This is a genomic window from Mesorhizobium sp. LSJC285A00 (assembly GCF_000503155.1).
In the GTDB taxonomy this organism is placed as follows: domain Bacteria; phylum Pseudomonadota; class Alphaproteobacteria; order Rhizobiales; family Rhizobiaceae; genus Mesorhizobium.
On record NZ_AYVK01000014.1, the window covers coordinates 113048 to 169138 of the forward strand.

General features: G+C 63.4%; 52 protein-coding genes and 4 pseudogenes (1 of these 56 running past the window's edge). 21 read left to right on the forward strand and 35 right to left on the reverse strand.

Annotated elements, in window-relative coordinates; genetic code table 11:
- The first annotated feature begins 127 nt into the window (after positions 1 to 127).
- The gene (locus tag X726_RS154720; protein ID WP_023669967.1) at positions 128 to 1024 is read left to right on the forward strand and encodes a LysR family transcriptional regulator; all 897 of its coding nucleotides are present in this window, start codon (positions 128 to 130) and stop codon (positions 1022 to 1024) included.
- A 53-nt stretch (positions 1025 to 1077) separates the two neighbouring features.
- Here X726_RS154720 and X726_RS154715 read toward each other — a convergent pair whose 3' ends face one another.
- From X726_RS154715 to X726_RS154695, 5 genes are all read right to left on the reverse strand, one after another.
- Entirely contained in the window at positions 1078 to 1830 is a 753-nt protein-coding gene (locus tag X726_RS154715; RefSeq protein ID WP_023669968.1) for an SDR family NAD(P)-dependent oxidoreductase, read from the reverse strand.
- A gap of 45 nt (positions 1831 to 1875) precedes the next feature.
- The gene (locus X726_RS154710) at positions 1876 to 2964 is read right to left on the reverse strand and encodes an AbrB family transcriptional regulator (protein WP_023669969.1); all 1089 of its coding nucleotides are present in this window, start codon (positions 2962 to 2964) and stop codon (positions 1876 to 1878) included.
- An 80-nt stretch (positions 2965 to 3044) separates the two neighbouring features.
- The gene (locus X726_RS154705) at positions 3045 to 3353 is read right to left on the reverse strand and encodes a putative quinol monooxygenase (protein ID WP_023669970.1); all 309 of its coding nucleotides are present in this window, start codon (positions 3351 to 3353) and stop codon (positions 3045 to 3047) included.
- A 79-nt stretch (positions 3354 to 3432) separates the two neighbouring features.
- Positions 3433 to 4212 (reverse strand): SDR family oxidoreductase, encoded by a 780-nt coding sequence (locus X726_RS154700; protein ID WP_023669971.1) that lies wholly within the window; start codon positions 4210 to 4212, stop codon positions 3433 to 3435.
- A gap of 73 nt (positions 4213 to 4285) precedes the next feature.
- Positions 4286 to 4714, reverse strand: coding sequence for a DsrE family protein (locus tag X726_RS154695; protein ID WP_023669972.1), 429 nt, complete (start codon positions 4712 to 4714; stop codon positions 4286 to 4288).
- A gap of 98 nt (positions 4715 to 4812) precedes the next feature.
- Here X726_RS154695 and X726_RS154690 point away from each other — a divergent pair, with 98 nt between their 5' ends.
- The 3 genes from X726_RS154690 (at position 4813) to X726_RS154680 (ending at position 6595) form a co-directional block, all read left to right on the forward strand.
- On the forward strand, positions 4813 to 5901 hold the full coding sequence (locus tag X726_RS154690) for a hypothetical protein (protein WP_023669973.1): 1089 nt from the start codon (positions 4813 to 4815) through the stop codon (positions 5899 to 5901).
- 65 nt (positions 5902 to 5966) lie between these two features.
- Positions 5967 to 6212, forward strand: coding sequence for a type II toxin-antitoxin system VapB family antitoxin (gene vapB / locus X726_RS154685; protein ID WP_023669974.1), 246 nt, complete (start codon positions 5967 to 5969; stop codon positions 6210 to 6212).
- Positions 6209 to 6595: a type II toxin-antitoxin system VapC family toxin gene (locus X726_RS154680; protein ID WP_023669975.1), complete on the forward strand. Its 387-nt coding sequence runs from the start codon at positions 6209 to 6211 to the stop codon at positions 6593 to 6595. Before vapB ends, X726_RS154680 begins: the two co-directional genes overlap by 4 nt.
- Before the next feature lie 6 nt (positions 6596 to 6601).
- Here the strand turns inward: X726_RS154680 and X726_RS154675 are convergent, their stop codons facing one another.
- The gene (locus X726_RS154675) at positions 6602 to 7549 is read right to left on the reverse strand and encodes a cation diffusion facilitator family transporter (RefSeq protein ID WP_023669976.1); all 948 of its coding nucleotides are present in this window, start codon (positions 7547 to 7549) and stop codon (positions 6602 to 6604) included.
- A gap of 5 nt (positions 7550 to 7554) precedes the next feature.
- The gene (locus X726_RS154670; RefSeq protein ID WP_023669977.1) at positions 7555 to 9744 is read right to left on the reverse strand and encodes an anthranilate synthase; all 2190 of its coding nucleotides are present in this window, start codon (positions 9742 to 9744) and stop codon (positions 7555 to 7557) included.
- 321 nt (positions 9745 to 10065) lie between these two features.
- Here X726_RS154670 and X726_RS154665 point away from each other — a divergent pair, with 321 nt between their 5' ends.
- Positions 10066 to 10836, forward strand: coding sequence for an isocitrate lyase/phosphoenolpyruvate mutase family protein (locus X726_RS154665; RefSeq protein ID WP_023669978.1), 771 nt, complete (start codon positions 10066 to 10068; stop codon positions 10834 to 10836).
- A gap of 1 nt (position 10837) precedes the next feature.
- Here the strand turns inward: X726_RS154665 and X726_RS01000000166925 are convergent.
- The 4 genes and pseudogenes from X726_RS01000000166925 to X726_RS154650 all read right to left on the reverse strand — a co-directional run bounded on the left by X726_RS01000000166925 (position 10838) and on the right by X726_RS154650 (position 15214).
- Positions 10838 to 11979, reverse strand: a pseudogene (locus X726_RS01000000166925) (succinylglutamate desuccinylase/aspartoacylase family protein).
- A gap of 91 nt (positions 11980 to 12070) precedes the next feature.
- Positions 12071 to 13249 (reverse strand): MFS transporter, encoded by a 1179-nt coding sequence (locus X726_RS154660; protein ID WP_023669979.1) that lies wholly within the window; start codon positions 13247 to 13249, stop codon positions 12071 to 12073.
- Between the two features lie 115 nt (positions 13250 to 13364).
- The gene (locus X726_RS154655; protein WP_023669980.1) at positions 13365 to 14756 is read right to left on the reverse strand and encodes an FAD-containing oxidoreductase; all 1392 of its coding nucleotides are present in this window, start codon (positions 14754 to 14756) and stop codon (positions 13365 to 13367) included.
- On the reverse strand, positions 14753 to 15214 hold the full coding sequence (locus tag X726_RS154650; RefSeq protein ID WP_023669981.1) for a membrane protein: 462 nt from the start codon (positions 15212 to 15214) through the stop codon (positions 14753 to 14755). Before X726_RS154650 ends, X726_RS154655 begins: the two co-directional genes overlap by 4 nt.
- A 154-nt stretch (positions 15215 to 15368) precedes the next feature.
- On the opposite strand from X726_RS154650, the gene X726_RS154645 reads away from it, so the two are divergent.
- On the forward strand, positions 15369 to 15926 hold the full coding sequence (locus tag X726_RS154645) for a sugar O-acetyltransferase (protein ID WP_023669982.1): 558 nt from the start codon (positions 15369 to 15371) through the stop codon (positions 15924 to 15926).
- Positions 15927 to 15941: 15 nt separating this feature from the next.
- Here X726_RS154645 and X726_RS154640 read toward each other — a convergent pair whose 3' ends face one another.
- Entirely contained in the window at positions 15942 to 16937 is a 996-nt protein-coding gene (locus X726_RS154640; RefSeq protein WP_023669983.1) for a helix-turn-helix domain-containing protein, read from the reverse strand.
- 127 nt (positions 16938 to 17064) lie between these two features.
- On the opposite strand from X726_RS154640, the gene X726_RS154635 reads away from it, so the two are divergent.
- Positions 17065 to 17703: an isochorismatase family protein gene (locus X726_RS154635; RefSeq protein WP_023669984.1), complete on the forward strand. Its 639-nt coding sequence runs from the start codon at positions 17065 to 17067 to the stop codon at positions 17701 to 17703.
- A gap of 74 nt (positions 17704 to 17777) precedes the next feature.
- Here the strand turns inward: X726_RS154635 and X726_RS154630 are convergent, their stop codons facing one another.
- The 3 genes and pseudogenes from X726_RS154630 to X726_RS154625 all read right to left on the reverse strand — a co-directional run bounded on the left by X726_RS154630 (position 17778) and on the right by X726_RS154625 (position 22291).
- Complete coding sequence (locus tag X726_RS154630) at positions 17778 to 19457, reverse strand: formate--tetrahydrofolate ligase (protein WP_023669985.1); 1680 nt, start codon at positions 19455 to 19457, stop codon at positions 17778 to 17780.
- A 312-nt stretch (positions 19458 to 19769) separates the two neighbouring features.
- Positions 19770 to 20970: pseudogene (locus X726_RS01000000166930) on the reverse strand (DUF2333 family protein).
- 16 nt (positions 20971 to 20986) lie between these two features.
- Positions 20987 to 22291 (reverse strand): DUF6638 family protein, encoded by a 1305-nt coding sequence (locus tag X726_RS154625; protein WP_023669986.1) that lies wholly within the window; start codon positions 22289 to 22291, stop codon positions 20987 to 20989.
- 196 nt (positions 22292 to 22487) lie between these two features.
- Here X726_RS154625 and X726_RS1000000170495 point away from each other — a divergent pair, with 196 nt between their 5' ends.
- On the forward strand, positions 22488 to 22625 hold the full coding sequence (locus tag X726_RS1000000170495) for a hypothetical protein (protein ID WP_156940645.1): 138 nt from the start codon (positions 22488 to 22490) through the stop codon (positions 22623 to 22625).
- 143 nt (positions 22626 to 22768) lie between these two features.
- Here X726_RS1000000170495 and X726_RS154620 read toward each other — a convergent pair whose 3' ends face one another.
- From X726_RS154620 to X726_RS154590, 7 genes are all read right to left on the reverse strand, one after another.
- Positions 22769 to 24679: an ATP-binding protein gene (locus X726_RS154620; protein WP_023669987.1), complete on the reverse strand. Its 1911-nt coding sequence runs from the start codon at positions 24677 to 24679 to the stop codon at positions 22769 to 22771.
- Between the two features lie 21 nt (positions 24680 to 24700).
- Positions 24701 to 25567: a hypothetical protein gene (locus tag X726_RS1000000170500; RefSeq protein WP_156940646.1), complete on the reverse strand. Its 867-nt coding sequence runs from the start codon at positions 25565 to 25567 to the stop codon at positions 24701 to 24703.
- A gap of 59 nt (positions 25568 to 25626) precedes the next feature.
- Positions 25627 to 26772 (reverse strand): hypothetical protein, encoded by a 1146-nt coding sequence (locus X726_RS154610; RefSeq protein ID WP_023669989.1) that lies wholly within the window; start codon positions 26770 to 26772, stop codon positions 25627 to 25629.
- Between the two features lie 27 nt (positions 26773 to 26799).
- Positions 26800 to 27888 (reverse strand): hypothetical protein, encoded by a 1089-nt coding sequence (locus X726_RS154605; RefSeq protein ID WP_023669990.1) that lies wholly within the window; start codon positions 27886 to 27888, stop codon positions 26800 to 26802.
- 298 nt (positions 27889 to 28186) lie between these two features.
- Positions 28187 to 28570 carry a cytochrome c family protein gene (locus X726_RS154600; protein WP_023669991.1) on the reverse strand — a complete coding sequence of 128 codons (384 nt, stop codon included), beginning with the start codon at positions 28568 to 28570 and terminating at the stop codon, positions 28187 to 28189.
- 84 nt (positions 28571 to 28654) lie between these two features.
- Positions 28655 to 29833: a glycosyltransferase gene (locus X726_RS154595; protein WP_023669992.1), complete on the reverse strand. Its 1179-nt coding sequence runs from the start codon at positions 29831 to 29833 to the stop codon at positions 28655 to 28657.
- Between the two features lie 13 nt (positions 29834 to 29846).
- On the reverse strand, positions 29847 to 30458 hold the full coding sequence (locus X726_RS154590) for a thymidine kinase (RefSeq protein ID WP_023669993.1): 612 nt from the start codon (positions 30456 to 30458) through the stop codon (positions 29847 to 29849).
- Positions 30459 to 30668: 210 nt separating this feature from the next.
- On the opposite strand from X726_RS154590, the pseudogene X726_RS154585 reads away from it, so the two are divergent.
- The 3 genes and pseudogenes from X726_RS154585 to choV all read left to right on the forward strand — a co-directional run.
- Positions 30669 to 31526 (forward strand): annotated as a pseudogene (locus tag X726_RS154585) (choline ABC transporter substrate-binding protein); the annotation flags it as partial.
- 136 nt (positions 31527 to 31662) lie between these two features.
- Positions 31663 to 32517 carry a choline ABC transporter permease subunit gene (choW, locus tag X726_RS154580; RefSeq protein ID WP_023669995.1) on the forward strand — a complete coding sequence of 285 codons (855 nt, stop codon included), beginning with the start codon at positions 31663 to 31665 and terminating at the stop codon, positions 32515 to 32517.
- Positions 32514 to 33695, forward strand: a complete 1182-nt coding sequence (gene choV / locus X726_RS154575; protein WP_023669996.1) for a choline ABC transporter ATP-binding protein — start codon at positions 32514 to 32516, stop codon at positions 33693 to 33695. The genes choW and choV overlap by 4 nt, the downstream gene beginning before the upstream one ends.
- A gap of 97 nt (positions 33696 to 33792) precedes the next feature.
- On the opposite strand, the gene X726_RS154570 is transcribed toward choV, so the two are convergent.
- Positions 33793 to 35820, reverse strand: coding sequence for a transcriptional regulator (locus X726_RS154570; protein ID WP_050588536.1), 2028 nt, complete (start codon positions 35818 to 35820; stop codon positions 33793 to 33795).
- Positions 35821 to 36022: 202 nt separating this feature from the next.
- On the opposite strand from X726_RS154570, the gene X726_RS154565 reads away from it, so the two are divergent.
- Together X726_RS154565 and X726_RS154560 are read left to right on the forward strand one after the other, a co-directional pair.
- Positions 36023 to 37108 carry a pyridoxal-phosphate dependent enzyme gene (locus tag X726_RS154565; protein WP_023669998.1) on the forward strand — a complete coding sequence of 362 codons (1086 nt, stop codon included), beginning with the start codon at positions 36023 to 36025 and terminating at the stop codon, positions 37106 to 37108.
- Positions 37109 to 37127: 19 nt separating this feature from the next.
- Positions 37128 to 38603 carry an aspartate aminotransferase family protein gene (locus X726_RS154560; protein ID WP_023669999.1) on the forward strand — a complete coding sequence of 492 codons (1476 nt, stop codon included), beginning with the start codon at positions 37128 to 37130 and terminating at the stop codon, positions 38601 to 38603.
- Between the two features lie 18 nt (positions 38604 to 38621).
- On the opposite strand, the gene X726_RS154555 is transcribed toward X726_RS154560, so the two are convergent.
- The 3 genes from X726_RS154555 to X726_RS154545 all read right to left on the reverse strand — a co-directional run bounded on the left by X726_RS154555 (position 38622) and on the right by X726_RS154545 (position 41242).
- Positions 38622 to 39026 (reverse strand): YciI family protein, encoded by a 405-nt coding sequence (locus tag X726_RS154555; protein WP_023670000.1) that lies wholly within the window; start codon positions 39024 to 39026, stop codon positions 38622 to 38624.
- Between the two features lie 93 nt (positions 39027 to 39119).
- A complete protein-coding gene (locus tag X726_RS154550; RefSeq protein WP_023670001.1) occupies positions 39120 to 40529 on the reverse strand; it encodes an ATP-binding protein in 1410 nt (469 codons plus the stop codon).
- Entirely contained in the window at positions 40526 to 41242 is a 717-nt protein-coding gene (locus tag X726_RS154545) for a response regulator transcription factor (RefSeq protein WP_023670002.1), read from the reverse strand. Before X726_RS154545 ends, X726_RS154550 begins: the two co-directional genes overlap by 4 nt.
- A 258-nt stretch (positions 41243 to 41500) precedes the next feature.
- Here X726_RS154545 and X726_RS154540 point away from each other — a divergent pair, with 258 nt between their 5' ends.
- The 4 genes from X726_RS154540 (at position 41501) to clpS (ending at position 43014) form a co-directional block, all read left to right on the forward strand.
- Positions 41501 to 41803, forward strand: a complete 303-nt coding sequence (locus tag X726_RS154540) for a hypothetical protein (RefSeq protein ID WP_023670003.1) — start codon at positions 41501 to 41503, stop codon at positions 41801 to 41803.
- Positions 41804 to 41842: 39 nt separating this feature from the next.
- A complete protein-coding gene (locus X726_RS154535; RefSeq protein ID WP_023670004.1) occupies positions 41843 to 42073 on the forward strand; it encodes a hypothetical protein in 231 nt (76 codons plus the stop codon).
- 154 nt (positions 42074 to 42227) lie between these two features.
- On the forward strand, positions 42228 to 42575 hold the full coding sequence (locus X726_RS154530) for a hypothetical protein (protein ID WP_023670005.1): 348 nt from the start codon (positions 42228 to 42230) through the stop codon (positions 42573 to 42575).
- A gap of 133 nt (positions 42576 to 42708) precedes the next feature.
- Positions 42709 to 43014 (forward strand): ATP-dependent Clp protease adapter ClpS, encoded by a 306-nt coding sequence (gene clpS, locus X726_RS154525; protein WP_023670006.1) that lies wholly within the window; start codon positions 42709 to 42711, stop codon positions 43012 to 43014.
- Between the two features lie 42 nt (positions 43015 to 43056).
- Here the strand turns inward: clpS and X726_RS01000000166935 are convergent.
- The 4 genes and pseudogenes from X726_RS01000000166935 to X726_RS154510 form a co-directional block, all read right to left on the reverse strand.
- Positions 43057 to 45217 (reverse strand): annotated as a pseudogene (locus tag X726_RS01000000166935) (hypothetical protein).
- A 207-nt stretch (positions 45218 to 45424) separates the two neighbouring features.
- Complete coding sequence (locus X726_RS154520; protein WP_023670007.1) at positions 45425 to 48187, reverse strand: DUF4159 domain-containing protein; 2763 nt, start codon at positions 48185 to 48187, stop codon at positions 45425 to 45427.
- Entirely contained in the window at positions 48184 to 49098 is a 915-nt protein-coding gene (locus X726_RS154515) for a DUF58 domain-containing protein (protein WP_023670008.1), read from the reverse strand. Before X726_RS154515 ends, X726_RS154520 begins: the two co-directional genes overlap by 4 nt.
- Positions 49098 to 50102 carry a MoxR family ATPase gene (locus tag X726_RS154510; protein WP_023670009.1) on the reverse strand — a complete coding sequence of 335 codons (1005 nt, stop codon included), beginning with the start codon at positions 50100 to 50102 and terminating at the stop codon, positions 49098 to 49100. The genes X726_RS154515 and X726_RS154510 overlap by 1 nt, the downstream gene beginning before the upstream one ends.
- 144 nt (positions 50103 to 50246) lie before the next feature.
- On the opposite strand from X726_RS154510, the gene X726_RS154505 reads away from it, so the two are divergent.
- The 3 genes from X726_RS154505 (at position 50247) to X726_RS154495 (ending at position 52848) form a co-directional block, all read left to right on the forward strand.
- Entirely contained in the window at positions 50247 to 50876 is a 630-nt protein-coding gene (locus X726_RS154505; RefSeq protein WP_023670010.1) for a DUF1285 domain-containing protein, read from the forward strand.
- Positions 50876 to 51580: a CoA pyrophosphatase gene (locus X726_RS154500; protein WP_023670011.1), complete on the forward strand. Its 705-nt coding sequence runs from the start codon at positions 50876 to 50878 to the stop codon at positions 51578 to 51580. Before X726_RS154505 ends, X726_RS154500 begins: the two co-directional genes overlap by 1 nt.
- Complete coding sequence (locus X726_RS154495; RefSeq protein WP_031214927.1) at positions 51577 to 52848, forward strand: CCA tRNA nucleotidyltransferase; 1272 nt, start codon at positions 51577 to 51579, stop codon at positions 52846 to 52848. Before X726_RS154500 ends, X726_RS154495 begins: the two co-directional genes overlap by 4 nt.
- 6 nt (positions 52849 to 52854) lie before the next feature.
- Here X726_RS154495 and X726_RS154490 read toward each other — a convergent pair whose 3' ends face one another.
- The 3 genes from X726_RS154490 to hemF form a co-directional block, all read right to left on the reverse strand.
- Positions 52855 to 53040 (reverse strand): DUF1059 domain-containing protein, encoded by a 186-nt coding sequence (locus tag X726_RS154490; protein ID WP_023670013.1) that lies wholly within the window; start codon positions 53038 to 53040, stop codon positions 52855 to 52857.
- Between the two features lie 230 nt (positions 53041 to 53270).
- On the reverse strand, positions 53271 to 53531 hold the full coding sequence (locus tag X726_RS154485) for a DUF1344 domain-containing protein (protein WP_023670014.1): 261 nt from the start codon (positions 53529 to 53531) through the stop codon (positions 53271 to 53273).
- A gap of 238 nt (positions 53532 to 53769) precedes the next feature.
- Positions 53770 to 54684: an oxygen-dependent coproporphyrinogen oxidase gene (gene hemF / locus X726_RS154480; protein WP_023670015.1), complete on the reverse strand. Its 915-nt coding sequence runs from the start codon at positions 54682 to 54684 to the stop codon at positions 53770 to 53772.
- 275 nt (positions 54685 to 54959) lie between these two features.
- Here hemF and X726_RS154475 point away from each other — a divergent pair, with 275 nt between their 5' ends.
- Positions 54960 to 55217, forward strand: a complete 258-nt coding sequence (locus X726_RS154475) for a hypothetical protein (protein ID WP_023670016.1) — start codon at positions 54960 to 54962, stop codon at positions 55215 to 55217.
- Here the strand turns inward: X726_RS154475 and soxR are convergent.
- Together soxR and X726_RS154465 are read right to left on the reverse strand one after the other, a co-directional pair.
- Positions 55214 to 55660, reverse strand: a complete 447-nt coding sequence (gene soxR / locus X726_RS154470; RefSeq protein WP_023670017.1) for a redox-sensitive transcriptional activator SoxR — start codon at positions 55658 to 55660, stop codon at positions 55214 to 55216. The genes X726_RS154475 and soxR overlap by 4 nt on opposite strands.
- A 146-nt stretch (positions 55661 to 55806) precedes the next feature.
- Positions 55807 to 56091, reverse strand: the 3' portion of a protein-coding gene (locus X726_RS154465) for a tRNA (cytidine(34)-2'-O)-methyltransferase (RefSeq protein WP_023670018.1). Its footprint extends 174 nt past the window's final position; the window shows 285 of its 459 coding nt (coding positions 175-459); its start codon lies beyond the right edge, outside the window — the gene reads right to left on this strand; it ends in the stop codon at positions 55807 to 55809.

The following is a 56091-nucleotide window of genomic DNA, read 5'->3' on the forward strand; positions in this document are numbered from 1 at the left end:
GGATCCGCCGGCCTGCCGCAAGCTTGCTGCGCCGGTCGTAACGGGAAGGTAGGCTCGCGACACTTCGAGAAAAATAGTGTTAAATCTCCAGATATACCGGACTGAAACGCTCGAATGGAGAGATGCGATGGAACGCCTCAATGGGCTCCTGGCCTTTGCCCGCACGGCTGAGTTCGGCAGCTTCATCGCTGCGGGCCGCACGCTCGGCATCTCGGCATCGGCCGTCGGCAAGAGCGTCGCCAGGCTCGAGCAGGATCTCGGCGTAAGGTTGCTTCAGCGCAGCACGCGCCGCATCGGCCTGACCGAAGAGGGCAAGCTGTTCAACGAGCGGGTGCGGCGCATCCTCGACGACATCGACGATGCCGAGGCGATGCTGTCGCGGAGCCGCGAAACACCGCATGGGCGGCTGCGCGTTTCGACGCCGATCGTGACCTATCATTTGCTGTTCCCGGTGCTGTCCGAGTTCATGGCGCGCTATCCCGAAATCGAACTCGACATCGACTTTAACGACCGCATCGTCGACCTCATCGACGAAGGCGTCGACATCGCGATCCGCAGCGGCGACCTGCCGGATTCGCGCCTGGTGGCGCGGCCGCTTGCACCCTTCCGGCTGCTGTTGTGTGCGGCACCCTCCTATATCGAGCAGCACGGCAACCCGAGCCGCCCGGACGATCTCGTGAACCATTACGGCATCCGCTTCCGCTTTCCCAACAGCGGCAAGCTGCAAGGCTGGCCGTTCATCGGCGGCAGCGCCGAGCCGCAGGTCCGCTCGATGCTGACCTGCAACAACACGGAGGCGCTGAAGGGCGCCACGATGGCCGGGCTCGGCATCAGCTCGATGCCCGATTTCCTGGTCCGCGAGGCGCTGCGTGACGGCCTGCTGCGCACGGTGCTGGACGACCATGTCGACGGCCGCGGCCAGTTCCGGTTGCTTTGGCCGTCCAATCGCCATTTGTCGCCAAAGGTTCGCGCCTTCGTCGACTTTCTTCCCGACCGGCTTGCCGCGACGCTGAGCGGCTCTTGAATTAGTCCTTCGCGGCCGACAGCGACGGCGACAGCAAGGAACAGCGGCGCTTCTCAGTAGGTGGCGCGGCCGCCGGAGAGATCGAACGTTGCGCCGGTGGTGAAGGAATTTTCGTCCGATAGCATGAAGGCGATCATCGCAGCCGCCTCTTCGACTTCGACGAACCGGCCTCGCGGCACCTTGCCCAGCATGTAGGCGACCTGGGCCTCAGTGAGCTGTTCGAGGATGCGGGTGCGGGCGGGCGATGGGGTCAGCGCATTGACGGCGATGTCGTGGCCAGCCAACTCCTTACCGAGCGATTTTGTCAGCGCGAGCACGCCGGCCTTGGCGGCGGAATAGGCGGCGGCATTCGGATTGCCTTCCTTGCCTGCGACCGAGGCGATGTTGACGATGCGGCCGTAGCTGCGCGCGATCATGCCGGGCACCAGGCGCTTGCAGCAGTAGAAGACGCCGTTGAGGTCGATGTCAATTATCTGGCGCCAGGCGGCAGGATCATAATCCGCCACCGTCGCTGCCGGTCCGGCGATGCCGGCATTGTTTACCAGCAGATCGACCGGACCAAGCGAGCGCTCGGTTTCGGTCGCGGCGCTGTCGACGGCCTCCATCAGCGATTGATCGCACAGCAAACCCTCGACCCGGCCGAGCGGGGCGAGTTCGGAAACGGCCTTCGCCATGGCGGTCTCGTCCACATCCCAGATGGCGACGCTGGCGCCCGATGACAGCAGTCGCCGGGCGACAGCAAGGCCGATGCCTTGCGCGCCGCCGGTCACCACGGCGACCCGGCCTGAGAGATCGACGGCATTCACACGACGTTTCATGGGCACTTTTCCTCTTCCCTGGATATTTGAATCTCAGTCCCTGACGGCTCTCGCCACCAGCCGCGCTATGCTCGGCCCGGCGATGAGCACGACCAGGAAGCGGGTCGACTGCAAGGCCATGACGAAGGATATGTCGACGTTCTGCGCGGCGGCGGCAATGATGGCGACGCTGTCCATGCCGCCGGGGCTGGTCGCGAGATAGGCGGTCAGCGGATCGATACCAAGGACGTGGCTGATCAGCCAGGCTAGCCCGCCGCAAAAGGCGATCAGCACGACGATAGAGCCGACGATCTGCGGCAGCGCCCGTGTCGCATGACGCAGGATCGCCCGGGTAAAATTCAGCCCTATCGACCAGCCGACCATCGCATAGGAGAGCGCCAGCAGCCATGGCGGCAATTGCATCGCCACGCCGAAGCCGAGATGGACGATGGTGCCGATGATGAAGGTGCCGAGGAAGAAGGGTGACGGCAGCCGGCACAACCGGCCGAGCAGGCCGCCGACCAGCGCCACGCCGAGCGTGGCGGCAAAGGCTGCCGGTTCGATCGGCGGGAACCAGACGATGGCTGGTACCTCGATGCCCGAAGTGTCGACCCACATCTTGGCGACGAGTGCTGCCGTCATCGAGACGAAGATGACGCGCAGATACTGCATGAAGGCGACGAGGCGCTGATCGGCGCCGAAGGCACCGGCCATCAGCACCATGGCAGTGGCAGCACCCGGCGACGAGCCCCAGACCGCGGTGGTGCCGGGCAGGATGCGCCAGCGGCTGATCAACCAGCCAAGCAGGCTGGACGCCGCAAGGGTCGCCAGCACCACGACAAGGACCAGCGGCCATTCCTTGTAGAACACCGAAAAAATGTCGGTGGAGATCGACGCCGCGACCAGACAGCCGACCAAGGCCTGGGCGGCGGCGAACAGCGGCCGCGGCACGCGCACCGTGGCGCCATTGGTGCCGGCAAGGATCGCCGCCAGCATCGGGCCGATCAGCAGCGCCGCCGGCAGTGCGGCGTATTCCAGCGCGCCGGCGAACAGCAGCGAGACGATCAGCAGCACCAGCCATTGTCGGACCGGACGCATGCCCGCCATGCGTTCGACGGCCGGTTGGTCTGGCGAAGAGTCCATGTTTGGGTCTTAGACCTGGAAGAGAAAAATGCGAACGCTGTCTCGGAAGAAATTCACGACCCCGACCCCGCGTTGGGATGTCACTCGTTTTTGGTGGCGGGCAGGCCGAAACCGCCGGCCGGATGGGTCTCGACCTGGAATTCGAAGCCGGCGATGATCGGCCGGGCCTTGGCGATCGCTGCCTGGACCTCCGGCAGCTGCAGCGAAGCCTTGTGGCTTGCGGCGTCGGTCCACACTTCGGTCACCCAGATCGCGTCGGCATCGGCCGGGTCGCGGGCGATGACATAACTCAGGCAACCCGGCATGGCGCCGGTCGAGGCGAGCAGCACATCCATGATCGCGTCCCGCTGGCCGCGCGCCGCCCGCATCTTTCCGATCAATCCGTACATTGCCTCTCCCCTTTCTTCCAACCTCAGCAAACGTGCGCACGACATGCATGGTTGCGAGACGCAGTATGCAATTGCCGGCTCACGGCATCAACTGGCCACCGTTCACCTCGATGACCTGACCGGTGATGTAGCCGCTCAAAAGATCGGAGGACAAGAACAGATAGGCGCCGACGCAGTCTTCGGCCGTGCCGGCACGCCCTTGAGGAATGGTGGCGACCATGCCCTTCATCTGCTCGTCGGTGGAATAGCGCTCATGGAAGGGTGTCGCGATGGTGCCCGGCGCCACCGCATTGACGCGGATGCCGAAGCCGATCAGTTCCTTGGCCATGCCGCGCGTCACATTGGAGACAAAGGCCTTGGCCGAACCGTACAGCCCGGCGCCGCCGCCAGCGCCATTGCGCGCCGCGATCGACGAGGTGTTGACGATGAAGCCGCCCTGCTTCTTCAGCCATGGCATCGCCTTGCGCGAGGCCGTCAGCACCGAGCGGGCGTTGAGGTCCATCACCGCGTCGTAGTGCGCCTCGGTCTGCTCCGCATAGGGCACGCGGCCGAGCATGCCGCCGGCATTGTTGACCAGCCCGTCGAGCCGGCCGAATTTTTCGGCGCTCTCCTCGACTACCCGCTCGACATCGGCTGCCTGTGAGAAGTCGCCCTGTGTCAGGAACACCTCACCGCCGCTGTCGCGGATGGTTTTGGCCAGCGTTTCTGCGGCCTTCCGGCTCGAATTGTAGTGCAGCGCGACCCGGCATTTCTGGGCGGCGTAGGCCAGTGCAAGGGCGGCACCGATGCCGGTCGAAGCGCCGGTGACCAGCACCGCCTTGCCGGCAAGATCGGGGATGACGAGGGTGGTCGCGGTCATGAGCACTTTCCTTCGGGCTGTTTGGCCACCCTTCGTAGGCTCTCATGGCCTTCACGTTCAAGCCCGTGGCGGCTCAGGGCCGGAGATAGGCGTAGCCCTGGCGCTGCAGTTCGGCGAGCTTGACGACGCCGCCCTTGTCGGCGGCGTGGAAGCCCTCGAGCAGGTCGGCAAGCGTGATCTCCATGCCTTGCATGGTGTTGCCGCAGGCATGCGGCTCAAGGCCCTGCTGGACGAGGCCGGCAAAGCGTCCCGAGATCGCCGCCGATATGCCTTTCGACTTGAAGCCGGCAAGGGCCGGACCATGCACGACCAGCACGATGTCGACATTGCCGCCGGTGCCTTCATAGTGGTTGTTGATGTTGCCGAGCACGAAGTTGACCTTATCGAGGTCGCTGAGGTGATAGGCGACCTTCGGTCTGTCTTCAGCGGCGGCCGCCCGGCTCAGCCCGAACAGGCCGGCGGCGCCGGCAAGGCTGGCCCGGAACATGTCGCGTCGACGCATGGCATCCTCTCGGCTTGCGCTCACCGCAAATTGCGTGGCTGCGGCCATGATACTAGCATAAATTGACGTTACGTCCTGTCGATGCGAGGAGGGGTCACATGGCGTTCAGGAAGTGGAAGGTTGTTGCCAGCGCTGGATTTGGCTGCGTGCTGCTCGGCGCGCTTGCAAGTTCGGCCCTTGCCGGCGATGCGCTTAAATTACCCGAACTCAGCCCGAATGGCGCTGATGCGTGTTTCGGCCGCGTCTATGATGCGGCGCACCTCAAGGCGCATCCAAAGCAGAAGGTGGCGCGGATCTTCTTCCTCTATGGCCATGATCCGGTGAGCCATCCGAACGAAGAGCCGATGGCAAACGCCGACACCTCCTACAACGGTTTTCTCACCACCACGGTGCGCGGCGCCAAGGCGCCGCAATGGGCCGGCGGCTGGTGCAATCACGAGTCCGAGGACGGCAAGTCAGGTCCGATCCGCTGCGGCATGGACTGCGACCGCACCATGGCGTCGCTGAAGCTCGATGACAAAGGCCGCCTGATCCTCACCGACGTCTCGTCCGATCTCTATCTCGACGCCGGATCGGAAGACGAACTGGGCGAAGCCGAATATGACCGGCAGGCTCTGGGCTCGGCGGACGATAATTTCCGCCTCGAGCCGATGCCGGCCGCAACCTGCCAGGCTGAATTCGCCAAGATCGATCCGATCGATCCGGCGCTGGGTGCGCCGTTGCGCGAGCGGCTGAAGCCGGACCAGCCTTTCTGCTTCGGACGCAATTACGATGCCGCGCATCTCTCCTCGCATCCCGACCAGATGACGCAGTCGATCCGGGTCTTCCGCGGGCCGGTCGAACTCGCCTCCTTTGCCTCAGGCGATGTCGCCAACTGGCCCGACGGCTCCGATGTCGCCGTTTCGGTGACCACCAGGAAGAACGGGACGAAGGTCACGCAGACCTATTCCTGCCAGGGTGAAGCGGATCAATGGCGCTGCGCGGCCAGTTCGAAGATGAGCAACTTTTCCTGCGATATCGCGCAAAAGGAAATCTTCCTCAAGCGCGGCGCCAACGGCACCCTGATGCTGGCCAACCCCAATAGCAGCCTGGCGATTGTCGATCTGTGCTCGGCGGATGGCAAGACCAAGTCCGATGACAAGGTCTACCGGTTGGAGGCTATGCCGCAGTCGGCCTGCACTCGTTGAGTTCGATCTTGTCTATGACGCTACCATGGTATATATCTTTGCTATATCTCATTTGAGGATAGCACATGGACAAGGCAAAGGTGTTCTGGTCAGGCCGGTCACAAGCTGTGCGCTTGCCTAAGGAGTTTCGGTTCGAGGCAGACGAGGTTTCGATCCGTCGTCATGGGCGAACTGTCATCTTGGAGCCGCTTGCGCAGGATTGGGCATGGCTCGACCAGGTCATCGCACCGGTTGACGACGATTTCGTCCAGGGAGCGCTGGAGCGTCAGGATGGTCAGGATCGACCTGCTTTGGATGACCTCTTTAAGTGACCTACCTGCTCGACACCAATGCCGTCATAGCGATCATCTCGGGCGACGAGGGTCTGCTGGCTTTGCTTAAACGGCATGCACCACAAGACTTTGCTCTCTCGGCGGTCGTTTTGCATGAGCTGTACTACGGCGCTGAAAAGAGCCAGCGAAAGGTCCAAAATCTGGCGCGCATCGAAGCTTTGCAGTTCCCGGTACTTGAATTCGACCGAGACGACGCGAGACATGCCGGTGAGATTCGTGCTGGGCTTGCGGCACTGGGAACCCCGATTGGTCCCTACGATGCGCTGATTGGCGGGCAGGCACGTGCTCGGGACCTCGCGCTGATAACCCGCAATATCCGCGAATTCGAGCGGATCAAAGATCTCACTATCGAAACGTGGTAACTCGCCTCACGCGAACGGCACCGCCGTCGTGCCTTTCGGCAGCTTCGCCTCGTCGTCCGGTTCGACATGGATGGTGACGCGCACCGAGGGGATTTCGGCCTTCAGCGCGTCCTCGATGCGGTCGCAAATGACGTGGCTGGCGCCGACCGTCATGTCGGCGTCGACGACCAGGTGGAACTCGATGAAGGTGGCGCGGCCGGCGATGCGGGTCTTGAGGTCATGAACCTCCAGCGCGCCCTTGCAATTGGCCGAGATGATGTCGCGAATGTGCATGTGTTCGGTCGTGTCCACTGCGCGGTCCATCAGCCCGTTCATCGACGAGCCGATGACGTGCCAGCCCTGCCACAGGATGTTGAGCGCGACGATGACGGCAAGCGCCGGATCAAGGATCTGCCAACCGGTCAGGATAGCGCCGACGAGGCCGCCGAAGACGCCGACCGAGGTCACGACGTCGGTCATGATGTGCCGGCCGTCGGCGACCAGCGCCGGTGATTTTGCGCTGCGCCCGGCGCGGATCAGCGTCCAGGCCCAGAAGGCGTTGATGACGGTGGCGACGCCGTTGATCGCCAAGCCCTCCCAGGGTTGTTCGAGCGGGGTCGGCGTCTGCCAGGAGCGCCAGACCTCGTTGAGGATCAAAAGCGCGGCGAGCACGATCAGCACGCCTTCCAGCACCGCCGAAAAATACTCGGCCTTGTGGTGGCCGAACGGATGGTCCTGGTCGGCCGGCTTGTAGCTGACCAGGACCGCCCAATAGGCGGCGGCCGAGGCTATGACGTTGACGATCGACTCCAGCGCATCCGAATAGAGCGCAACGGAGCCGGTGACGTACCATGCGGCAACCTTGAGCGCGAGCACCACGCAGGCGATGACAATCGACCAGAAGGCAAGGCTGGCGATCCTTTGCCTGGCCGCTGCCTTCGCTGCGATCGCCGCCGTGTTGTCCGTTGCCGCCATCGTTTCTAAGCGGCCTTTTCCTTGGCCTTGCGCGGCAGATGCGCAACGATGTTTTCGATGATGCGCATGCCGGCATTGTGGCCGAGCGTCATGATCGATTCCGGATGGAACTGGACGGCGGCGATCGGCTCCTTGCGGTGTTCGAAGGCCATGATGATGCCATCCTCGGTCTCGGCGGTGACGATGAAATCGTCGGGCAGCCGCACCGGATCGGCGAAGATCGAGTGGTAGCGGCCGACGGTCACTTCCTTGGGCAGGCCGGAGAAGATGATTCCAGGCTTGGAGACGCGGATGCGCGACGGCTTGCCGTGCATCGGCACGTGCAACTGCCTGAGTTCGCCGCCATAGGCCTCCGCCAGCGCCTGCAGGCCAAGGCAGACACCGAAGATCGGCAGGTCGCGGGCGCGGGCGTTCTTGATGGTCGCGGCGCAGTCGAAATCCTTCGGCGTGCCCGGTCCGGGCGACAGCACGACGAGATCGGGCTTCAGCCGTTCGAAGACTTCTTCCGGCACCGGCGAACGCACGGTCGAGACATTGGCACCGGTCTGGCGGAAATAGTTGGCCAGTGTGTGGACAAAGGAGTCCTCGTGGTCGACGAGCAGGATGTTGACGCCGTCGCCGACGCGCGCGGTGGTGCGTTCGGCGCCTGCGGCATTGCCCAATTTGGCGTCGCGAATGGCGGAGAGCATGGCGGATGCCTTCAGTTCGGTTTCGGCTTCTTCTTCCTCGGGGATGCTGTCGAAGAGCAATGTGGCGCCGGCTCGCACCTCGGCAATGCCGTCCTTGATGCGGATGGTGCGGAGCGTCAGGCCGGTGTTCATGTCGCCGTTGAAATTGACCATGCCGATGGCGCCGCCATACCAGGCACGCGGGCTCTTTTCGTTCTGCTCGATGAAGCGCATCGCCCACAGTTTCGGCGCGCCGGTGACGGTGACCGCCCAGGCATGCGACAGGAAGGCGTCGAAGGCATCCATGCCTTCGCGCAGGCGCCCTTCGATGTGATCGACGGTGTGGATCAGGCGCGAATACATTTCGATCTGGCGGCGGCCGATGACGCGCACCGAGCCCGGATCGCAGACCCTGGACTTGTCGTTGCGGTCGACGTCCGAGCACATTGTCAGCTCGGATTCATCCTTCTTGGAGTTGAGCAGCTTCAGGATCTGCTCGCTATCGGAAATGGCGTCGTCGCCGCGCTTGATGGTGCCGGATATCGGGCAGGTCTCGACGCGGCGGCCATTGACGCGCACGAACATTTCGGGCGAGGCGCCGATCAGATACTCGTTTTCGCCGAGATTGATGAAGAAGGAATAGGGCGACGGGTTGATCGACTTCAGCTTGCGCGAGATTTCGGAAGGCTGCGTCTCGCAGCGTTCGTAGAACATCTGCCCGGGCACGACCTCGAACAGGTCGCCGCGCTTGAAACTGTCCATCGCCTTGCGCACCAGATTGGCATATTCGCCCGGCTCATGGTCGCCGCGCGGCGGGATGCGGTCGGCGGTCTTGAACGGTTCGGCAATTTCGTCGCGCGGCAGCCCCTCGGTTGAAAAACCGTCGCCGGAATAGTCGTAGCGGTCGGTCCAGGCCTTGGTCGAATAATGGTCGACGACCAGGATCTCGTCAGGCAGGAACAGCACGAGATCGCGCTGGCTCTGTTTGCGCTCAAGCTTGTAGTCGACTGGATCGAACTGGAAGGCGAGGTCGTAACCGAAGGCGCCGTAAAGGCCGAGATTGGCGTCTTCATCGGTCTTGAACAGAGCGGTGATGGCGCGCAGCACAGTAAACACAGAGGGGACGCGGCTGCGCTCTTCCTCTGTGAAGACGCGGCCGGGCTTGGCGACATCGAGGCGGATCAGCTTTTTCGAGGTTTCAGCAATCGTCACCTCGGCAACGCCGGCCAGCGTCTTGCCGATCACCGGCAGCAGCACTTCGCCACGGCCATTCAGCGCCTCGATGCGCATGGCGCGGCCACGCGCGGAAATCACCAGCGGCGGATCGATGATGGCCGTATCCCAGCGTGTGTAGCGGCCCGGATATTCGTAATTCGAGGAAAACACCGCACCACGGCGCGAGTTCAAGCCATCGACATAGGCATCGATCGCACCGGCGTAAGGCTTGTCGTGGCGTTCGCGGGTGATGGTGACACCACCTGCGGTCACGAAGCTTTCCGCGCCGTTTTCAAGAGCCTTCATCGTCATTGCCGTCTCCATATGGCTTGTTGGGGCAACGGACCCGGGAATGGCTTTGAAAAAACAAATGGCCGCCCGGACATTCCGTTGCGGCCACCCTCTATTTTCACGCGCACGCGTTCGAACAGGCCGCTGTCAGCGAGCCCACCACCAAATGGTCTTGATCGAGCGCATGTTCATGGGCGAAATCCATAGCGGCGAAAAGCCGGATGCGCAACAGGTTTGAAAGGCCTGTTTGTGGCCGCCGCTTCCGCAGCCCATGGCACATCGCCAAGGCTTGGGGTCCTGCCTAGACTGTTCGTCCAACATCGGAAAGACGGGAAGACAGCAATGACCGAGCAGATCGAGCGCGCACGCAGGTTCCATGCGCTCCACGTCAGGGGCAACCCGATCGTTCTCTACAATGCCTGGGATCCGGGCTCGGCCAAGATCGTCGAGAGGGCGGGCGCCAAGGCGATCGCCACCGGCAGCTGGCCGGTCGCGGCTGCTTTTGGTTATGCCGATGGCGAGAAAATCCCGCTGGAGCTGGCGCTGGACAACATCAGGCGCATCGTCGCGGCAGTCGACCTGCCGGTGACCATGGACCTCGAAGGCGGCTACGGCGTCGAGCCGGAGACTGTCGCCCAGACGGTGACACGTGCCCTGCAGGCCGGCGCCATCGGTTTCAATTTCGAGGACCAGATCGTCGGCGGCGCCGGCCTGCACGACATCGCCATACAGGTGAAGCGGATCGAGGCGGCAGCGGCGGCGGTGAAGGCTTCCGGCATTCCCGCCTACATCAACGCCCGTACCGACATTTTCCTCAAGGCCAAGCCGGATGTGCATGACAGCGTGCTGCTCGACCAGGCCATCGAGCGGGCGCACGCTTATGAAAAGGCAGGAGCGAGCGGCTTCTTTGCGCCGGGGCTCGGCGACGAGGCTCTGATCGAGGCGCTGTGCAAGGCCACCGTGCTGCCGGTCAACATCATCGCGCTGGCGCATGTGCCGCCGCGCCAGCGCCTGGCCGAGCTTGGTGTCGCCCGTGTCAGCCACGGCCCGGTGCCGTACCGGCAAATGGCCGAATGGCTGGAGGCCAAGGCGCGGCTGGCGATTTCGGGTTAGCTCAGTCCTCCAGCGTGCCTGACCTCGCGTCGGCGCTCTTCTTGTTGCCGACCAGCTTCAAGAGATCCTCGCCGGCGCGGATGATGCGGCGTGAGCGGCGGGTCAGGATGACGCCGTCCTGCGGCGCCAGCACTTCGGTGCGGCCACCGGCCTCGCCCGGTGTGTGGACGATGGTGGCGAGGCGCGCGCCCTCGGCGACGCGGTCGCCGGGCTTGACGTCGTAGAGGATGGCGCCGGCTCGGGGCGCCGGCATCATGTCGATGTTCTCCAGCGGCGCGACGAGGCCCTTGAACGCGCCGGGTGCGGGAAGGGCGGTATCGGCGATGACGCCGCGCGCCGCCAGCAGCCGGTAGAGGCCTTCGGCATCGGAACTTGCCAGCGCGNCGTGTGCTCTTCCGATCTATCGGCGATGACGCCGCGCGCCGCCAGCAGCCGGTAGAGGCCTTCGGCATCGGAACTTGCCAGCGCGCCGTCGACATCCAGCATGCCACGGTATTCTACCGTGGTGGCAACGCGGCGGTCGAGCTTCGCCACGTTGGCGGGGACGTTCTGGTAGGGCATGATCGTGGCGCCCTCGAAGGTGCCGTCGGTGTCCTCGCTCCACAACACCACGGCGTCGATACCCATGGCGGCGGCGCAATCGGCCATCGCCGGCCACAGGCTGGCGTGGACGTAGAGATAGGCAAGGCCCTCGTCGTCGCAATGCAGGTCGAGCACGATGTCGTGGCCGAGCGACAGCTGCACCAGACGGGTCTTCAATCGCTGGTCGGGGGTGCCAAGCGTGGTGTCGGGCAAAAGCTTGGCGTCCGGTGCTGCGAGCAACGGAAAGCCGCGGTTGAAATTGTTGCGGGTGCCGAGATGAAAGCGGCCCTGGTGCTCGCCGAAATGATATTGGGCGCGGCCGATCGGATTGGCCCAGGGCACGACCGTGATGCTGCCCTTGATGCGGCCTTCGGCTTCGGCCTTGTTCAGCGCCGGCATCAGCGCGTCGATGGCGACGACACCAGGCAGTTCACCGGCGTGGAGTGCTGCCTGGAGATAGGCCGAAGGTGCTGCCTTGTCGGCGCCGGCGAAGCGGAACACCGGGAATTCGTAGGAAACGCCTTCGGTATCGCCGGCGATGCGTTCGATCGATTTCTGCATGGGATGCCTCCAGGATAAGAGGCAGAACACATGCACTTTTGCCGAAGGGCTGTCGATTGGTCCAGTTCGCGCCGCCATGGGCGCAATGGAATTATTCGGCGGCGGCCGGAACCGTCGTTATCGGCGCCGATCCTTCGAGCGCCTGCGAGACAACGGCTACGCTGACCGCCAGCAGGGCCAGCACCGCGCCGACCAGCGGCAAATGAGCATAGGAAACGCCGGCCGACAGAGCCACGCCGCCGATCCAGGCGCCGCTGGCATTGCCGATATTGAATGCGCCCTGGTTGAGCGTGGCGGCGAGGTTCGGCCCTTCCGAAGCTGCTTCGACGACGCGGATCTGCAGCGGCGGCACGACGACGAAGATCAGCAGTCCCCACAAGAAGACGACGCCGATGGCGACGCTGGCGATAGCGCCGAACTGCGTGAAGCCGACAAACAGAACTGCCATCAAAAGCAGCGTGCCGATGACCGTCGGCATCAATTTCCAGTCGGCCAGCCGGCCGCCGATGATGTTGCCTATGGTCATGCCGGCGCCGAACAGCAGCAGGACCCAGGTGACCGCGGAGGTCGACAGGCCGGAGACATCGGTAAGGTAGGGCTTGATGTAGGTGAAGACGGCAAACAGGCTGGCCGAGGCCAGCGAGGCGATCAGCATGGCGAGCCAGACCTGCAGCTTGCCCAGCACGCGCAGTTCGCTGCGCAGGCCGCCGCCGCTCGGTTCGACGACATTGGATGGCACCAGCCAGGCGATGGCGGCAACAGAGATCAGGCCGATGCCGACGACGGCAAAGAAGGTGGAGCGCCAGCCGAAGGCTTCGCCAAGCGCGGTGCCGGCAGGAACGCCGAGAATGTTGGAGAGCGTCAATCCCGCGAACATCATCGCCATGGCGCTGGCGCGCTTGTTGCGCGGCACCAGGCTGGCGGCAACGACGGAACCAATGCCGAAAAAGGCGCCATGACCAAACGCGGTGAAGACGCGCGCGGCCATCAGGAGCCAGTAATTGGGCGCGATGGCGCAGAGCAGATTGCCGACGACGAACATCGCCGTCAGCGCGACCAGGACCGGCTTGCGCGGCAAATGCGCGGTGGCCATGGCGACGATGGGTGCGCCGAAGACGACGCCCAGCGCATAGCCGGTGACCAGCAGGCCGGCCGAGGGGATCGACACGCCGAGATCGGCCGCAACCTCCGGCAACAGGCCCATGATGACGAATTCGGTGGTGCCGATGCAGAAGGACGCAATGGCAAGCGCAAGGATCGGCAAAGGCATGGAAAATCCAGACTGAATCGGTTCAATTCAGACTGAACGAGAAGCCTTGCCGCGCGCAATGCACATTGCTGCAACGCACCAATGCAGAAAGCGCTGAGCTTGACGCGGGGCTATGTCAGGCGAGCGGCTTCAGCTCCTGGGCGATGGTTGGCAACAGCTCCGAGACGTTGGGGTGGATATGCACGGCGCGCGCCAGCGTATCGGCCGGCGCCTTGGCGTACATCAGGTCGAGCACGCAGTGCACCGCCTCGTCGCCGCCGGGGCCGAGCACGGAGCAGCCGAGGATTTGCCTGGTGTCGGCATCGACCAGGATTTTCATGAAACCTTGCGTCTCGCCCTTTTCGATGGCGCGGCCGACGCGGGTCATTGGCCGCTGGCCGACCAGCGCCTTGCGCCCGGATTTCTTCACCGCCGCCTCGGTCATGCCGCAGCGGCCGAGCGGCGGATCGATGTAGAGCGCATAGGCCTCGATGCGGTCGCTGACCTTGCGCGGATCGTCGTCGAGCAGATTGGCGGCGACGATCTCATAGTCGTTGTAGGAGGTGTGGGTGAAGGCGCCCTTGCCGTTGCAGTCGCCCATCGCCCAGATGCCGGGCACGCTGGTGCGCAACTGGTCGTCGACGGTGACGAAGCCGCGCAGATCGACCGCGATGCCGGCCTTGTCGAGGCCGAGGTCGTCGGTGTTTGGGGTGCGGCCGAGTGCCAGAAGCACATGCGAGCCGACCGCCGGCGGCTTGCCGGATGAGAAGGTCACGGCGATGTCCTTGCCCTGTCTGGCAAAGCGGATGTCGTCGGCGCCGACATGGACTTCTATGGCTTCGTTTTCGAGGATCGACAGGATGGCCGCCGACACGTCCTCGTCCTCGCGGCCGGTCAGGCGCGAACTCTTCTCGATGACGGTGACTTCAGAGCCGAAGCGGCGAAACATCTGCGCGAATTCAAGAGAGATGTAGCTGCCGCCGACGACGATAAGATGGCGCGGCAAAACATCGAGATCCATCATCGAGGAGTTGGTGAGGTAGTCGACGTCGTTGACGCCCGGCAGGTCGGGCACCGAGGCGCGGCCGCCGGTGTTGAGGAAGATCTTTTCGGCGGTCAGAAGGTCGCCGCCGACACGCACGGTGTTGGCGGATTCGAAGCGGGCGTGGCCGCGATAAAGCGTGCAGCCCTTCATGCCGGCGATCCACGTCTCCAGATTGCTGCGGGAGTCGTTTGTGACCTTGTCCTTGCGCGCCTTGATCCTCTTGTAGTCCACGCCGACAGGGCCTGAGAACGTCACGCCGTAGTCCGCGGCACGCCGCGCCAGATGCGCGGCATAGGCGCTGGCGACCATGGTCTTGGTCGGCATGCAGCCGGTGTTGACGCAGGTGCCGCCGACCAGCTTGCGCTCGATCAGCGCCACGCTCATGCCGGCTGACGTCAGCCGGCCGGCGAGAGGAGGGCCGGCCTGTCCGGCGCCGATGATGATGGCGTCGTATGTCTTGGCGTCTGAGGCTTGGGCAGTCATACCACCGCCGCCACGATCAGCAGGCCGCCGATGATCGCCACCGCGTCCTCGATGAGGGCGGCAGGCAAATCCTTGCCGAAGGCGGCGGCCAACCGGCCGCGCGCTTCGGCGCCGCCATAGGTGCCGATGACAGCACCGATGGCGCCGGCAATCAGGCCGCCAATGGTGGAACCGGCAGTGGCGCCGATCACCGCGCCGCTGAAGGCGCCAAGCAGGATGCGGGCGCCGAATTGCTGCGGCACCTTGCGGCTCGGCGTCGAGGGCAGCTGGTCGGTGACCAGTTCGACGATGGCGAGGATGGTGAAGATACCGACGGCGGCCCAATGGCCCATGAAACTTGCCCAGGTGCCGGCCACCGGCAGCCAGCCGAGATAGGCGCCCCAGGCGATCGCGCCCGGCGCGGTCATGGCGCGAAGACCGGCAATGACGCCGATCAGAAGTGCAAGCAAATAGAGCATGTCGATCCCCTCGAAAGCAGGCCCGGGACTGGCCCACGAGGGCAAGCTAGCATAGGTCCTGCGTTTGACGAGAGTAGGCGATGGTGCTTCTTCCATCAGTGAGCATTGTACTTTGGTAACCAGTCGAACATGACGAAGGGACGGAGTCGCTGTGATGGCCGGAAGCGAACGCACAAGGATGATTGCAGGCGAATGGTACATCTGCATCGACGACGAACTGGAGGCGCTGCGGGCGATCGCGCGCGATGCGGTGTTCGAGCATAATACGCTACGGCCCCAGCAACGCGGCAATATCGGCCCGGCGCTATTGGCGCTGCTCGGCAGCGCGGGCGCAGGCTCCCGCATCGAGGCGCCGTTCCACTGCGCCTACGGTTTCAACATCCATCTCGGCGACGGCGCCTTCCTCAATGCCGGCTGCACCATCCTCGACACCGCGCCGGTGCGTATCGGCAGGCGGACGCTTCTCGGCCCCAATGTGCAGATCTACTGCGCCGAGCACCACAAGGAGGCCGCTGGCCGTCAGTCGGGACTGGAGATTGCCAGGCCGGTCACCATCGGCGATGACGCCTGGATCGGCGGCAGCGCCATCATCCTCGGCGGCATCAGCATCGGCGATGGCGCCATAGTCGGCGCCGGCGCGGTGGTGACGCGCGACGTCCCTGACAACACCACGGTGGTCGGCAATCCGGCGCGGGCGGTCAAGCGGGGCTGAACTCGTCGTGGGCGGTCAGTATGAAGCCGTGCGTGCCATGCGCTCGTCCGGACCGGCTCGCCGCGAGAATTCACGCCGGTATTGGGCCGGTGACGTCTTGAGCCGTGCGGCGAAATGCTGGCGCAGCGAGGTGGCGCTGCCGAAGCCGGCTTCGAAGGCCACCATGTCCATCGATTTTTCCGTCGCCTCCAGCAGCCGTTGCGCCAGTTCGATGCGTTGGCCGGCCAACCATTCGCCAAAGCTGGTGCCGATCGATTTCTGGAAACGGCGGGTGAAAGTGCGCCGGGTCAGGCCCGCGGCCTCCGCGACGCGGTCGAGGTTGTGCGTTTGTCCGAGCGTTGCCCGCACCGTGTCGAGCGCCAGGGTGAAGCGGTCGGTGGCCGGGGTTTTCGCCAGCGGGCGCTCGATGAACTGCGCTTGCCCACCCTGCCGGTGCGGCGACAGCACGATGTGCCTGGCCAGCCGCAGCGCTACCTCTGCGCCATAGCGGGCGCGCACAATGTGCAGGCAGCAATCGAGCCCGGCGGCGACGCCGGCCGAGGTGACGATGTCGCCGTCGTCGACATAGAGCACGTCGGCGTCGACTTCGATGTCCGGGTATAATGTTTGCAGCCGGTCGGTGGAGGCCCAATGTGTCGTCGCACGCCGGCCCGCAAGCAGCCCGGCGGCGGCAATGGCGAAGGTGCCGAGACAGAGGCCGACGATCACCGCACCGCGCCGGTGCGCGTGGGTGAGCGCTGCCAGGAGCGGCGGCGGAAGTGGGGCCTCGAGATCCTTCCAGCTCGGAATGATGACGATGTCGGCATCGTCGAATGCGGAAAGGCCATACGGCACCGCGATGGTCAGCCCGGCATCGGTGTGGATCGCTCCATCGTCGAGCGCGCAGACGCGAAAGTCGAAACGCGGCAAGCCAAGCTTGGTGCGGTCGGTGCCGAACACCACGCACGGCACGGAGAGGTGGAACGGGCTGATGCCGTCAAAGGCGAGAACGGCAATGATCGGGTCGGCCATGCGTGTTTCCAGCAAGCGAAAAGCGAATTGTCCCAATTCTTTCGAATGATGTAAATCGGGCCACTTTTGGCAGTCGGGCGATCCGTCTATTTTCGACCTGTCCCATTCAAGCCCGAAGGAGAACACCATGTCCGCCAATATCACGCCGCGCCGCGCACTCATCGTTATCGATGTCCAGAATGATTATGATGGCGGCAACCTCGCCATCCAGTATCCACCGTTCCGCGACAGCGTCGTCAATGTCGCGCGCGCTATGGATGCCGCCGCTGCGGCCGGCGTGAAGGTGGTGGTCGTCAAGCAGATGGCGCCCGAGACCTCGCCAGTCTTCGCCAAGGGCAGCCATGGCGGCGACCTGCATCCCGAGATCGCCCGGCGAAGCCGCGACCACTATGTCGAGAAGTCACTGCCTAGCGCCTTTGCCGGCACCGACCTCGAGGCGTGGCTGCGCGCCAATACCATCGATACGGTAACGGTGATCGGCTACATGACGCATAATTGCGACCTGTCGACCATCATCCACGCCGCGCATGTCGGCTTTGCGGTCGAGTTCCTGTCCGACGCCACCGGTTCGCTGCCTTACGCCAACGGCGCCGGCTACGCCTCGGCCGAGGAGATCCACCGCGTGGTGTCCATCATCCTGCAGTCGCGCTTTGCGGCCGTGCTCAAGACCGCCGAATGGATCGATTGCCTGAAGACCGGTGCTTTGCCCGAACGCGACACGCCCTATGCGTCCAACCAGCGCGCGCTGGCGCGCAACGCTGCATAGGCAAATCTGTCCCCGAAAACCAAAAGGGCGGCCAGCGGCCGCCCTTCTTGGATCTCGCAACGATCTCGAAATTTTCAAAACAGGCCTTCGATCTGGCCGATCTCGTTGAGGAAGATTTTTTCCGAGGACGGCGCCTTGGGCAGGCCGGGCATGGTCATGACCTCACCGCAGATGACGACGACGAACCCGGCGCCCGCCGAAAGCCTGACCTCGCGCACCGGCACGGTGTGCCCGGTCGGCGCGCCGCGCAGGTTCGGGTCGGTTGAGAAGGAATATTGGGTCTTGGCCATGCAGACCGGCAGGTGCCCGTAGCCGGCCTGCTCCCAGGCATGCAGCTGGTCGCGCACCGACTTGTCGGCGATCGCCTCGTCGCCGCGATAGATGCGCTGGACGATGGTGTTGATCTTCTCGAACAGCGGCATTGCGTCGGGATAGAGCGGCGCGAACTGCGAGGCGCCGGATTCGGCGATCTCGACGACCTTGCGCGCCAACTCCTCAATGCCGGCAGAGCCATTGGCCCAATGCTTGCACAGGATCGCCTCGGCGCCGAGCGAGGCGACGAAATCCTTCATCGCCTGGATTTCCACCTCGGTATCGGTGGTGAAATGATTGATCGCCACGATCGCAGGCACGCCGAACTGTTTCACATTCTCGATGTGGCGGCCCAGATTGAGGCAGCCCTTCTTGACTGCCTCGATGTTTTCCTTGCCGAGGTCTTCCTTCTTGACGCCGCCATTCATCTTCATGGCGCGCACGGTGGCGACGATGACGGCAGCCGCCGGCTTCAAACCCGCCTTGCGGCACTTGATGTCGAAGAATTTTTCGGCTCCGAGGTCGGCGCCGAAGCCGGCTTCGGTGACGACGTAGTCGGCGAGCTTCAGCGCCGTGGTGGTGGCGACCACCGAGTTGCAGCCATGCGCGATGTTGGCGAACGGGCCGCCATGCACGAAGGCAGGGTTGTTCTCCAGCGTCTGCACCAGGTTTGGCTGCATGGCGTCCTTCAGCAGCACCGCCATGGCGCCGTCGGCCTTCAAGTCGCGGGCATAGACCGGGCTCTTGTCGCGGCGGTAGGCGACGATGATGTCGCCGAGGCGCTTTTCCAGATCCTTGAGGTCGGTGGAAAGGCACAGGATCGCCATCACTTCAGAGGCGACGGTGATGTCGAAGCCTGCCTCGCGCGGATAACCGTTGGCGACGCCGCCGAGCGAGCAGATGATTTCGCGCAGCGCCCGGTCGTTCATGTCCATGACGCGGCGCCAGGCGACGCGGCGGGTGTCGATGCCGAGCTCATTGCCCCAGTAGATGTGGTTGTCGATCAGCGCCGACAGAAGATTGTGCGCCGTGGTGATGGCGTGGAAGTCGCCGGTGAAGTGGAGGTTCATGTCCTCCATCGGCACGACCTGCGCGTAGCCGCCGCCGGCGGCACCGCCCTTGACGCCGAAATTCGGGCCGAGCGAAGCCTCGCGGATGCAGACGATCGCCTTCTTGCCGATGCGGTTGAGGCCATCACCGAGGCCGACGGTGGTGGTCGTCTTGCCTTCGCCGGCCGGCGTCGGGTTGATGGCGGTGACGAGGATCAGCTTGCCGTCCTTGTTGCCCTTCACCGATTTGATGAATTCGGCCGAAATCTTCGCCTTGTCGTGGCCGTAGGGCAAAAGGTGCTCGGTCGGGATGCCGATCTTGGCGCCGATCTCCTGGATTTGCTTTTTCTTGGCGCCGCGCGCGATCTCGATGTCGGACTTCACTTCGGCCATGACGGCTTTCCTTCGGATTGGACGGTGGAGGGGACGGGTTTGATCTCACTCGCAGGCATGTTGAACCCGGGCGCGGGCATGTTCTAACCCTGTCGCTCCCGCGGCGTCAACTTGCATGCAACTATGTTTCCTATGAAGAAAGTGTCTCCGCGGCCGGCCGACCTGTCGCCGGTTCTTCCTGGCTCCGTTGCCGCGCCGTATAGAAGCCAGAGGACGCGACGTTCCGCCGTCTCAAAACAGCCGCCCAATGCACGGAATGCGACAGAGGCGACGGCGCAAATTCGCCATCGCTCGCCGGGAAAGCTGTGGACGCTACTGAGTCAGGACGTTGCTGATCTCGACCATGTTGGAGCGCACGCGAAGCACGTAGAAACCCATCGTCGTCAGGTGCGTCGGCATGATCCAGCCATCCTCGCGGCCATTGGCGATGATGAAGGGCTGGATGCGTAGGGCCGAGACGAATTGCGCATCCATCGTGTCCCACAGATTGCCGAGATGCTTTTCCTTGATGACGTCCTCGAAGTCGGCCTGGGCGCCCTTCATCAGGCCGTAATAGGCATAGAGCTGGCCATAGGCGAACCAGAAGCGGTCGTCGGCGCGGAAGTCGAACCAGCCATTGTTATGGTTTTCGGCGCGCTCCTTGAGGATCGCCGAGGTCGAACCGATGTCGGAGGAGATGCGGTCGATATACTGCTTCAGATTGTCGGCGCGGGCATCGAACGTCGCCTGGCAGCTGCCGAGGCGGGCGTTGAAGGAGCGCAGCTTGGTAACGGCATCGCGATAATAACTCGGCGTCGGCGTCTTGGGGCCGAACGGGTTGAGGCCGAAATACCAGGTCTCCTCGTCGAACTGCAGATTGCCGCGCGCATCCTGCAGGTCGCCGTCGATCTGCGATGTGGTGCGAACACGGCCGAGATTGTCGGCAAGCTCGGTGGCGGTACGCCGCACCGCCTGGTTGATGCCGCGCTGGAACGAGGCCTTGTTGTCCATGAACGGCGTGTTGTCCCAGTCGATGCCGAACAGGCCGAGTTTGTAGAGGATCATCGACGAGATCCAGGCATTCTGGTTGACGTTGAAGTCCGTNGTCGATGCCGAACAGGCCGAGTTTGTAGAGGATCATCGACGAGATCCAGGCATTCTGGTTGACGTTGAAGTCCGTCAGGTCGGCCGCCACCTGGGCGATGCCCGAATTGCCGCAGGTCTTGGCGGTGTCGGTGCCGGCGCCGGCGGCGACCTGTTCGCCGGCGGAAATGTTGCGGTTCTCGAAGGTGTATTTGTCGACGTAGTTGGGATCGAACTTGTTCCACCACTGGGTGGCGTAGAAGAAATTGGCGTAGAGGCCGATCAACACCAGAAGCGCGAGGCCGACCACAGCCTTCAGGATCCAGCCGCGCTGCGTATACCAGCGCCCAGCCCAGAGGAACGGCCACAGGATCGCGCCGATGACGAGGCCGATGCCGCGGCCTATCAATTGGAAGATGCGGGTGAAGAAATTCACGATCGGATCAAGCATGGCTCTCGTTCACCCCTCAGTCAGTCAGGCCGTAAAGGCGCGTGCGAAACGCCACTTTGTCTTTCAAATATGTGGTTTTCAGAACGTCCACAACATGCGACCGCCAGGCGTCGCTGTAGCCGTCATAGTCCTTGTAGAAGCCCGGCTTGTTGAAGACGTAACGCGAGACGAAGTCCTGCGGCACGAAATCCGAGATCAGCTGGTTGGTCAGCCAGGCGTCGGGATGGTCGGGCTTGCCGCGCACGACCAGGAAGCGCTGTTGCGGAAACACATCCTCGATCTTGAGATGGCCGAGCTGGGCGATCTCACGCTTGGCGGCGTTGAGAAAGGGGAAATTGCCGTCCTTGGTGATCAGATCGGCATGGCCATGGATCCAGGTCTGCAGCCAGATCTTGTCGACCTCGGTCAAATTGCGGTTCGGCTCTGTGTCGCGGATGAGAGAGCGCACCACCATCTCGGCGCGATGCTCGAGATAGCCCGAGCTTTCGACCCATGACGCGCGGGGCAGTTCGATGCGGCCGGTGCTGGCCAGGAACTTGAACACCTTGTCGGCATCGTTGATCGAGAGATAGCTGACCTGCCAGGGCCGCGAACGGCGAAAGCCGGGGGCGGCCGGGTCGCCGATGACGGTGGTCATATCAGGATCGACGAAGACGTAGACGCCGCCGAAATGGCTGGTCCAGTAGGCGTTGTGGCGGAAGATCACCTGGTCGGGCACCAGCGCATTCTCACGGATATCGCCGCAGACCTTCGCCAGCTCCACCATACGGCTCAGCATGGTGTTGTCGCGCCAGGCATCGGGCTCCTGCTTCAGCCGGTCGACCAGCTTGCCGAGTTCGGCGGCCTTGCCCAGCACGTCCTCGGCCGAAAGCACCCTGAACTCGACCTGGCTGATCGACAGCAGATCCTCGATGTCGTTGACCAGGGGAACGGAATCCTCGATCTCCCCGTAGATGACATCCTTGATGGTCAGCGCATCGATGGCGCGCTGGTTCTTGGACATGAACTCGAACATCAGCTGCGAGGTGTTGGAAAAGGCGGTGTGCACCACCGGCAGATCGATCTGCGAAGGCGTCAGGATGATGAAGCGGCGGTTGACCTCATTGGGGTCGAGATAATCGTAATCGCCGCATTCCTCGGCCACTTCGGGCGAGAAGCCGGTGCGGTCGATCTGGAAGCTCTTCAGCTTGGTGGGCTTGAGGCCGAAGGCAACAAGCGCCTTGTTGTAGCGCTGGATGAGGTGCGACTCGTCGACGGTGAGCAAGCGGCCGTAGATCAGCTCATTGTCGCGGAGAAGGTCGGGTTTTTTGGCGTGGCTCATGCAGAACGTTCCGAGCGGCGTTGCCTGTTGTGGCGAAGCGCCAACGCTGACGCCTCCCTCTCCCCGTTCTTCACGGGGAGAGGGGGGCGTCAGCGTTAGCGCCAAGCCTTTCAGCACCTGCGGGCAGCGAAGGAAGTTCACGCATTNAGAGGGTAAGGGTGAGGGGCAGCGCTAGCATTCAAGGACATGTCTCCCCATGGCCTTTGGCGTCAATAAATCGAAGATCATTGGTCCGGATGTGCCGATCGAGGCGCTGTTCGATAGCTGCCAGTATGGTCGTAGCGATCTCTGGTCCCCGCATGCGCCGCCCCTCACCCTTACCCTCTCCCCGTGAGGGACGGGGAGAGGGGGGCGTCAGCGTTAGCGCCAAGCCTTTCAGCACCTGCGGGCAGCGAAGGAAGTTCACGCATTNACGGGGAGAGGGGGGCGTCAGCGTTAGCGCCAAGCCTTTCAGCACCTGCGGGCAGCGAAGGAAGTTCACGCATTCCAGAGCCCCTTCTTCTTCATCTCCTCCATCTCGCGCCCCGCCCGTTCGCGCAGGCGTGCGTCGCGCAGCAGCTTCTCCACCGCGGCGTCGTCGGATTTGTCGGAATAGCGGAACTCTGAGTCGGCGTAGCGGTTGATCTCCTGCATGACCATGTCCATCGAGAACGGCCCCCGCAGTTCCTCGATCATGGCTTTCTTTTCGTCGTAGCCCTTGTGCATGAAGGCTTCCGGCTCCTCGAACCAGTCGTCGGGCAGCTCGATGTCCATGGCGCGCATCTTGATGGCGTCGGTGACGTTCTTGATGGCTCGGCCGGTGAAGCGCGGCTCGGCATCCTTGATCAGGTGCAGATAGGTGCCGATGTCGGCCATCGATTTCGGCGCGCCATTCTCCTTCATGTAGCGCTCATAGACCTTCATCAGCCCATCTTCCTGAGGCTTCTCGTGCTCCTCATAGGCTTCGGTCACCGCGCGCTGGATCTCCTGCGCGGCGTAGAGCTTGTGGTCGCCGAGTGGGATCTTGTGGTTCTTGCCGGCAAGCAGGACGAAGATGTCGATATAGTCGTCGCGGCTCTGTGGGCCGTCGACCAGCCAGCGGGCCCCGGCGCGCTGGCGCAGCGCATCGTCGACATTTTCGGGATAGTTGGAAAACATGCCGAACGAGCAATTGCCGCGCACCACCGTGCCGGCGCCGGCAAAGGCGTCCATCAAGACGCCGGTGATTTCCTGTTGGCCGGCCGAGGCGCGGTCGTCGGAGCGGCGGGCCGCCACCTGGTCGATGTCGTCGACGGTGCCGAAACCGATGACACGTGGGTTCAAGACATTGTTGATGAACTGGCGGCAATTCTGGCCGGATTTGCCTTGGTAGGACGAGATCTGGTCGACGCCGAAATTCTCATAGGCGAAGGGATAGCCGGCAACCTGGCAATAATTGTTGACGAGGCCGGCGATCATCTGGATCAGCGTCGTCTTGCCGGTGCCCGGCGCGCCATCGCCGATGAAGGTGAAGAGGAAGCCGCCGAGCTCGACGAACGGGTTCAGCTCGCGCTCGAAATCGTAGGCCATCAGCATCTTGGCGAGCTTGACCGACTGGTATTTGGCGATGTGATTGCCGACGACCTCTTCGGGCTTCTTGAAGGTCATCACCAGCGGTTTCGAGCGCTTGCCGGGCGCGACGTCGAAGCCGTCGAGGGTGAAATCGTCGGCGTCGATGCGGATGTGGGCGTTCTCGAACGGACCGATGCCGTCGAAGCGGCCTTTGCGGGCCAGCAGCCCATCAATGGCGACCCGTGCAAAAGCTCGCGCGCGCGTCGTCAGGTCGCCATCGTCCTTGGAGTCCGCAATCGCCTTGTCGAGACCGGCGACGATCGACTTCACCGCGTCCTGCGGCGTGTCGAACAGGAAGTCGGGTTCGGGGATATCGTTGGGCGCCTCGCCATCGCTGTCGATCAGCTGGAACAGATAGGAGGCAAGGCTGAAGGCCGAAACGTAAGCAGAGGCTGACAGAAGCTTCTTGAAGGTCGCCGCCTCATCGCCCTCAAGAGGCGCACGGGTGTTCTTGGCCTGGAGGCTTTCGAGGTCGGAGCCCTCGGCGAAGACGTCGGAGATGGCGAGCGCTATCGCCAGGCCGCGGCGGGCGCGGAACAGCAGCGTGTGCTGCGGGATGCTCATCAACTGGTCGTCGGGATGGATCGCGGCGACGGTCTTGGTAAGCTCGACCTCGCGGGTACGGCGCACCGAGCCGACCGAGACTGTCGAGACAAAGCGGCGATTGGTGCCGGCAAGTGCTGTGCCGGATTCGCGCGCAGGGTCTTCCAGAACCACGACGCGGGTGATGAAGCTCTGCGCCGTGGCGCGGTGCTTTTCGATTGCGGCTTCCGGGATGGTGGTCAGGCCGGTGTCCATCGTATCAATCCTCCTCGCGACTCACTCTTGTGCCTGCCCTCGCGTGAGCAAAATTGAAAACATCCCGTCAAAGGGTTCGTGATCGGGAAAGCGTTCGGCTTGAAAGATGGCCTCTCCCGGCCCTCCAAGCTTGAAACGGCAACGCTCAGTCCGTGCAAGACAATAAGCGACAGCCTGGTACTCAGTTAGGTCCGCTAACATCGCGCTAACGCAAATCTGATTCGGTTTTCCGTTGTTAGATGGCGGTCCGAATTCAACACGGTCTTCTGGCTCAAATGCATATCTTTTCATCAATCTTGGCCAGTGATATTCGACAAGCTTTTGTCTATTGTCGCAAAAGAACTGAATCACGATTTTTACATTGTAGCTATATCTTGGTTGCCGACTCTGTCTTATTCCAACGATCGGACGGGATGAACTACGTGTTCGGACAGGTAATTTTTCGACCAGAACGAGCATGACGCCTCCGGATCGAATGTGACGGTATGCTTCATATTGATCCAATTCGTACCAATAGAAAGTACAGATCGTGTCACCGTCTGTATTTTCATCTTCAGACCGCGAAGTAACCGGTCTGTAGCCGAACCCGGAAAACCATTCGGATAAGCCGGAAATTTGTTGAAGAACAAAAAACGCGGCAAGCGCCGGGTCTGCAACATCGATATAATTGAAAGCTTCAAGCTTCCGCACCCCATCCGGTAATCCTCGATGACGCCACCGACTTTCAACGTGAACCCGGTGTCCGAGAATGCGCTCAAGGTTACGCAATGGTCGGGCGGTCAGTTTGTGCTTCTTGTAAGCACCGATATGCATATCGACATCCCACCAAGCGAGAACCCTGTAGGGCGATTCATTACTGCGGGAAGCAAGGTTATCCGTTTCGATCACAATCGCCTTCTGCCCCTGACCGCGCCCCGGAGATTGTCAGGCCCACCAAAAATGCCACCTCACACATCGCTGATCACCTGTCCGTTGGACAGAATATGGACCTTGTAGCCGGAAAAGATCTTTTGAGCTTCGCCGGCGGCGTAGAGTGCTTGATAGGCTTCGTGCGGGATCAGGGCGTGGTTCTCGTAGCTCGACACACCCTGGCGCGCGGCTTCGAGATCGTCGGTGTTGATAAAGAATTCCTGCGTCGTCTTCTCGCTCGAAAACAGCCCCTTGCGGCCGGGTTTCTCGCCCTTGGAGTAGACCTCCTGGATGGTCCAGGTGAGCAGCCAGGCATTTTCCGGTTTGCGCACCTTGGCCAGCACCTCGGTCACGGTCGAATTGTTGTCCGTAATGCCTGCGGAATAAAAGGGGCCGAGCACGACGCGGCGCAGCTGCTTAGGGTGCAGCGGCTCGAAATCCTTGTCGAGATTGACCGCAATCGTTGCGGGCGAAAGCGTGTAGGCGGAATTCTTCTCGGTGAAATCGTCGAAGCGATGGGCGAGTTCGGGGTTGAGCAGGCCGTCCACCGGCAGCGGGATGTCGACCCGTTCATTGAGCTTGCCGCTGCTGTCAACGAGCTGCCGGATCATGCTTTCGGAGGAATCCTCCACCGTCACCATGTAGACCAGCGGCAGGTTGGCGCTGCCGTCGAAGCTTGCCCAGTGCACGAGGTAATAGGGACGCCCGGTCTTTGGATTGACCGAGACCTTGGCCGTCTGCGCCAGCGAGAACGGGCCAAAAGTCTGTTCGCTCTTGACGTCCTCGAGATAGAGCCGCTCGGCCATCGACTTCTGCAGCGCTTCGGGGAATTCCTTGTGGCGCAGGATGAAGTCGGCCATTTCCTCGCGCAATTCGCCGGCCAGCGGAATGTTGGCCAGCCGCGCCTCGGCCTGGCGGCGGTCGTTTTCCAGTTCGAGCAGGTTCTGGAAGACGGGATAGCCGCTGTCGGCGCGCGAAATGCGGAACGTGTCCATGAAGCCGAGCCGGTTGCGCCAGCAGGAAAACGATTTGTCCAGCCGGGCAATGTATTCGGCGACAATCTTGGCGACGATGCCGTGCCGGTAAAGCGGCGAGCGGTCGTCGCGCATGAACACTTCGAGGCCGCTGAGTGCCGCCGTGATGGCGGAAAAATAGCGCGCCGCCGCTTCGTTTTCGGGAGTCATGCCGGTGTGCCCGCGTGCAGCCGCTCCTTACGACTGCACGTAGTTGGCCGAATTGTGCTTCTTCATCACGTCGTCGAAACGGCGGGCGAAGGCGTCGTCGGCGAGCTTCTTGCGGCGCTGGATGTCGGAGCTGGCGACCATGTTCTTCTCGTGCATTTCGAGGAGATCGCCGATGTGCTTTTGCGAGGCGGCGCCAATGCCGGCCATGGTCTCTTCGGCGGTGTTGTCAACCTGGCTGCCCAGCGTGTTGATCTTGTGGGCGACATCCTGCTGGGCGGCGGTCTTCAAGGAATCTTCCAGTGCCTTGTAGAGCACGATGCGCTGCTCGGTATCGATGGTCAGCTTGTTGATCAGCGTCGACTGCGCTGCGATCTGATTGTTGAGCGAATCGACGAAGGTCTGGAACATCGAGGTGTAGCGTTCCAGCGTCTGGCTTTCGGCCAGAAGCTCCTGCTCCTTGGCCTGCTTTTCATTGTATTCGGTCGCCAGTTTCGAGCGCTCGCCCTCAAGCTGCGTGCGCTCCTTCTGACTGGTAGAAGCGGCGATCTTGTTTTCGATGTCGAGCAGCAGCGGATTGACCTCCTCGATGCGCTTCTGCACCGCCTCGAGGTTGGTCATGGTGACCTTGCGGCGCTCGATCACCTGCGACAGGCTGTTTTCCGAGGTCTTGTAGCGCTGGTCGAGGACCTCTTTCTGCGCTTTCAGGATGCCGACGATGGTGTCGGACTTGACCAGAAGCTCCTGCAGATTGCCGGCCAGCGACATGTTGCGGACGCGGTCGGTGCGCATGCGCTGCTTGCGTTGCGCCGAGAAGACACCGACGAAGCTTTCCCAGCCGGTGTAGTTCTTCATGCTCTCGAATTCAGTGCCGAAGACGTTGGTGGCGTCTTCCAGCCCGATGATCAGGTCGGCAATGTTGCCTTCCATCACCTTCTGCTGCTTCAGCACGTCCTCGATGCGGGCATTCTCGATGTCGAAATTGGCGTCGCCGATCTTCTTGTCGGCGGTGGCCAGCGTATCAAGCACCGTGCCCGACTGCTCGATCTTGGAGCGCATGTCCTGCACGACCTGCCTGGTCTTGGCAATTTCGGCATCGAAATTCTGCAATGTCGCCATAGGGGCCTCCCGCTTCGGCTTCCGGTCGCTGGCTGCGAACAGCGGCGAATATATGTGGGGTATCAGGGGATTGAAAGACGCAAGACAAGACCCGCCCCGAAAACAAAAAAATACGCGGTCGTCTTGAAAGGCAATGAAGGCGGGTCATGGCGTGATTAACCAGCCGGCCAAGTATTGTTCAACCGTCATTGAACTTTGGCGTCTGCGAAGCAGTCGATCTCGGACAGTGTAGGTGTCCCGAATTCGATAGAGGGCCCAATGAGTTGCAAGCGCGAGATCACGCTACGCATTGCGCCGTTCAAGGCTTCGGATCCGCCTTCAGATAGGCGATGACGTTGGCGATGTCCTCGTCGCTGCTCAGGCCGGAGAAGCCCATCCTGTTGCCGGGTACTTTCAGCTTGGGAGCGCCAAGATAGGCTTTGAGGTTGGCTTCGTCCCAGACCAGGCCGGCCGCGCCGGCGTCCTTCATGGCCTGCGAATAGTTGAAGTTCTGGGCGGTGCCGGCGGTGCGGCCGACGATACCGAGGAGATGCGGGCCGACCTTGTCGCGGTCGCTTGCCGCCTCGTGACAGGCCATGCAGCGGTAGAACACTTTCTTGCCAAGTGCTGCATCGCCGTCGGCCAGCGCGGCGAGGATACCGGCCAAGTAAATGACAAGGCCTGATGAAATGGCTCGAAGCATGGCGGTTCCCGGCTGGCTCTGGCTGAGGGCAAAATAGGCTGCAGGCCTTAACAAACGCCGTATGCCGCTGGATAGCAGCCGGGCTCAATCCGTGCGCGGGATCGCCGCGACCGCCTGCTTGACCTGCTTTTCAATCGCCGCCGACGAATGATTATCGCGCACGAAAGCGCGGCCGATCTCCGCCATCTCGGCGGCCGCTTGCGGGCGTGTCGCGAGATCGATGATTTTCGATGCCAACTTGCCGGCATCGTCGCTGGACAGGAAATGCCTGCCCGCCTGCAGGCCAAGCCCTTCGACGGCCTTTTCGGTGGCGGCGACGACAAGGCCCGCCGCCATCGCCTCCAGCACCTTGATGCGGGTTCCGCCGCCGAAGCGCAGCGGGATCGGCGCATAGCCGGCACGCCCAAGCAATTCCGGCAGATGCGGTGGGTTCTCGATCAACCGCAGACCATGCCTGGTGCATAGACCGCGCACGACATCGCGCGGGTTTCTGCCGGCGACGGTGATCGACCAGGGCCGGCCGGAGGCGGCGAGGCGCGGCGCCATCGCGCGGCCGATCTGCTTGACGGCGTCGATGTTTGGGAAGTAGCCGAGATGCCCGATGAAGCACAGGCTGAGCTCACTGAAGCGCTCGGCAGCAATCGGCAGGGAAAGCACGCTCTCGTCTGGAATGGGGTTGGCGACGAACCTGACGTCGTTGACGGGGCCGAGAGCGGACAGAAGCGCTTCGTCGGCCCGCGAACAAACCCAGACCTGGTCGGCCATGGCAACTGCACACCTGTCGGCCTCGCGCGCCTCTGCCTTCCTTCGCCTGTTTTGGCGCCAGTCTCGAATTTGCTGCCACAGCGTCAGGCCGGCGATCCGGTCGGACACCGTCCGGGAATCAATGTTGTGCTGGTCAAGGACGGTGCGCGCGCGATGCTTCGGCGCCAGCGTCAGCAGCTGCGAAAGCACGATCTCCTCGATTACCACGAGATCGGGCGCGAATTCCCTCCAGATGGCGTCGGCCTCGGCCAGCTCGTCGTCCGGCATCATATGCACGGTCGGGTGCGGGCCGCGCCTGCCCCAGGGCGCCCTGCCGCGCGCTGCCTCGATGATCCGGTGACGGATGTTCGGCGGTGTGGAGGCCGCCGGGGCGCCAGTCAGGCTTACCGTAAGGACTTCGCCCATCGTTGCCAAAGCGCGTGCATTGACGGCGTTCCGGATCTCGCCGCCGGAGATCGGCGGAAACGGGCAATCGACTGTGAACTGCAGAATTTTCATGTTGCCCCGGCGTTCAGCCTCTGGTGAAGCCAATGAAATCGTCAGGCGCGGCACGGCCCATTTCCTCTTCCCAGTGGCGGCGGCAGAGCGAGACATAGACGTCCTTGCCGATTGCCACCTGTTCGCCTTGTCTGGCCACCTTGCCGTCAGCGCCGAGACGCACGACCATCGTCGCCTTGCGGCCGCAGCGGCAGATGGTGCGCACTTCGCGCAGATCGTCGGCGATGGCCAGAAGCGCTCGCGAACCGGAAAACAGATTGCCCTGGAAATCGGTGCGCAGGCCGTAGCACATCACCGGGATGTTCAGCCGGTCGGCGATACGGGCGAGCTGCCAGACCTGCTCTTCCTCGAGAAATTGCGCCTCGTCGACAAAGATGCAATGCACCGTCGTATGTTCGTGATGCTCGGCGACGCGAGCGTAGAGATCGTCGCCGTCGCGGAACATCTCGGCCTCCGTCTCCAGGCCGATGCGCGACGAGATCAGCCCGGTATCGCCCTTTCTGTAGTGGCCGGCGACGAACAGCATCGTCGTCATACCGCGTTCGCGATAATTGTAGGACGCCTGCAGCAGCATTGTCGTTTTGCCGGCATTCATCGTCGCATAGTGGAAGTAGAGCTTGGCCATGCCGTCCTTTTAAGCCGAGTTGGCGCTGTGCGGGGAGAGGGCACCGCTGCATTTCATGGGAAAAGCCGTCTGCCATCGAAAAAGCAGCAGGCGTGTCGCTGTTTGGCCAGTCCGCGCCGTTGATCGTGATTGTCTTAGCGCTTGAAACCACACCAGAATGGTGTTTGGCTGACGAAACAAAGATCGGAAGAGCACACGTCTGAACTCNATCCGGAGAGCTGCAAGGCGGTGCGCCTTTCCGATGTCGGCTGGACCGACATCCAGGCAACCACCGGCGTCGCTTCGGTGCTGCTCACCGCGCTCGGCTACGAGCCGCAGACGATCCAGCTGTCGGTGCCGGTGACCATGGCGTCGCTGAAAAACAAGGATCTCGACGTCTTCCTCGGCAACTGGATGCCGTCGATGACCAACGACATCAAGGACTACACCGCCGATGGTTCGGTCGAGACGATCGGCACCAACCTGACCGGCGCCGGCTACGGCATCGTCGTACCGACCTATGTCGCGGAGGCCGGCGTCAAGTCGCTGACCGACATCGGCAAGTTCAAGGACAAGTTCAACGGCAAGATCTATGGCATCGAGGCGGGCAATGACGGCAACCGCATCATCCTCGACATGATCAAGAATCCGAAGGACAATCTCGAAGGCTTCGAGCTGGTCGAGTCCTCGGAAGCCGGCATGCTGACGCAGGCCGAGCAGTCGATCAAGAACAATGAGTGGATCGCGTTTCTCGGCTGGACGCCGCACCCGGTGATGGGCGCCATGAAGCTCACCTATCTCGACGGCATGGGCGACAGCGGCTTCGGCGCCGCCACCGTCTACACCAATGTGCGCAAGGGCTACACCACCGAATGCCCGAATGCCGGCAAGTTCATCGCCAACCTGAAGTTCAACCTGGACATGGAAGGCGAGATGATGGACGCGATCCTGAAGGGCGGCGACGCCAACACGGTCGCAGCCGACTGGCTGAAGAAGCACCCTGACGCGGTTGCGCCGTGGATTGCCGGCGTCACCACCTTCGATGGCGGCGATGCGGCAGCGGCGGTCAAGACCGCGCTCGGAAGCTGAGCCGACTAATTCGGCCAAGCCGAACCAGGAAGGGCAGCCAATCTAGAAAAGGCTGCCCTTTTTCATATCCTGTGAGAAGATGACCTAATGAGAGCGGAGGCCGGAAGCAGGCGGTCTCTCGCATGAGAGGGGCGATATGGATCCGATTTCGAAATTCATGGTCGATCACAAGATACCGATCGGCGCCTGGGGAAAGGCGTTCTTCGGTTTCCTCACCGACAATTTCGACACCGTGTTCAGGGCCTTCTCGAATGGCCTCAATTTCCTGCTCGACGGGCTGGTTGGCATCCTTTTGATGGTGCCGCCGGTGCTGCTGGCGCTGATCATCGCCATCATCGCCTGGCTGCTGCAGCGCTCGCGCCCGCTGGCCATAGGCGTCTTTCTCGGCCTGATCTTCATCATCAACCAGAACCTCTGGAAGCAGACGGTGCAGACGCTGGTGCTGGTCGTGGCCGCCGCCGCCATGGCGATGGCCATCGGCGTGCCGCTCGGCATCTGGGCCGCGCACAAGCCGAAGGTCTACCGCATCATGCTGCCGGTGCTCGACCTGATGCAAACGCTGCCGACCTTCGTCTACCTGATCCCGGTTCTGACCCTGTTCGGTCTCGGCAACGCGCCCGGCCTCATCGTCACCATCATCTTTGTCATCCCGACCGCGGTCCGGCTCACCCATCTCGGCGTCGTCTCGGTGCCGAAGTCGATCATCGAGGCCGGCGAGGCGTTCGGCGCCACCAAGCAGCAGCTGCTGTGGAAGGTCGAGCTGCCCTCGGCCTTGCCGACCATCATGGCCGGGCTGACGCAATCGATCATGCTGTCGCTGTCGATGGTGGTGTTTGCAGCACTGATCGGCGCCGGCGGCCTCGGCACTGAAATCAACCGCGCGCTCGGCTCGCGCCGCATCGATCTCGGGCTCGAGGCGGGCCTGGCGATTGTCGTACTCGCCATCGTGCTCGACCGGATGACGCGTATCGGCGTTGGAGGCAAGAAATGACCGTCGCCGTCGATTTCAAAAATGTCGATATCGTCTTCGGCTCCGACCAGGCCGGTTCGCTGGCTCTGATCGACGGCGGCGCCACGCGCGCCGAAATCCTTGAAAAGACCGGCAATGTGCTGGGTTGCGCCGGCGCCAGCCTGACCGTGCATGAGGGCGAAATCTCGGTGCTGATGGGCCTGTCCGGCTCCGGCAAGTCGACGCTGCTGCGGGCGGTCAACCGGCTCAACGTGGTGTCGCGCGGCCAGGTGCTGGTCAAGGACGGCGACAATATCGTCGATGTCGTGACCTGCGATCAGGCGACGCTGCGGCGGCTGCGGCAGAAGCAGGTGGCGATGGTGTTCCAGCAGTTCGGCCTGCTGCCTTGGCGTACGGTGGAAGAGAATGTCGGCCTCGGCCTCGAACTCGCCGGCGTGCCGGAGCAAGAGCGCAAGGAGCGCGTGCAACGCCAGCTGAAACTGGTCAATCTCGACCAGTGGTCGAAGAAATACGCGCATGAGCTGTCCGGCGGCATGCAGCAGCGCGTCGGCCTGGCCCGTGCCTTCGCCACCGAGGCGCCGATCCTGCTGATGGACGAGCCGTTCTCGGCGCTCGATCCGCTGATCCGCACCAAGCTGCAGGACGAATTGCTGCAGCTGCAGGCGGAGCTGAAGAAGACCATCATCTTCGTCAGCCATGATCTGGAAGAGGCGCTGAAGATCGGCACCCACATCACCATCATGGAGGGCGGTCGCATCGTGCAGACCGGGGCGCCGGAAGACATCGTGCTCAAGCCCGCCAATGACTATGTCCGCGACTTCATCGCCAATGTGAATCCGTTGTCGGTGCTGACCGCCTGGAACGTCATGCGCGACAGCCGCGACCTCGAGCACGGCGATAATGGCTGGGTGTGGCTCGACCGGCGCAAGACGACGCGTTTCAAGATCGACGAGCACGGGCTGGTGGCGGCGGCGGAACGCGACGGCAAACCGGCGGTATGGGTGTCGTGCGCCGATGTCGAGGCGCAGCCGGAGGAGACGGCGCAAGTGTTCTGGGCCAACCCCGGGACCTCGCTGAAGACGGTGATGCTGGCCATGCACCGCTCGCAGACGGCACCCGTGGCGCTGTTCGACGACCAGTCGCGCTTTGTCGGCGCGATCGGGATACGCGATGTGCTGAGCGCGGTGTTGCGGCGCTAGATCATGATGAGATTTGGTTGAAATCTCATCATGATCTAACCCTTTGTTGGAGCATGATCTTTTCCAAAAACCGGTACCCACTTTTTGGGATCATGCTCTAAGCCAGCCCGATGCGCGTGGCGCCGAGCTTGAACAGGGCTGTGGCATCCCGGTCGAAGCGGAAGGTGTCGATGAAGTCGTCGGCTCGGTAATCCGGAAGCGTCTTGCGGATGGCGGCGGCGAAGTTTTTCGCCTCGTCCAGCCGCCCAGCCAACGCCAGGCAGTGGGCGGCGATCGACAGGATGATGACATGTGCGTTGGGGCGGGCGGCCGCCTTCAGCGCCCATTCGGCCGCCTCGTCGAACTGGCCGAGGCGGACATGCGCCATGGCGCGTGCGCCCAGCATGCCGAACAGCATCGGGTCGAACGGCGACAGATGGCGCGAATGATCCGACGATCCGATCGCCGCGTGCGGGTCGCCCGACTGCGAATGCACGAAGGACAGCGCATAGTGGCCAAGCGCGAAGTTCGGGCTGAGGTCGACGGCTCTTTGCAGTTCTAGCACGGACGCATCACCCTCGCCGCGCAGCCACAGCGCCCGGCCCATCGCCCAGTGCGCGGCGGGATTATGATCGTCGACCAAAACGCTCTGGCCGGCCGCCTCAAAGGCAAGCGCGCTGTCCTGGTCGCGGTCGCCCCAGCGCTGGAAGGCGCTCTGCCAATGGGTGAAGGACAGGCCGGCATAGGCGCGGGTAAAGGTCGGATCCTGCTGCAGTGCGATGCCGAAGAAATGCCTGGCCTGCTCGTTTTCGCTGCGGGTGAAGCGATACATATGCCAGAGTCCTCGATGGTAGGCCTCCCAGGCATTGAGCGAATTGGGCGCCTTCAGCATGGCGCGGTTGCGCTCGACCATCTCTATCTCGGATGAGATGAAGGCCACGATGCTGTTGCCGATATCGTCGAGGACAATGAAGATGTCCTCGGGCTTGCGCTCGAAGGTCTCGGCCCAGACGATCCTGGCCGTGCGCACCTCGACAAGCTCGACGGTGACGATCAGGCGGCCGGTCAGGCTGCGCACCGTGCCGGTGGCGACATAGTCGACATCCAGCCTGCGGCCGGCATCTTCCGGCGCGATGTTCTTTTCTGCCAGCGCAAAGACCGAGCCCCGGGCGATTACAAAGAAGTCCCTGAGCTTGGCGAGGCGGGTAATGATGTCGTGGGTCAAGCCGTCGGCCAGCCCACCACAAACGCCGCCGGCATCTTCGGCAAATGGCATCACGGCAAGCGAAGCTTTGTGGGGCGCCGCGGCTTCGGTGGGGGCACGCGCGATCGGGCTGTGGCCCGCCACCGGCGCTACCGCAGGCTGTGCCGGCAAAGTCGCGCAGTGACGTTCCGCGCGAATGGCAAGCCACGCCTGGCGCACAGGGCCAAAATCCAGCTCTTCCGATTGGAAGAGCGATGCTGCTGCGGCAAGATGGTCCTCGCAGGCACCGAACTGGCCGCGCCGCGCCAGCCTCACCAGGAGTGCGACATGGGCGCTGCTGTCGAACGGGGTCAATTCCAGCCATTTTTCGAGATGGGCGGAGACGTCTTCGGAATCGGCCGGCAGCGTCTTGACCAGATGTTCCAGTATAGCAGCTTGGCAGGAACCGAAACGGCGGCGCTGCGCGGTCAGCCAGCTGTTGAAGAGAGGGCTGCGGTCGATCTCCAGCCCTTCGAGGAAGTCGCCGACGAACAGGTCGGAGAGCAACTGCAGTCGCGTCGGCTCGAGCGTTTCGATGCCTGCGGCAGCCGCCGCCGCGACATCCAGAACGTCGACTGAGATGCCGTCGAGATCGAGCGCGATCGTATCGCCCGATGTTTCGATCCTGCGGCGGCCCGGTTCGTCGAGCGCGGCCCGCAGCTTGCTCAGGCACCAGCGCAGCTCACCCCTGGGATCATTTGGAACATCCCACAGCAACTCGCAGAGCTTGCCACGTCCGACCGGATGGGGCGCCAGCGCCAGATAGGCCAGCAGCGCGCGCAGCTTGCGCGATGCCGGCAAGACCACCGGGACGCCGTCGCGCGCAATTGTCGGCGGCCCAAACAGGCGCACGACAACACCTTGATGGCTGCTCGCCAGGCTCGATTCCACGCCAGATACCACGCCTGCTCCCACGCTGACCTGCCGGCCCCTGCTTTACCACCGAGCACGACAAAGTGCACCCGGCTCGCAAAATTTGTGCGCCGAATGTGGTGTTTACCACACTGCCGCACGTCAAGGACCTGTAGTGCGGCAAGGTGTCGAAATCTCGCCGCCCAAACCGCCGGTGTGTAACCGGCCCGTGAGCAAGAACCAGGAGTCTACCATGTTGCATCAGCAGAAAATCAGAACCACGGCCGGCCGCGGCCGCCTGTTCGACAGCATTCTCGACACCATCGGCGACACGCCGGTCATCCGCGTCAATAATCTCGGACCGGCGCACGCCACCATCTACGTCAAGGCCGAGTTCTTCAATCCGGCGGCGTCGGTGAAGGACCGGCTGGCGCTCAACATCATCGAGGAAGGTGAACGCACCGGCGCGCTCAAGCCTGGACAGACCATTGTCGAGGCGACCAGCGGCAACACCGGCATCGGTCTTGCCATGGTCTGTGCGCAGAAGGGCTACAAGCTGGTGGTGACGATGGCCGACAGTTTCTCGGTCGAGCGCCGCAAGCTGATGCGGATGCTGGGCGCCAAGGTGGTGCTGACGCCGCGCGCCGAGAAAGGCTTCGGCATGTACAAGAAGGCGGTGGAACTGGCCGAAGCCAATGGCTGGTTCCTGGCCCGCCAGTTCGAGACCAAGGCCAACGCCGACATCCATGAAGCAACCACGGGACGCGAGATCGTCAACGATTTCGCCGGCTCGCGGCTCGACTATTTCGTCACTGGCTACGGCACCGGCGGCACCGTCGCCGGCGTGGCGCGGGTGCTGCGCCGCGAGCGGCCTGAGACTCGGATCGTGCTCACCGAACCGGTTAATGCGCAGCTTGTCGGCAGCGGCAAGCCGCAGATGCGTGGCGCCGGCGGAGCGCCGGCCGCCAGCCATCCGGCTTTCGAACCGCACCCGATCCAGGGCTGGACGCCGGATTTCATCCCGCACGTCCTGCAGGAGGCCATCGATGGCAACTTCTATGACGAGGTGATGCCGATCGCCGGGCCGGAGGGCATGAAATGGGCCAAGGCGCTGGCGCAGCAGGAAGGCATCTTCACCGGCATTTCCGGCGGTTCGGCTTTTGCCGTGGCGCGCCAGATCGCCGGCACGGCACCGGCCGGATCGGTGATCCTGTGCATGCTTCCCGATACCGGTGAACGCTACATGACCACGCCTTTGTTCGACGGCATCGAGGCCGAGATGAATGCGGAAGAGCTTGCTCTCTCGCGCTCGACGCCCGGTTGCCAGTTCCCGGCATGATGACGCGGGAGCAAATTGCATGGACGCGATGCCTGGACACTCGGCTACCAGTACCGAGGAAACGCTTGACCCCTCGGACTGGGCCGATGTGCAAAGCCTGTCGCATCGGATCGTTGACGATGCCGTCGCTTACCTGCGCGATGTCAGGCAACGGCCGGTGTGGCAGGAGATGCCTGGAGATGTGAGGGATTTCTTCACCGCCTCGCTGCCGCAATTGCCGACCCCGCTTGCCGACATCTATGGCGATGTCGTGGACAAGGTGATGCCCTATCCGATGGGCAACATCCATCCGCGCTTCTGGTCCTGGTATATGGGGTCGAGCAATTTTACCGGCGCGATCGGCGATTTCCTGGCGGCAATCCAGGGCTCCAATCTCGGCGGCGGCAACCATGCCGCCGCCCTGATGGACGGCCAGGTGGTCGACTGGTGCAAGCAGATGACCGGCATGCCGGCTTCGGCCAGCGGCACGCTGGTCAGCGGCGGTTCGATGGCCAACATCATCGGGCTGACCGTGGCGCGCAACACCAAGGCCGGCATCGACGTGCGCGAGCACGGCGTTGCCGCCATCGAAAAGCCGTTGCGTTTCTATGGCTCGGACCAGGTCCATTCCTGTCACCGCAAGGGGATGGAAGCGCTCGGCCTCGGCAACAAGGCGCTGCGGCGCATTGCCAGCGACGCCGGACTTCGCATCGACATCGAAGCTTTGCGGGCGGCGATATCGGAAGATCGCGCGGCCGGGTTCAAGCCGGCCTGCATCATCGGCAATGCCGGCACTGTCAACACCGGCGCCATCGACGATCTGCAGGCGCTGGCCAAGCTGGCGCGTGAGGAGGACCTCTGGTTCCATGTCGATGGCTGCATCGGCGCGCTGATCGCGATCGCGCCCGAGAATGCGTATCGTGTCGCCGGCATCGAATGGGCCGATTCCATCGCGCTCGATCCGCACAAATGGCTGCATGCGCCTTTCGAGGCAGGCTGCGCGCTGGTTCGGGATAACTCGGCACATCGCAAGACCTTCGCGGTGACGCCGGAATATCTGGAATCGACACCGCGCGGGTTGGCCTCCGGCCAATGGCTGCACGACTATGGCCTGCAGACGACACGCGGCTTCAAGGCACTCAAAGTGTGGATGGCGTTGCGAGAACACGGCGTCGAAAAATTCGGCCGCCTGATCGACCAGAACATTGCGCAGGGGCAGTATCTCTCAGGGCTGATCGCGGCCGAACCAGCGCTCGAACTGACGGCGCCGACCAGCATCAACATCGTCTGCTTCCGCTATCGCGCGGATGGTCTCGATGGCGAGCGCGCGAAATCGCTCAACACCGAGATCATGCTGAGGCTGCAGGAAGACGGAACCGCCGCCATTTCCGATACCACGGTGCAAGGCCGGCATTGCCTCAGGGTGGCGATCAACAACCACCGGACCCGGCGCGAGGACCTCGACCTTCTGGTCGCCGAAACGGTTCGCCTGGGTAACGAGATCGCTTCTGCCTGACCGGCCATGGGGTAGTTCTCAGCCGCTGGCGGCCTCCTTTAAATCGCCCTCCGTGGCGGGAAACGTCACGCCGGGAAGGTAGAATGTAATCGGCCGGATCTCGTACACTGCCGAGGGGTTCACGCGGCGCAAGTCGCGCGCGGCTGCAATCGCCGCCTCCTGCGTGGCGCAGTCGAGGACATAAAGACCCAGCAATTGTTCCTTGGTCTCGGCAAACGGCCCGTCGATGACGATGCCGTCGCCCGGACCACGCAGCGTGACGGCCTCGGCGGTGGCGGCCAGTCTTGCCGCCGGCCCAAGCTTGCCTTCGCGGGTCAGCCTGGCGTTGACTTCGAGCAGGTCGTGCATCAGCGCCGCATCCTGCTGCGGCGTCAGGGACTCGATGGTCTGTTCGACGTGATAGGCCAGGATGGCGTAAAACATGCGGCGATCTCCTCCTGTTCGAGCGGCCGCACTATTGCAAGGGCGGGTTGGTTGATCCACCCCCGGTGCCCAGCGAGACGCTAGTCTGCTGCCTTATGCCGCCAGCGGCAGGCTGAGCTCCGTCAGCAGGCCGCCGCGAGGATGGTTGGACAGGTTGACATCGCCGCCGGCGGCACGCGCAATGTTGCGGGCAATGGTCAGGCCTAGCCCGAGACCGCCGGTCTGGCGGTTGCGCGATTGCTCCAGCCGCACGAAGGAACCGAACACCTGGTCGAGCTGCGCCTGCGGTATGCCCGGCCCCTCGTCGCGGATAACCAGCGTGACCGTGCCGTCCGACTGCCGCAGGCTGACATGGGCTTTCTTGCCGTAGGTCACGGCATTCTGGACCAGATTGTTGACGCAGCGCTTGAGCGCCACCGGCCGCGCCATGCAGATCATGCCACGCGGCCTGGCGCCGTCATGGTCGAACGTGACGTCCTCGAAACTGTCGGCGATCGATTCCACTAGCGACCAGAAATCGATCCGCTCGCTCTTCTCCTCGGTGACTTCGAAGGTGGCGAAGTCGATGACGGAGCTGGCGATGCTCTCGATGTCGGCGAGGTCGTGGGCCAGCGCCTCGCGCGCCGTCGATCTGCGCAACAGTTCGAGGCGCAGCCGCATGCGGGTCAGCGGCGTGCGCAGATCGTGGGCGAGCGCGGCGGCCAGATGTTCGCGGTCCTCGACATAGTCGCGCAGCCGGACCTGCATGGCGTTCACGGCTTTGGCCGCGGCGCGGATTTCGCGGCTGCCGGTCTCGGCGATCGGCGGGCTCTTCAGGTCCGTGCCGATCCGGTTGACCGCCGTTTCCATCATCCGATAGGGCGCCGTCAGCCGGCGCAGCGACCAGATCGACATGATCACCACCAGGGCCGCGATCAGCGAATAGAGCGGCAGGCTGTCGAAGCTCAATATCGGTCCGACCGGCGTGTTGGGCTCGGTGAAATTCAGCCATTGGCCGTCGGCGAAGCGGACAGATGCCGTCAGCTTGTCGCTCTGGGCGAAGCTGGCCGCCAGCGATAACAGGTCACGCTCCACCGCGCCGACATCCTTGGTCACGGCCACACCGCCAGGCGCGTTGGCTGCCTGGGTTGCCGGATCGCGCCGGACGCGGGCGTCGGTGATGCCGAATTTCGACAGCCGCCCGACCAGGATGTCCTCGAGTTCGGCCAGTTCGTCGTCGCCGGCGATCGACGAGGTGACCGCGGGCGTGTCCGAAACGGTGAGCGCATAGGTGGCGTTGAACAGACCGGAGGCCGTCAGCTTGCGCTGCTCCGGCGTGTCGTCATGCATCAGCTGCACCAGCGAATAGGCGCGGTCGTTAAGCCGGTAGAGATCGACCTCGTCATTGGCGACGGCGCGATCGCGCGAGACGATATAGAGCGTAGCGACCTGGCTGATCAGCAGGCCGGCAATGACGATGAGCAAAACCCAGACCGGCAGGGTTTGCGGCAGGAAACGTCTCATTCGGAGGTGGTCTCGGGCAGAAACTGGTAGCCTCCGCTGCGCACGGTCAGGATCAGTTTCGGCGTCTTGGGGTCGTCTTCCATCTTGCGCCTGAGGCGGCTGACCAGGATGTCGATGCTGCGATCGAAGGAATAGTCGCTGTCGCCGCCGGAAAGCTCGATGAGCTGGTCACGGGTGAGCACTCGCTGCGCGCTTTTAACGAAGGTCTGCAACAGGTTGAACTCCGCCATCGTCAGCTCGACCCTGACGTCGCCCGGCGCCATCAGCCGGCGGCGCGAGCAGTCCATCGTCCAGCCGGCGAAATGATAGATCTGCTTGGTGGTGGCGCGCTTCGGCTCAGCAGCACCATTGCGCCTCAAAACGGCGCGGATGCGGGCCAGCAGCTCGCGCGGATCGAAGGGTTTGGGCACATAATCGTCGGCGCCCATTTCCAGGCCGACGACGCGGTCGGTGGTCTCGGTCACCGCTGTCAGCATGATGATCGGCGTCGAGTAGCTGGCGCGCAGGTCGCGGCAGAGCTCCAGCCCGCTCTTTCCCGGCAGCATCACATCAAGCACGATCAGGTCTACCTGCGTGCGGCGCAGTATGTCTTCCATCTCGACGCCGTCGGCGGCAACCGTGGTGCGCAGGCCCCGCTTCTGGAAGAATTCCTGAAGCAGGTCGCGAATGCCCTTGTCGTCGTCGACGATCAGTATGTGCGCATCGGATTTCACGGCGATCCTGTCATTGCTGGCGGCCGGTCGGCGGCTGCCTTCTGAGTCTGCTTCTGTGGCGTCACCCACACGATAGAATTCTGGCCACATGTTGGCCAGCGGCGATGATCGCCCGCAAAGCCGATTTGCCAGAAACAATCCAGAAACAAAATTCTATAGTCCGGAAAAACTCCCGAAAAAAATCAAGGGCATAAAGGGTGTCGTGGCGGTCAGGACATCGGCTGCGACGCGAAGTCTCCGGAGTAACGGACATTACCGATGCACAGGTTCACGACCAGCTTGATGGGTGCGCTGCTCAGCATTCCGCTCGTCACAGCCGCGGTCGGAGCCACAACCGCAAAGGTGACGCCGATCACAAGGAGCGAGCGCTGCATCGATCTCAATCGCCAGGTAGACGAAGCCCTTGAAACCCATGCCGCGGCAACGCAGGTCACCGCGGCGAAAGCACTGCAAAGAAAGGGAAACCGGTTCTGCGCCAACAAGAAACAGGCACAGGGTATCCGGATGCTCGCGAATGCTTTGAAGCTGCTTGGAGTGACACCGATCGACCCGGTTCAGTGACACTCGAAACTCGACCCGCACAAAGAAGGAAATGAAGCCATGAAAAAGTCCATCCTCTCCGCCACCGGTCTCGCCGTCGCTCTCGCTTTCGCAATGCCGGCTCTGGGCAATGCCGCTGCCACCACGACCGCTGCTCCGGCTGCTTCCACCACCACCGCTCCGGCGACCACGACCGCCAAGCCCCCGGTGAAGAAGGTCGTCGCCAAGAAGCCCGTCAAGAAGCACAAGAAGGCGAAGAAGGTCGTCAAGACGGACGCCCCGAAGGCCTGATCCAGACAGCCAACAGGTTTGTCTGTAACAAGGCCGCTCCAGCACCCCCCGGCTGGAGCGGCCTTGTCGTGTGAGTGCATGATTACCCGTTGATGGGTGCCGGCCACCCAGGACTTTAACCCGTTTGCAATGCCGGTCCGGTAGGATAGCCCGCATGAAGAAGCGGCTTTCATCCATTCTGCGCTCGATGGCCATCGGCGGCCTTGTGGCCTCGGCAATGGTCAGGGTGCTGATCCAGTTCACCGCCAGCCCGGTGCCCGATCCGGTGAGCGGGCGCACGGAGCCGTCGCTGTTTGCACCGGCAATCTCCAGCAGCTGGCAATACATCACACCATGGCAAAGCCTGCTGCTTACCGTGATCACCGGCGCGGCGCTGGCCTGCTTCTTCGGCTGGCTCGCGGTCGCCTGGGTCGAATACAAGGCGGCCGGATCAAGGCCGGATGCGGCATCCAGCGCACGGCAATTCCAGGCTCGTCGCGTCGCCGATCGCCAGAGCCGTTGAACCGCAGCGTACAGTTCCTAAATTTGTGAACGGCAGCACTTCCGGGAAGCCGGTTTGGCGCGCCGATCAAAATGGACGACGGCTTTCCCCCATGACAAAGTGAGAGCGACCCCTCGCGCGATACCGGTTCCCGATGCCTGAAATCAGTTCCAAACCCCGCACCAAGACCAAGCCGCGGACCGAGCGGCCGAAGCTCTACAAGGTCATCCTCATCAATGACGATTTTACGCCGCGCGAATTCGTGGTGACGGTGCTGAAGGGCGAGTTCAAGCTCAGCGAAGACCAGGCTAACCGGGTGATGATCACCGCGCACCGGCTCGGCGTTTGCGTCGTTGCCGTCTTCACCAGGGATGTCGCCGAGACCAAGGCGACACGGGCCGTCGACGCGGCCAAGGCCAAGGGGTACCCGCTGCTGTTTACGACGGAGCCGGAGGAGTAGGTTGAGCGTCTTTCTCCCCGTATAGTGACGGAGAAGGGATCCTTACCGTCCCTCTCTGTACCACATCGCGCCCATGGCCAGCAGCAGCAGGCAAAGGCCGAGGAAGCCGCCGAACAGGGGTACGCGCGAGACGGCTTTGAGCACGCTGTCGTCGGTGCTGCGCAGGCCGATCCAGTCTGCGCCCGAGGCCGCACCGGAGGCGCGGACCGGGACGATGGAGGGCAGGGCGACGCTGCCGGTGAGCTGGCCAAGGGTGGAGGAGGCCGCCAGCCGGCGCACGCTGCCGCCGGTGGCCTCAGTCGGAGCCTTCAAGCGGTCCTCGGTAGAGACGACGTCGGAGAATTCCGGCGCGTTGACCGGGCCGACATGGGCGAGTGCGGTCAGGTCACCATTGCCGATCTGGTAGAGGCCGATCTCCTTGGTCTCGATGCTGCCCAGGAAAACGCCGGGTTCGGACTTCTCCAGCTTGACGATCAGCGCCTTGCCCGAAGGGGTGATCACCTGCGCCGGGCCGGGATCGTCGCTCATCGTCTGGCGGCGGATTTCCAGCATCATGCCGCGGCCGTCGGCGGTCAGCCGCTCTTCCTCGAGTTCAGGTTCCTTCATCAGCCAGTGGGCGATGCGGCGGTAAAGCTGGACATGCGGCCCGCCACCCTCGAAGCCGCGCGCCCATAGCCAGCCCTGATCGGACAGAAGCATGCCGACGCGGCCTTCGCCCTTATGATCGAGCAGAAGCAGCGGGCGGTTGTCGGCGCCCTTCATCACCACTTCGCCTTCGGGGTTCTGCACGCCGATGGTGCGGAACCAGCGGCTCCAGCGCGGCGGCTCGGTCGCCGAGCCGTCGAGGCCGCGCGTCACCGGATGGCGCTGGCCGAGATCGGTGAGGCGCGGATAGAAGGCCTTGTCGATGACTTCGCCGGTCGGCATTGCCGGCAGCGACGACATTAGCGGGGTGCGGGCAATCGAGGAGTCGCCGGCATATTCCGGCCCGGCGGCGATCAGCAGCGCGCCGCCCTTTTCGACGTATTCGGAGATGTAGTCGTAATAGAGGATCGGCAGCACGTCGCGGTGCTGGTAGCGGTCGAATATGATGAGATCGAAATCCTTGATCTTCTCGACGAACAACTCGCGGGTCGGGAAGGCGATCAGCGACAGTTCGTTGATCGGCGTGCCGTCCTGCTTTTCCGGCGGCCGCAGAATGGTGAAATGGACGAGATCGACCGAGGCGTCGGATTTCAGCAGATTGCGCCACGTGCGCTCGCCGGCATGCGGTTCGCCGGAAACCAAAAGCACGCGCAAGTTCTCGCGGATGCCGTCGATCAGCGCGATGGCGCGGTTGTTGGCGTCGGTCAGTTCGCCCGCCTCGCGGTCAATGGAGAGTTCGACGATGTTGCGGCCGGCGCCGGGGATGGTCACCTGCAGCGGCATCGCCTGGCCGATGGTCGCCTCTTCGACCGCGACCTGCTCGCCATTGACCGAGACGCGGACATCGACCGGGCCGGTTTCGCCGTCGGTGGTGATGACGCGGTAGGTCATGTCGAGCGGCTTGCCGACGAGGCCGAAGCGCGGCGCGTTCTCGAAGCGGATGCGGCGGTCCTTCTCGTGCTCGTTGCCGGTGATCAGCGCGTGCAGCGGCGCATTGAAGTCGGGGGCGGCCGGTGCGTCATGCACCTCGCCATCGGTGATCATGATGGCGCCACCGATGCGCGAGGGCGGCACGTCGCGGAAGGCGCCTTCAAGCGCTGCAAAAAGCTTGGTCTCGGNTGATGGCGCCACCGATGCGCGAGGGCGGCACGTCGCGGAAGGCGCCTTCAAGCGCTGCAAAAAGCTTGGTCTCGGTGCGCTCGTCGGCAGCTTCCGACTTGCCGGCCTCGACGACGCGGACGTCGAACTGCTTGAAGCGGCCAAGGCGCTGCTGCAAGCCGGCAAGCGCTTCGTCGGTCTGTTTGGTCCGGTCGCCGATATCCTGGCTCTGGCTGCGGTCGACGATGACGGCAACGACGCTCTTCAGCGCCTCGCGCTCCTCATCCAGGAAAACCGGATTGAGGAGTGCTGCGCCCAGCGCAATCAGCGCCGCGATGCGGAAGATCGCGCCGCGCTGGCGAAACCACAAGCCGACAGCCGCCAGCACCAGCAGCGGTGCGAGCACCAAAGCCAGCAAGGGCCAGGACAGCAGCGGTTCGAAGGAAATCGACCAGTTCATCGTTTACCCTCCCCCTTGTGGGGAGGGTCGATCCGCGTAGCGGAGCGGGGTGGGGGTAGGCGACAGAGCGCTAGCGCTGCACCCCCACCCCGGCTCACTGTCTTCGCTTCGCTGCGGCAGCGAGCCGACCCTCCCCACAAGGAGGAGGGTGAGGCTGCGCCGCCGGCGCCAGACAGGATCGAGACGAAATTAGCCAATACCGCCATTCTACTGCCCCAGCCGTTCGAGCAGGATCGGCACGTGCACCTGGTCGGATTTGTAGTTGCCGGTCAGCATGTACATCATGATGTTGACGCCGGCGCGCAGCGCATAGATGCGCTGCATCGGATCCGATGGCACGGTCGGCAAAAGCGGGTCACCATTCTCGTCGACGGCCCAGGCGCCGGCAAAATCATTGGCGGTGATCAGGATCGGCGAGACGCCGTCGCCGACGCGTACCGGCCGATTCTCGGCATTGCTGGCCTCGAGCGAGGCTTCCACCCAGAGCGGGCTGCCGGAGAAGCGGCCGGGAAATTCGGGCAGGATGAAGAAGGATTTGGTCAGCACATGGTCGGCGGGCACCGGCTCCAGCGGCGGCACGTTGAGATTGCCGAGAATGTCGCGCAACCGTTCCGTCGCCGGGCTCGCCGAATCCGCACCGATGCCGTTGGCGAACTGGTCGCGCGTGTCGAACAGCACCGTGCCGCCCTGCTGCATATAGGCGTCGATGCGGGCGATCGCGGCTTGGCTCGGCATCGGCGCGGAGGGATCGATCGGCCAGTAGATCAGCGGATAGAAGGAAAGCTCGTCCTTCGAGATATCGACGCCCGCCGGCGCGCCCGGCTCGAGCGCGGTCTTCTCGATCAGGAAGCGGGTCAAGCCTTCGAGCCCTGCGCGGCTGATCGAATCGTCACCGGGCACACCGGTCAGCACATAGGCGATGCGGGTCTTGGCAATGTCCTCGATAGCGGCGGCATCGCCGGGCTTGGCGTCGTCAGCGCGGGCGAGGTCGGCATGGCCAAACAGCATGCCGAGGCCAAGCAGCAGCGCAGCCGTCGTTGCTGCGGCCGATCGGGCGCGGCGCGGTCGGCGCGACATCAGCCCGCCCATCCAGAACACCGCCAGCGTGTCGAGCAGCATAAGCACAAGTGCCGCTGTGACCAGCGATCCCTTGAGGTCGCGCGATTCATCGAAAGCGTACTGGATATTGGTCACCGGCACTGTGAATTGCGGGCGCACCAGCGGCGCGAAGGCGGTGGCCGGGTCGAGCAGATTGTGGGCGAAAACGCCGGTTTCCGAGCCATAGAGGCCGGGCGGGTTCTCGAACGTCACCGGCAGCGAGCCGGCGCCGGGGACCAGCGGTCGTGCGTCCGGCGTCGGCGGCACCAAAGTGCCGTCGGCGGCTATCATGCGATAAGGCGCCAGCGACGTAGCAGCGGCTTCGGCGTTGGCGACCGCCGCACCCTGGTTGCGCGACAGCTGCACGATGCGCCGCAGCATCTCGACGAAGCTGCCGGAGATCGGCAGCGTCGACCATGTCGCTTCCGGGGTGATGTGGAACAGAACCAGCGTGCCCTTGCCCTTCTTCAACCCGGTCACCAGCGGGGTGCCATCGGCAAGGGTTGCCCAGGTGCGTTCGACGATGTCCGGGGTCGGTTCGGCCAACACCTGCCGGCTCACCGTGACCTCGGCCGGCGGTGCGAGGTCGGCGAACGGGCCGTTCTTCGGGAATTCGGTCACCGCTTGCGGCGTTGTCCATGACAGCGCGCCGCCAAGCGAGCGCTCGCCGGTGCGCAGCCTGACCGGCAACAGATCATCGTCATTGCCGGCGGCGGCCAGCCGCGAACCGGCAAAGCGCACCAGCGTGCCGCCATTGTCGACCCAGTCGACCAGCCGCTGATGGACCTGCGGCGGAATGGTACCGATATCGGCCATGACGATCATCGCCGGTTTCTGGTCGAGAAGCTGCGGGATGGCGTCGGCGAGATCGACGCTCGACGGTTCGACCAGATCGGCGAAAGGCTGCAGCGCGCGCCTGATGTAATAGAGCGGCGACAGAAGCGGCTGCGCCTGGTCGGCCTCGGCCTGCGATAAAAGTCCGACGCGGCGGCGCTTGGAGCTTTCGTCGAGCACGCGCACCGCACCTGCCTGGCGTTCGCCGTCGAGCGCGATCGAGGCGAAGTCGTTGCGCAGTTCGAACGGCACCGCCATCGTGCCGGTGGCGGTGGTCTCACCCGGCGCGAAGGTCAGCGTCGCGTCGGCGATGCGGCGGCCCTTGTCGTCGAAGGCGCCGGCTGTGACTTGTGCCGGCGCCGGATCGCCGGGCGCGCGAATGGCGGTCAGGGCGAAGCCGTCGACCTCGTTCTCGGCGCNCAGCAGTGTGTTGAAGGCGGCCTCGTCGCCCTTTGCCGCAAGGCCGTCGGCGAGAACGGCAACGCTGGCGCCGGGCAAGGCTTCCAGCACGCCGGCGACGCGGACATAGACAGCGGGTCGGTCGGTCGGGATCGGCCTCGGCTTGGCGGCGCGCAGCCGGTCGAGGGCAGCCGCCGCATCGAAGGGGCCGATCTCGGCGTTCGGCTTTTCGGCCGTGAAGGCGATGACGACCGGTACGCCGTTCGAACCGGCATCGGCGATCAGCCGCTGGGCGGTGGCGACGCGCTTGCCCCAGTCGGCGGCACTCGCCCAGTCATTGTCGATGACGAGCGCCAGGGCGGCGCCCTCGGCCGGCAATTTTTCGCGCGGATTGAAAACGGGTTCGGCTAATGCCGCGACGACAAGGGCTGCCATCAACAGCCGCAGCAGCGTCAGCCACCACGGGCTCTGCTGCGGCGTTTCCTCGCGCTTCAGCACGCGAGCGAGGATCTTCAGCGGCGGAAACATTTCGGACTGCGGCTTGGGCGGTGTGAGCCTGAGCAGCCACCAGATCACCGGCAGCGCCAGCAGGCCCCACAACACCATGGGAGCGCCAAAGGAGAGCGGCAGCCAGCTCATGCGCCGGCCCTTCCCACGAATGCGCCATCGGCGGTCATCGCCATGTGGATGCGCACCAGCGCCTCGGAAGCGAGACGGTCGGTGTGGTTGACGGTATAGCTCCAGCCGAGGCGCTTGCACCAGCTGGCCAGCTCCTGGCGGCGGGCGGTGTAGAGCAGGCGATATTCGTCGCCGAGCATTTCGGCGCGGCCGGCGGTCAGCTTGTCGCCGGTCTCGGGATCGGTGAATTCGGTGCGGCCGGCATAGGGAAAGGTCTCCTCCGCCGGATCGGCAACCTCGATCAGATGCGCACGCACGCCATGCCGCGCCAGCACATCGAGCCATTCCATGGTCTCCTCGACCGGGTCGAGGAAATCGCTCACGACGACGATGTCGCAGAAGCGGCGGATGGCGGACAGGTCAGGCTTTACTGGCAGGTCCGCGGCGTGCATCAATTGCGCTGCGATGCGCTCGGCGCCGTTGCGGGCGGTGAACGGATCTGTCAGGCCAGGCCATGCGATGCGCTCGCCGCTGCGAGATAGTAATTCGGCCATGGCCAGTGCCAGCACCAGCGCGCGCGATTCCTTGGAAACGCTGGCGCCAGTCGATTTGTAGAGCATGGAGGGCGAGGGGTCGGCCCAAAGCCACACCGTGTGGGCTGCTTCCCATTCGCGGTCGCGCACATAGGTGTGGTCGTCCCGGGCCGAACGGCGCCAGTCGATGCGCGAGGAATCGCCTTCGACATAGGGGCGGAACTGCCAGAAATTCTCGCCGATGCCGCGCTTGCGGCGGCCATGCCAGCCGGCAATTACCGTATTGACGATACGGCGTGCCTCGACCAGCAGGTCCGGCACCAGCGAAGCCCGCAACCGGCCCCTGGCGAGCGCGTCGCGCGTCGCTGCCGGTGCCTGGACTTCGCCGATACGCGCCATCAGATTCCTTTGGCCAGTTTCGCTACCACGTCGCGCACGGTCGTGCCCTCGGCGCGGGCGGCAAAGGTCAGCGCCATGCGGTGCTGCAGCACTGGTTCGGCCAGCGCGCGGATGTCGTCCACCGACGGCGCCAGCCGCCCGTCATAAAGCGCGCGCGCACGGGCGCACAGCGTCAGCGCCTGGCTGGCGCGCGGGCCGGGACCCCAGGCGACATGCTTGTCGGTCTCGGCATTGCCCTGGCCGGGACGCGCCGAACGCACCAGTTTGAGGATGGCGTCGACGACGCTTTCGGGCACCGGCATACGGCGGATCAGCGTCTGGATTTCCCTCAGCCGCGCCGGCTGCAGCACGTTTTGCGCCTTGGCGTCCTCGATGCCGGTGGTCTCCAGCAGAATGCGCCGCTCGGCCTCGATTTCGGGATAAAGGATGTCGACCTGCATCAGGAAGCGGTCGAGCTGCGCTTCGGGCAGGGGATAGGTGCCTTCCTGCTCCAGCGGGTTTTGCGTCGCCAGTACATGGAAGGGCGCGGGCAGGTCGTGGCGAATGCCGGCGATGGTGACGTGATATTCCTGCATTGCCTGCAGCAGCGCCGACTGGGTGCGCGGCGAGGCGCGGTTGATCTCGTCGGCCATCAGCAATTGCGCGAAGATCGGGCCGGAGATGAAGCGGAAGGAGCGCTTGCCGGCCTCGTCCTGTTCCATCACCTCTGAGCCGAGAATGTCCGACGGCATCAGGTCGGGTGTGAACTGGATGCGGCGCGAATCGAGGCCGAGCACGACACCGAGCGTTTCGACCAGCTTGGTCTTGGCAAGGCCGGGCACGCCGACCAGCAGCGCATGGCCGCCGGCAAGCAGCGCCACCAGCGTGCGCTCGACCACCACTTCCTGGCCGAAAATGACGCGGCCGACGCCGTCGCGCACCCTGGAAATATCGGCCAGCGCCGTCTCGGCCTGGGCGATCATGTCCTTTTCGCTGATTGGGCTTTCCTTGACCATTACGCTCATGCCGCATCGATCCTTGTGCTGGAAGTACCGGCTTGCACTGTAGTGCCTTAGAATGCCGCGATTCGGCTTCGCCTGGCGCCTACGAATGAATTTAAATCACAGACTTAGGCTGACAAGCGGAACAACAGTGACTATTTCGTGACCATGACGGAACGCTCCGAACATCGCGAACACAGCCTTGCTGCCGCAACCGAGGCGCGCGGTCTCGAAGCGTTGATCTCGCGTGCGGCTCGCGCCGGCAAGGGCGCGGCGCCGGTGGAGCGCTGGAATCCCGACTTTTGCGGCGATCTAGACATGGAGATCAAACAGGACGGAACGTGGTTCTATCTCGGCACGCCGATCGGCCGCATGCCGCTGGTGCAGCTGTTTTCCAGCGTGCTGCGCAAGGACGAGGATGGCAGGACCTATCTGGTGACGCCGGTCGAACGGGTCGGCATCCGCGTCGTGGACGCGCCTTTCATCGCGGTTGAAATGGATGTTTCCGGCGCCGGCGCCGAGCAGACCATCACTTTCCGCACCAATGTCGGCGATGTCGTCGAGGCCGGACCTGGCCATCCGCTGCGCTTCGTCGACGAGAACGAGACCGGCGGCCTGAAGCCCTATGTGCTGGTGCGCGGGCGGCTGGAAGCGCTGGTGGCGCGGCCGGTGATGTACGAACTGGTCGAGCATGGCGAGGAGATCGATATCGGCGGCAAGACGATGTTTGCCGTGCGCTCGAAAGGCGAAATCTATCCGATCATGCCGGCGGAAAAACTGAAGCGGCTGAGCGCATGATGGATCAGGTGAGGCCGCCGCCGTTTTCCACAGCGGATTTTCGCGTGCGGGTCGCGGCGCAAGCTGAAGCCCATGCCGGCGACGATTATGGCGATCATCGCTTCAACCCCGGCCATCCACGGTTGACGCAGCTCAAAGCGCTGCGCGACGCCGCGGTGCTGATCCCGGTCGTCGATCATGGACGCGATGCGACCGTGCTTTTGACCAAGCGGGCGGAAAAACTGCGCAGCCATTCCGGGCAGGTGGCTTTTCCCGGCGGCACCATTGATCCCACCGATGCGACCCCGGAAGCAGCGGCCTTGCGCGAAACCTTCGAGGAGATCGGGCTCGGCCAGGACCGCATCGAGATCATCGGCCGCATGCCCGATTATGTCGCCGGCAGCGGCTATCGCATCGCGCCGGTGCTNGACCGCATCGAGATCATCGGCCGCATGCCCGATTATGTCGCCGGCAGCGGCTATCGCATCGCGCCGGTGCTGGCGATCGTCGAGCCCGGTTTTACGCTGTCGCTCAATTCCGACGAGGTCGACGCCGCCTTCGAAGTGCCGCTTTCGTTCCTGATGGATCCGGCCAACCACACCAGGGACAGCCGCATGTGGAACGATCTGGAATGGTTCTTCTACGATATGCCCTATGGCGGCCAGCGCATCTGGGGCGTCACCGCCGGCATCATCCGCACCCTCTATGAAAGGCTCTATGCTTGAGTGATCCGGTGTCGCTGGCGCGCAGAGCCGACTGGCTGGGTGAAAAGCATCTCCAGCGGCTGCTTGCCGTGCTAGCGCAGGGCGGCGAGGAAGCCCGCATCGCCGGCGGTGCGGTGCGCAATGCGCTGATTGGGCAGCCGGTCGCCGATATCGATCTTGCTACCACTTGCCTGCCCGAGGAAACCGTTCGCCGCGCCGAGGCGGCGGGCTTCAAGGCGGTGCCGACCGGCATCGAGCACGGCACGATCACGGTGATTGCCGGCGGCGCGCCCTATGAGGTCACCACGCTGCGCGCCGACATCGAGACCGATGGCCGCCGCGCTAAAGTGTCGTTCGGCCGCGACTGGAAGGCCGACGCCGAACGGCGCGATTTCACCATCAACGCGCTCTATGCGGAGGCTGACGGGACGGTCGTCGACCTGGTCGGCGGCGTCGGCGATATCGAGGCACGAAGGCTGCGCTTCATTGGCGATGCCGAGCAGCGGATCCGCGAAGACTATCTGCGCATCCTGCGTTTCTTCCGTTTTTTTGCCTGGTATGGCGAGGGTCGGCCCGATGCCGAGGGATTGAAGGCCTGCGCCCGGCTCAAGGACGGTCTCGCCCATCTCTCGGCCGAACGCATCTGGTCCGAGCTGAAGAAGTTGCTATCGGCCCCAGATCCGTCGCGCGCCTTGCTGTGGATGCGCCAGGCCGGCGTGCTCACCAGCGCCCTGCCGGAAAGCGAGAAATGGGGCATCGATGCCATTCATGGGCTGACCAAGACAGAAAAGGATCTGGGCTGGGCGCCGGACCCGCTGCTCAGGCTGGAGGCGATCGTGCCGCCCGATGCGGAGAGGATGAAGACACTGGCCAAGCGGCTGAAACTTTCGACCACTGAGGCGGAGCGCCTGCGCCACTGGGCGCTGACGGCTGCCGTCGAGCCCAAGACAAGCGAAGCGGAACTGGCCAAGAAACTCTATTCCGGCGAGCGCCAGGGTTTTCTCGATCGCCTACGGCTGTCGCTGGCGTCGGCGCGAGCGCGGGCTCTCGAGGACAATGACGCGCTGGTTCAGGCCGGCGGGTTTTCGCGCCTGCTCGCTTTTGCGCTGAAATGGGAAAAACCGGTGTTCCCAGTCAAGGGCGGCGATCTGACGGCGCTTGGCGCGTCGCCGGGGCCAATACTCGGTGCGATCCTGAAAAACCTGGAAAAGGAATGGATCGGGTCCGGCTTTGCGCTCGATCGCGACGCGCTGCTGGAGCGCGCCGCGGAAGCCTTGAAGGCCAGATAGGACTGCTCAGGCCGCGTCGCGAACTTTCTCGATGCGCGAGCGGATCGCCTCGATCATCGTCTCGCGAATGACCGTTTCGCCATGTGTCTCGCGCATATGGTCGACGGCGCGGCGCATGACCTCGGCTTCCTCACCGGCACGCGTGTGCCACTCACAGCCGGGAACCAGCGAGCCGCAATGGAATTCCTTCATGGGATTTTCTCCTTTCCTCCTTGGAGCCTGTGCCTCTCATGGGCACACGAAGCTCCGCCATCTCTGTTCCGCGCCCTGTCACAGCAGTCGGTTTCGGGGGCACGCACGGGGGAGCTAGCATAACACGGTTCGACCATTTTGGTTGCCGTGGGTGCGAAAAAGGCGGAGCAGCGCTGCTCCGCCCCTCTTGTCAGGCTAAGCCAAGCCGAGACCGTTCGGTCTTGTCCCGATCACTTCACGATCTTGACGGACTCGGCAACCTTGTTCTTGCCGCTCATGTCCCAGGAAACGCGGACCTTTTCGCCGGCCTTCAGGCCAGGATCCTTGAAGGTCTTGGGCAGCGTAAAGGTCGATCCATCGTCCAGAACGAGGCTCATGGCCGTGCCATCATAGGTCTTGACCGTGCCCGTGGTGTGCTTGACCGCGGCAAAGGCAATCGAGCCGGAAGCGAGAAGGGCAGCGGCGGCTGCCGAAACAATGAGCTTTCGCATGTAATACTCCTGGAAATGCGGGCATCCGTTTGGAAAATGCTCCGCCTTGTTCAGGGCCGTCCGGTAGCGTCGTGTCGCGGTTCGGGACTGAACCGCCGGCGCTTCCCGGCCCGAAACGACAAATAGTCGTTTTATTTCAATCGCCTATTAGACGAAAAAGATAATGGCGATGCCACATTGGCTGCCCAGATTCGGCGAATGGGACGTCAATGCGGCTCACGTTTCGCTCACCGATTTTTTACGGCCACCTGACCTCCGGCGGCAGGCTGGACAGGATCGAAGCGACATTGCCGCCGGTCTTCAGGCCGAAGATGGTGCCGCGATCGTGAAGAAGGTTGAATTCGACGTAGCGGCCGCGGCGAATGAGCTGCTCGTCGCGGTCGTCGTCGGTCCAGTTCTCGTTGAAATGGGCGCGAACCAGGTGTCCGTAGACGACTAGGAAAGAACGCCCGACATCCTGGACGAAGTTCAAATCGGCATTCCAGCCGCCTTTCTCCTCCCCCGAATGCAGCCAGTCGAAAAAGATGCCGCCGACGCCGCGCGGCTCGTGGCGGTGCGGCAGATAGAAATACTCGTCGCACCAGGCCTTGAATTTGGGGTGGTCGGCGATCGCAGCGTTCTTCTCGCAGGCAAACTGCATGGCTCGATGGAAGGCGACCGTGTCGGGGTGATCTTCCGTGCGGTTGCGGTCGAGCACCGGCGTCAGATCGGCGCCGCCGCCAAACCAGTGGCGCGACGTCACGACCATGCGGGTGTTCATGTGCACGGCCGGCACGTTGGGGTTCCAGGGATGAGCGATCAACGAAATGCCTGATGCCCAGAAGCTCGGGTCTTCCTCGGCGCCGGGCATCTGCTTCCTGAATTCGGGCGAGAATTCGCCATAGACGGTCGAAGTATGGACGCCGACCTTCTCGAAGACGCGGCCGCGCATCATCGACATGGCGCCGCCGCCGCCCTTGCCATGGTCTCGTTCCCACGGCGTCTTTTCGAAGCGGCCGGGCGACCATTCGGCCAGCGGACCGGTCAAGTCCTGCTCGATCTGCTCGAAGGTGGTGCAGATGCGCTCCCGCAGCGTCTCGAACCAGAGCCTGGCCTTCATTTTCTTCTGTTCGATGTCGGCTGGCAGGCCTGCCGGTATTTCTGGTCGTTCCAAAATGCTGTCTCCGGTCGCAGCCGACAAAGGATCTAGTGGAGTGAATTTGAGATTTGCACACAGCGTGGCGCAGGGCATGGCGCAAATGTCAAATTCGAAAACTCCACCAGAAACATGAACTTGCTAGTGGTCCTTGTGATTCCAACGTTCGCAACGGCGACTGGGGATTAGGAAGGCGAATGTTGGAATCGGAGCACTAGCCTTTTCCGGGCGCGATCCCTAATCTCTTAGGGGCAAGGGTCAAGTGTCATCTGGTTCGGCCCAGGAGTTCTTTCATGCGCACGCCGGCAAGACCGCCGCTGCATGGCCTGAAGAAAAGGCTCGATCGTTCACGCGCCGAGCGCGAGCGCATGCCGCGTGACGGGTTTTTGCGGGAGACCTTTATCTTGCCGCGCCCCGATGCGCGGCTCAAGGCCAAGGAATGGTTCGAACGCTTTCCCAAGCAGGCCTACTGGACCGAGATCGAAAGCTGGTTCGAACGGCCAGGCGACGTCATCGAATTCACGATACGGCGGCTGCCTGCGGCAGATTAGAATTCCACAAGCAGTCGCCTTGCGCCCGGCCCTTGCGCACTCAAGCGATCTTCCCTGTTTCGCAGCGGGCATTTGTCGATCGACATGCAGCCGCAGCCGATGCAGTCGGTAAGGCCGTCGCGCAGCTTCTTTAGCCGAGTGATCTTGCGATCGAGGTCGTCGCGCCAGCCGGTCGACAACAGGTTCCAGTCCTCGCGCGTCGGGGTACGGCCTTCTGGCAGCGATTCAAGTGCGGCGCCGATCTCGGCCAGCGAGATGCCGACCTCCTGGGCGATCCGGATGATCGCCACCCGCCGCAGCACGTCGCGGCCATAGCGCCGCTGGTTGCCCGACGTGCGGTGGCTGCGGATCAGCCCGCGCGCCTCGTAGAAATGCAGCGCCGACACCGCCACGCCGCTGCGCATGGCCAACTGGCCGACCGTCAATTCCTTTACCGGAGCCATCTCGATTTTCCGCTTGACCTCAACTTAAGTTGAGCTTGTAGCTAGGAAATGTCGATAGGGCAATTGAGGAGAAGGCGATGTGCGCCTGGGTGAGAATGATGCAAGACGCAAGGGCCGTTGGCGATGACGACAACGCGTTGAAGGTTCTAGCCGAGTTGCCGGATGGCTTCACCGGCGACCATGGCGACGGACAGCGCGACGTTGATGCTGCGCGTGCCCGGCTGCATCGGGATCGTCAGCCGCGCATCCGCCGCCTGATGGACAGGATCCGGCACGCCGGCGGATTCGCGGCCGAACAGCAGGATGTCGCCTTGGGCGAAGCTGAAGCCCGTATAGGGGGTCGCGGCTTTGGTGGTGAGCAGCACCAGCCGGCAGGCTTGGCCCTTGCGCCAATCCTCGAAGGCGTTCCAGTCGACATGCCGGGTCAGGGC

Excerpts from the sequence above, each read along its gene's own strand:
- X726_RS154535 (WP_023670004.1), top strand. The coding sequence starts at position 41,843 with ATGAAAAAGTCCATCCTCTCCGCCACCGGTCTCGCCGTCGCTCTCGCT.
- X726_RS154485 (WP_023670014.1), bottom strand. The coding sequence starts at position 53,531 with ATGCGAAAGCTCATTGTTTCGGCAGCCGCCGCTGCCCTTCTCGCTTCC.
- X726_RS154660 (WP_023669979.1), bottom strand. The coding sequence starts at position 13,249 with ATGCCTTTGCCGATCCTTGCGCTTGCCATTGCGTCCTTCTGCATCGGC.
- X726_RS154620 (WP_023669987.1), bottom strand. The coding sequence starts at position 24,679 with ATGGACACCGGCCTGACCACCATCCCGGAAGCCGCAATCGAAAAGCAC.
- choV (WP_023669996.1), top strand. The coding sequence starts at position 32,514 with ATGACCGTCGCCGTCGATTTCAAAAATGTCGATATCGTCTTCGGCTCC.
- X726_RS154650 (WP_023669981.1), bottom strand. The coding sequence starts at position 15,214 with ATGCTCTATTTGCTTGCACTTCTGATCGGCGTCATTGCCGGTCTTCGC.
- clpS (WP_023670006.1), top strand. The coding sequence starts at position 42,709 with ATGCCTGAAATCAGTTCCAAACCCCGCACCAAGACCAAGCCGCGGACC.
- X726_RS154505 (WP_023670010.1), top strand. The coding sequence starts at position 50,247 with ATGACGGAACGCTCCGAACATCGCGAACACAGCCTTGCTGCCGCAACC.
- X726_RS154690 (WP_023669973.1), top strand. The coding sequence starts at position 4,813 with ATGGCGTTCAGGAAGTGGAAGGTTGTTGCCAGCGCTGGATTTGGCTGC.
- soxR (WP_023670017.1), bottom strand. The coding sequence starts at position 55,660 with ATGGCTCCGGTAAAGGAATTGACGGTCGGCCAGTTGGCCATGCGCAGC.
- X726_RS154645 (WP_023669982.1), top strand. The coding sequence starts at position 15,369 with ATGGCCGGAAGCGAACGCACAAGGATGATTGCAGGCGAATGGTACATC.
- vapB (WP_023669974.1), top strand. The coding sequence starts at position 5,967 with ATGGACAAGGCAAAGGTGTTCTGGTCAGGCCGGTCACAAGCTGTGCGC.
- X726_RS154550 (WP_023670001.1), bottom strand. The coding sequence starts at position 40,529 with ATGAGACGTTTCCTGCCGCAAACCCTGCCGGTCTGGGTTTTGCTCATC.
- X726_RS154695 (WP_023669972.1), bottom strand. The coding sequence starts at position 4,714 with ATGCGTCGACGCGACATGTTCCGGGCCAGCCTTGCCGGCGCCGCCGGC.
- X726_RS154655 (WP_023669980.1), bottom strand. The coding sequence starts at position 14,756 with ATGACTGCCCAAGCCTCAGACGCCAAGACATACGACGCCATCATCATC.
- X726_RS1000000170495 (WP_156940645.1), top strand. The coding sequence starts at position 22,488 with ATGGCCTTTGGCGTCAATAAATCGAAGATCATTGGTCCGGATGTGCCG.
- X726_RS154675 (WP_023669976.1), bottom strand. The coding sequence starts at position 7,549 with ATGGCGGCAACGGACAACACGGCGGCGATCGCAGCGAAGGCAGCGGCC.
- X726_RS154530 (WP_023670005.1), top strand. The coding sequence starts at position 42,228 with ATGAAGAAGCGGCTTTCATCCATTCTGCGCTCGATGGCCATCGGCGGC.
- X726_RS154705 (WP_023669970.1), bottom strand. The coding sequence starts at position 3,353 with ATGTACGGATTGATCGGAAAGATGCGGGCGGCGCGCGGCCAGCGGGAC.
- X726_RS154595 (WP_023669992.1), bottom strand. The coding sequence starts at position 29,833 with ATGAAAATTCTGCAGTTCACAGTCGATTGCCCGTTTCCGCCGATCTCC.
- X726_RS154720 (WP_023669967.1), top strand. The coding sequence starts at position 128 with ATGGAACGCCTCAATGGGCTCCTGGCCTTTGCCCGCACGGCTGAGTTC.
- X726_RS154700 (WP_023669971.1), bottom strand. The coding sequence starts at position 4,212 with ATGACCGCGACCACCCTCGTCATCCCCGATCTTGCCGGCAAGGCGGTG.
- X726_RS154600 (WP_023669991.1), bottom strand. The coding sequence starts at position 28,570 with ATGCTTCGAGCCATTTCATCAGGCCTTGTCATTTACTTGGCCGGTATC.
- X726_RS154630 (WP_023669985.1), bottom strand. The coding sequence starts at position 19,457 with ATGGCCGAAGTGAAGTCCGACATCGAGATCGCGCGCGGCGCCAAGAAA.
- X726_RS154555 (WP_023670000.1), bottom strand. The coding sequence starts at position 39,026 with ATGTTTTACGCCATCCTGGCCTATCACGTCGAACAGACCATCGAGTCC.
- X726_RS154565 (WP_023669998.1), top strand. The coding sequence starts at position 36,023 with ATGTTGCATCAGCAGAAAATCAGAACCACGGCCGGCCGCGGCCGCCTG.
- X726_RS154625 (WP_023669986.1), bottom strand. The coding sequence starts at position 22,291 with ATGAGCCACGCCAAAAAACCCGACCTTCTCCGCGACAATGAGCTGATC.
- X726_RS154560 (WP_023669999.1), top strand. The coding sequence starts at position 37,128 with ATGGACGCGATGCCTGGACACTCGGCTACCAGTACCGAGGAAACGCTT.
- X726_RS154635 (WP_023669984.1), top strand. The coding sequence starts at position 17,065 with ATGTCCGCCAATATCACGCCGCGCCGCGCACTCATCGTTATCGATGTC.
- X726_RS154515 (WP_023670008.1), bottom strand. The coding sequence starts at position 49,098 with ATGGCGCGTATCGGCGAAGTCCAGGCACCGGCAGCGACGCGCGACGCG.
- X726_RS154475 (WP_023670016.1), top strand. The coding sequence starts at position 54,960 with ATGCGCACGCCGGCAAGACCGCCGCTGCATGGCCTGAAGAAAAGGCTC.
- X726_RS154605 (WP_023669990.1), bottom strand. The coding sequence starts at position 27,888 with ATGGCGACATTGCAGAATTTCGATGCCGAAATTGCCAAGACCAGGCAG.
- X726_RS154640 (WP_023669983.1), bottom strand. The coding sequence starts at position 16,937 with ATGGCCGACCCGATCATTGCCGTTCTCGCCTTTGACGGCATCAGCCCG.
- X726_RS154490 (WP_023670013.1), bottom strand. The coding sequence starts at position 53,040 with ATGAAGGAATTCCATTGCGGCTCGCTGGTTCCCGGCTGTGAGTGGCAC.
- choW (WP_023669995.1), top strand. The coding sequence starts at position 31,663 with ATGGATCCGATTTCGAAATTCATGGTCGATCACAAGATACCGATCGGC.
- X726_RS154670 (WP_023669977.1), bottom strand. The coding sequence starts at position 9,744 with ATGACGATGAAGGCTCTTGAAAACGGCGCGGAAAGCTTCGTGACCGCA.
- X726_RS154665 (WP_023669978.1), top strand. The coding sequence starts at position 10,066 with ATGACCGAGCAGATCGAGCGCGCACGCAGGTTCCATGCGCTCCACGTC.
- X726_RS154590 (WP_023669993.1), bottom strand. The coding sequence starts at position 30,458 with ATGGCCAAGCTCTACTTCCACTATGCGACGATGAATGCCGGCAAAACG.
- X726_RS154710 (WP_023669969.1), bottom strand. The coding sequence starts at position 2,964 with ATGGACTCTTCGCCAGACCAACCGGCCGTCGAACGCATGGCGGGCATG.
- X726_RS154610 (WP_023669989.1), bottom strand. The coding sequence starts at position 26,772 with ATGACTCCCGAAAACGAAGCGGCGGCGCGCTATTTTTCCGCCATCACG.
- X726_RS154510 (WP_023670009.1), bottom strand. The coding sequence starts at position 50,102 with ATGAGCGTAATGGTCAAGGAAAGCCCAATCAGCGAAAAGGACATGATC.
- X726_RS154540 (WP_023670003.1), top strand. The coding sequence starts at position 41,501 with ATGCACAGGTTCACGACCAGCTTGATGGGTGCGCTGCTCAGCATTCCG.